We start from the raw sequence: 57,671 nt of genomic DNA, 5'->3' as shown, positions 1-57,671 counted from the left end.
AGTTGCCGCCGGTTTTCTGGTTGAAGCCGCCGCGCGGTACTCGTACGGCTTGGGTTTGGTCGCTCAGGGCGAGGCGCACTTGCACGGTCTGGCCGCGGCGAATGTCGGGCGGGGTACCTTGCGTGAATTCGAGGTCCACTTGCAGGCCGCTCGTTACTTGCGTGAAGATTTTCTTTACGCTCAGCTCGTAGCCCTTGCCGTTGAGGGTCATTTCGCCCTTCAGCCCCGGAAAAATGCGCGAAATGTAAAACTGGTCGATGTTGGCGCGCACCTTCACTCCGCTTAGCATGTCGAGCTGACCGATGCGCTGACCGCGCGTTTTCAATTCCCCAATTTCGGCGTTGAGCGAGGTAATGCGGCCCGCCGTGGGCGCCTTGATGGTGAGGTCGTCCATCTTCTTGCGCATCAGGGCCAGGTTGCTTTGCATGCGCCCCACCGACTGCTGCATCTGGTTGACTTGCTGCTGCATAGCCATAGAATCTTGCCGCAGGGTTTGCCGCGTGAGCTGGTGCCGTCGCTGCTGGTACTGGTAGTTGTTCTGGCTTTGCACGTAGTCCTGCCGCGAAATCACCTTCTCGCCATAGAGCGTCTTATTGAGGTCGTAGAGGCGCTTGGTTTCCCGGAGCTGGTGGTCGATTTCGGCGAGTTGGTTGAGCTGTTGGATGCGGTTCTGCTGGAGTTGGTTGCGGGTGGTTTGCAGGTTGTTCATGAGGTCGAACACGGCCGTCTCGCGGTTCACCATTTCCAGCTGCAAGTCGGTGTTGGTGAGCTGAATGATGGGTTGGCCCGGCGTTAGCGTGGCCCCGTCTTCCACCAGAATGCTTTGCACGGTGCCGCCTTCCGGGGCGTCGAGGTAGATGGTCTTAATCGGCATCACCACGCCATCCACGGGAATAAATTCCTGGAATGGTCCCTTGGTCACTTCGCTGATAGTGATGCGCTCCGGGTCGACGTTGAGCTTGGACGGGCCGGCCGTGGACAGAAAGCTGGCCGTCAGCAGCCCCACCACCAGCACCACGCCGGCTAGCAGCAGTATTCTGCTCAACGTCCAGGTTTTCTTTTGAATCGGAGTATCCATGATTGATGTGTCGTCGAAGGCAACTGCCGGGAAGGCAATAAGAACGATGCCAAAACAATAATCTACTATAGTTCAGACACTTACACTAAACGTGTACAGAATCGCTCGATAAACCGTCCGCTTTTGATACAATAGTTGTGCGGTTCTGATACAGGGACGGATACACCGACGGCAGCAACCGGCCTGCACGACTCAAAAACCTCGTTTTTAGAAATTAGTACGGTTTGTGGGGCGTATATTCTTACTTCGTATTTCGAAGTGAGGGTATTTGCAAATTGTCTAACAGCAGCAGAGTTCATGATTTCCAATAAAGCGCGGGTATTGGTGGTAGACGACGACACGGGCGTGTTGTTTGCCGTGCGCATGCTGCTCAAAACCGAGGTGCAGGAAGTAGTAACCGAGAAGAACCCGGAGAACCTGCTGGCCCTGCTCAGCAAGCAGCGTTTCGACGTCATTTTCCTGGACATGAATTACAAAAGCACCCTCGGCACCGGCAACGAGGGGCTGTACTGGCTGAGCCGCATCCGCGAAAAAGACCCTACCGCCACGGTCATCATGATTACCGCGCACGGCGAAATCAGCACCGCCGTACGCTCGCTCAAAGCCGGCGCCACCGACTTCATCGTGAAGCCCTGGCACAACGAGAAACTGCTGGAAACCCTGGCCGCTGCCCTCCAACACAACGCCCGGCAAGCCAAAGGCGGCGCGGCCCGGCTGGCGCTCAAACGCCCCACGTCCTTCGCCGATTTCGACTTGCTTGGCGAGTCGGAGGCCATGCAGGAGGTATTCACCAAAATCGAGAAGATAGCGCCCACCGAAGCCAACGTGCTGCTGCTGGGCGAAAACGGCACCGGCAAGGAACTGGTAGCCAAAGCTCTGCACCAAAAGTCCTTCCGTGCCGCCAAGCCTTTCGTCACGGCCGACCTGGCCGCCATGAGCGAAGGCATTTTCGAGAGTGAGCTGTTCGGCCACAAAAAAGGCTCCTTCACTGACGCTCGGGAAGACCGGGTGGGTCGTTTCCAGGCCGCATCGGGTGGGACGCTATTCCTGGACGAAATCGGCAATATTGGATTGGCCCAGCAAGCCAAGCTGCTCACGGTGCTGCAAAACCGCCAAGTGATTCCGCTCGGCAGCAACGCACCCTTGCCCGTCGACATTCGGCTGCTATCGGCCACCAACGCGCCGCTGTACGAGCTGGCGGCCCACAACCAGTTTCGCAAGGACCTCATCTACCGCCTCAACACCGTCGAAATCACGCTGCCGCCGCTGCGGGCGCGGGGCGACGATGTGCTGCTGCTGGCCCGGCACTTTGCCGGTATCTACGCCGCCCGCAACCACAAGCCCACGCCGGACTTCGAGCCAGCCACTTTGCAGAAACTCAAGCAGCACCTCTGGCCCGGCAACGTGCGGGAGTTGCAGCACGCCGTGGAACGGGCCGTTATTCTGGCTGAAAGCGTCGTGCTACGACCACAGGATTTCAGCTTTTCGGCTCTGGAGCAGCCCGCCGTTGCCAGCCAACCGCCCCTGCTGCCGGAAGGCCCGCTGCAACTCAACGAAGTAGAAAAAACCACAATTCTGCGCGTCATTGAGCGCCACAACGGCAACATCACCAAGGCGGCCAAGGAACTCGGCATCACCCGCACGGCCCTCTACCGCCGCCTCGAAAAGCATGACCTTTAAGCGGCTCGAGTTCGGCATTTTCGGGCGGCTGCTGGGGCTGTTTGCCGGGCTCTACACGGCAGTGTACGCTGCGCAACAGTCGTTGTACGGGCTGCTTGTTGGGGCCGTGGCAGGCTTGGTAGTGCTGGCCCTGGAACTGGCCCGCTACGTAACCCGCGGCAACAAGGAGTTGGCTAATTTCATGCTGGCCGTGAAGTACCGCGACTTTTCGCAGCACTTCAACGAAGCCAATCCGAACCGGGCGCTGCAGCCTCTGTACGCGGCTTTCAACCAAATCAACGCTACGTTCCGGCAACTGAGCAACGAGAAAGAGGCTCACTCCAAGTACCTGCAAACCGTGCTGGAGCTGATTGACACGGGCATCATCTCCTACGACGCCGACGGCCAGGTGGAATGGCTGAACGAGGCTTTCAAGCAAACGCTGGAGCTGCCTTATCTGAAGAATATTCAGGCGCTACGCAAGCGCCACGCGGTGCTGTACGAGGCCATTCAGCAGCTGCGGCCCGGTGCGCCTACGGTGGTGAAAATCACAGTGGGCCGCAAAACCATGCAGCTGCTGCTTTCGGCCACGGCGTTCCGGCTCCAGGGCCAATCGTTCACGCTCGTTGCCTTCAAAAACGTGAGCCATGCTCTGGAAGAAACCGAAACCGAGGCTTGGCAGAAGCTGCTGCGCGTGATGACCCACGAAATCATGAACTCGGTGGCTCCTATTGCCTCCCTGGCCGATACGCTGCACCGCCACGTACGCCGGGAAATAGACCAGCCTTCCGCATCGCAGCCCGACCCAACTCTGCTCGACGATGTGGCCGAAGGCATCAGCATCATTCAGCACCGCAGCGAAGGCCTGCTCAAATTCGCGCAGGTGTACCGCGACATCAGCAAAATCACGACGCCACTGCTGACCACGGTGTACGTGCAGGAGTTGTTTCGCAGCATTCGCGGGCTGCTGAAGGCGCAGCTGGAGACCGAAAACATTGAGCTGTTAGTCTCGGTGCAACCCACTGATTTGGTGCTGCAAGCCGATTCTCGCCTGCTGGAACAGTTACTCATCAACCTCGTGCTCAACGCCGCCTACGCCGTACGTGACGCTGACCAGCCCCAAATTCAGCTGCTGGCCCGGCGGGAAGAGGAACGGGTAGTGCTGGAAGTGGCGGACAACGGTACTGGCATCGCGCCCGAACTGCTCGACAGCATCTTCATTCCCTTTTTCACCACCCGCCCCAACGGCTCAGGCATTGGCCTCAGCCTGGCCAAGCAAATCGTCCACTTGCACCGGGGCAACATCCGGGTGCGCTCCGTGGTGGGAGCAGGCACTGTTTTTTGGGTGGAGATATAAAGCATCCTGCGCTTCATTCCGTTGATTAGCTGCTCCTTTGCCTTCGCTCGGCGGTGGATGGTCTGGTGGTACGAATAAAATAAGTGGCCCAGGCCAGTAACCTTCCGGCGAATGCTCAGTTCCCACCATCAACTATCGAGAACCTGGCTATTGAATTTGAATTCGTGGTGGAATGGCCCGTGCTCTTTCCATCAAACACGCGGCGTAATGGTAAAACTGTTAACAATCCTTGGGGTCCTTTTTTGGGGGTTGCCCTTGTTTAGTGCAGCCCAGGCGCCAGCGGGTGTGGTAGTCGGCAGTACAGGCAAGATGTACTCCCGCATTCTCGGGGAAGAGCGGCCTTACTACGTCTACCTACCGCCAAGCGCTGGCGATGCCCTCTACAGTCCGCAACGCTACCCGGTTATTTACCTGCTCGACGCCGAAACGCAGTTTCAGGCCGTAGCCGCCATGGTAGACCGATTAAGCGCCTTGCGCCTAATGCCGGAAGCCATTATTGTGGCCCTGCCCAATACCAACCGAATCCGGGACCTGACGCCTACGCACATTGAGTCTGGCGTTTACATGGACCGCCAGGCGGCCGTTGCGTCGGGTGGCGGGGAGAATTTCACCCGGTTCTTGCAGCAGGAGCTTATTCCCCACATCGACTCCACTTACGCCACGGCGCCGTACCGCATGCTGGTAGGAACGTCGCTGGGCGGCTTGCTGGTGGTTAATACCTTGCTCCATCACCCCGAGCTGTTTCAAGCCTATGTGGCTATTGACCCTAGTTTGTGGTGGGACAATGAAAAGCTGGTGCGCGAAGCAGACGCTATTTTGAGCCAGAAAAAGTTTGCTGGAAAGAGTTTATATGTACCGGTGGCAATGGCTTTCAAAGCAACGGCCGATACGGTGACGGCCAGCAAACGTAACTCGCCGGAGAACCGCGCCCTGCTGGCCGTGCCGGAGTTCATCAAGTTGCTGAAACAACATCCTGGCAATGGACTGAACTGGGCGGCCAAGTACTACCCTGATGAGGGGCATAATACCCTACCCATGCCCGGCACTTACGACGCCTTGCATCACGCCTTCAGTGCATACCGTTTTCTGTCGGTCGACCACGTGAGCCTGCTAGAGCCAGCCGTGAGCAAGCTCCGCCCCGAGGCCGTGAGAGATTCGCTGCTCGTGGGCTGCCGCCGGATTTCTCGGCAGCTGGGCTACTCGGTACTTCCTCCGGAGATATTGGTAAACCGTTTGGGCTACGCCCACCTGCACGCTGGCCAACTAGCCGCGGCCCACACCTTTTTCGAGCTGAATCAGGCCAATTATCCAAAGAGCTTCAACGTCTACGACGCGATGGGCGACTACTACAGTGCCCTGGGCAACAAGAAGAAAGCTATCCGGGAATTCACGAACGCCCTGACCCTGCACAACTACCCGGAGACGCAGGACAAGCTTAAGGCGCTGCAGCAGAAGTGAAGAATTACGGTGCCCATAGCGCGGAAATCAGTTCCGTACACGAGTAGAGCGAGTATCCGGCTCCACGCCACTTGCGCTACCGCGTAGGAACCCGCCTCCGGCTCGTGCGCGGAACGGGTTTTCGCGCTACCACCTCTAAAAAAGCCATACTGTTGAGAACGGACTTAGTGGACCGGAGTATAAAGTAAGCCAGCCTGGTGGGCCTGTCAGCAGTCTTGATTGGGCGATTTCACCCTCGGCTTTACTTTCTACTTCCCTTCTGCCTCATGGACAAATCTCCAGCCTACGACCCGAGCCAAGCGGGCAAAACCGAGCAGCAGACCGCCAGCAACAACGTACCCAAAAGCGGCGAGCGGCCCGACCAAGGCGCTGCCCCCACTAGCGATAACTGGAGCACTTCGCCCGATCGTAAGTCCTTGGATGAGCGGCCGATGGAAGCGCCCGACACGCTCGGAGCCAAGCACCAGCACCCCATTCTGGCTCAGCCGCCGGAAGAGTTTACGGGTCTCAAGCTTACCAAACCGGCCAAAGTAGCGGCGGGCATAACGGCCGTGCTTAAGTCGGGCGCATTTGCGGTGGGCTACGACGGGCCCGTGCGTGGTACGCATGCCCTACTCAAGATGAACCAGAAGGACGGCTTCGACTGCTCTAGCTGCGCCTGGCCCGACCCCGACGACCACCGCTCCGTGGCCGAGTTCTGCGAGAACGGCGCCAAAGCCACCGCTTCCGACTCGCAATCTGACCCCGTGGGGCCGGAGTTCTTCGCCAAGCACAGCCTCGTGGACCTCTCGCACATGACGGACCGCGACCTGAACAACGCCGGCCGCCTCACCCACCCGATGGTGCTCCGGCCCGGCGCCACGCACTACACGCCTATAGAGTGGGCCGAAGCTTTCCAGTTGGTGGCCGATGAGCTGAACGCGCTGAAGTCGCCGCACGAGGCCATTTTCTATACTTCGGGCAAGGTGCCCAACGAGCCGGCCTACTTATACCAGCTTTTCGTGCGGCAGTTCGGCACCAACAACCTGCCCGACTGCTCCAACATGTGCCACGAAAGCAGCGGCGCGGCCCTGAGCAACACCACTGGCCTAGGCAAAGGCTCGGTCACGCTCAACGACATCTACGAGGCCGAAGTCATCCTCATCATCGGCCAGAACCCGGGCACCAACCACCCGCGCATGCTCACGGCTTTGCAGAAAGCCAAAAAGAACGGGACCAAAATCATCAGTATCAATCCGCTGCACGAAGCTGGCCTGCTGGCGTTCAAGAACCCGCAGGATTTCATGAACCCGCTCAAGGCCTTGGGCACCTTGCTCGGTGATGGCACCCCCATCACGGACCTTTACCTGCAAGTGCGCATCAACTCCGACCAGCTCGTGCTGCGGGGGCTGATGAAGTGCCTGCTCGAAGCCGAAGCTCTCAACCCCGGCCAAGTGCTCGACCAGGAGTTCATCCGCGAGTACACCACCGGCTACTCGGAGCTGATCGAAAACGTGAACAACACGGACTGGGCCGACATCGAGGAAACCAGCGGCCTGACCAAAGCCCAGATTCAGGAAGCCGCCAACCTCATTGCGCGCCACAAGAAGATTATCACTTGCTGGGCCATGGGCCTGACGCAGCAGAAAAACGGCGTGTACACGATTCAGGAAATCGTGAACATGCACTTTATGAAGGGTGCCGTGGGCATTCCGGGCGCGGGCCTGTGCCCGGTGCGCGGCCACTCCAACGTGCAGGGCGACCGGACCATGGGCATCTGGGAGCGGCCCACCGATATTTTCCTCGATTCGCTGGCCCAGGAATTTCGCTTCGAGCCGCCGCGGGAGTTTGGCTACGACACGGTGGAAGCCGCGAAGGCCCTCTACGATGGCAAAGTGAAGGTATTCATGGCGCTGGGTGGCAACATGCTCTCCGCTTGCTCCGACACGGAGTTCGTGGCCGAGGGCATGCGCAAGCTGCGGCTTTCGGTGCACGTGACGCCCAAGCTCAACCGCGGCCACCTCGTGAATGGCGAAATGGCCCTGCTGCTGCCCTGCTACACCCGCATCGACATCGACATGCAGAAGTCGGGGCAGCAGATTATGAGCTGTGAGAATTCCATGGGCGTCGTGAGCCAGTCGAAGGGCGTGCTGGAGCCGCTGCCGGGCCACCAGATGCTGAGCGAAGTGGCTATTGTGTGCGGCATTGCCATTGCCACTCTCGGCGAGCGCAGCACCGTGGACTGGGTGGGCTGCACCGAAAACTACGACCTAATCCGCAACTACATCGCGCGCACCATTCCAGGCTTCGAGGACTTCAACACCAAGCTGCGCCACCCCGGCGGCTTCTACCTGCCCAACGGCCCGCGCGAGCGCAACTTCACCACCGAAAACGGCAAGGCCAATTTCACCTGCACGCCCCTGGAAAAGCACGTGCTCGAACCCGGCCAGCTGGTGATGATGACCATGCGCAGCCACGACCAGTTCAACACCACCATCTACGACTACAACGACCGCTACCGCGGCGTGCACGGCGAGCGGCGCGTCATCTTCCTCAACCCCGAGGACATGGCCGACCGCGGCATCCGGGAGAAAGGTCTCGTCAACATCACCAGCCACTTCGAGGGCCAGCAGCGCCACGCCGAGAAGTTCATTGCCATTCCTTACGACATCCCGAAGGGCAACTGCGCCATGTACTTCCCCGAAGGCAACGTTCTGGTGCCCATAGCCTCGGTGGCTTACAAGAGCAACACGCCTACTTCGAAGTTTGTGATTGTGACCGTGGAGCGGATAGAAGTGCCAATTGGTGCCTCGACGGCCACCCCGGAGCGGGTAGCCGTGCCAGCGTAAAGCTTGGTTTTTGGCTAGCATGAAAGCCCGGCCATACTTGCGTGTGGCCGGGCTTTGCGTTTCGTCGTGTAGCTACCAAGCCCGGCGAAGCATAGCCGGGCAGGTTTAGAAGTTTGAGTACCTTCAAAAGAAGCATCGCTCACTGAGAGCAGTCTTGGTTGCAATAGCAACGCAGCAGCCATATTCTTCGTGGTTTGCTGCTGGGATACAGCGTAATTAGTGACAGACCTTTATCGAACAGATGACAAACGAACATCCTCTCTTGCTGTGCTTTCCCCAATGGCAAGGCACGGGCACAACCGACGCCGTGAAAATTGGCGCGGAGACGCTTTGCGCGGCATTTGCTGCACAACCAGTCACTATCCCGCTGTCGGATGAGCCGCTGACTACGCACTACAATATCAGCGGCTATTCGCCCTTGGTGGCGCAGTTGGAAACCGCTAAGGCCGTTTTGAATCAACACCAACCAACTCGGGTGCTCCTGCTAGCTGGCGACTGCGCAGCCGAAGTCGCGCCCATTCACTACCTCAACCAACGTTACGCCGGGGATCTGCTGGTGCTGTGGCTCGACGCCCATGCCGACCTCAACACGCCGGAATCTTCGCCGAGTGGCCACTTTCACGGCATGCCCCTGCGGTTGTTGCTGGATGGCGAGTTTCCCGGCACCTCCCTGCGCATCGACCAACCGCTAACGCATCGGCAAGTCATCTTTCTCGGCTTGCGCGACACTGACGCGCCGGAGGACCGTTACATTGCCGAACACGCACTGCCCGTTTTCCGGGATGCACCTTTCGCGTGGGAAGAGTTGGCCGCCGAAATAGCCAGCCGCAAGGCCACCAACCTCTACGTGCATCTGGACTTAGACGTACTGAATCCCGAGTCTTTCCCGGCGCTACAATGCCCTACTACCGGGGGCTTGGTAGCCGAAGAAGTGGCCCAGCTTATTGGTCGACTCATCAGCACGTACCAGGTGGTTGGTCTGTCACTGACGGAAACGACGGCGACCAAAGCCGAAGATCTGCAACCCATACAGGCTATTTTGCAGGAGTACAAGCAATGGCTTTTCCAGTCACCTGAAGCGCCGGTCAACTGAAACAGCTTAGGCCCCCGTTGCTGCGGTGTTGCTCATAATCTACAGTAGTTATTGGCTATTCGCTACCTCCGGACGGTACCCTTATGATAATGCGCATCTTCCTCAATCTGGCAGACACGGCCGAGTGCGGCGGCCAAAATAAAGCCTACTCAACATCATCAGCTACTATGCGCACGACTGCTTCAGTGGGTTAGTGCGCTTCTTCCGGCCTGGCGGTAGGCGGCGCCCAGGGCCCCACATGCGGAAAGTATTTCTGGCGCATTTCCTCAAGGCTGGCGGGCCGGGCCGCGGTGAAAATGGGAAAGTGAAGCGCATCCAGCTTGGTAAGCAGATAGGCTAGTTCGGTGTGTTCCTCGACGCTGAGATTACCGGCCGCCATGGAAGCCACCTGCGCCATGTTGGCGAAAAGCTGGAACAAAACGCCTTGGCCGTACTCCGTGATGGTGAGCACCTTGCTGCGCTTGTCGGTGGCGTGGGGCTGCTCCTCAATAAGGCCGGCGTTGAGCAGGCGCTTGATGATTTCGGTGCCGGTAGGCTTCTCGTGAATATTGCGGATAATAAGCTCGGTCTTGCTCAGCGGGCCGCGCCCGAAAGTAGTAGCCAGATACGTGAAGTCGTCATACGACAGCAGCGGCGTGTCGAGCAGAGCCAGGCGGCAGTATACGCGCAGGTAGCGGTACATGAACGTGATAAATTTACCGATAACCGATTCATCACTTTCTAAGGGGTTGCGTCCTTCGCGCTGCACGGCCTCCCGCTGCGGCGCCGGGGCGGCACCAAATCATTGGACGGTTTGTGCCGCTCCGGCGGGGCTTTTGAGCAATGTATAAGCACGATTACGACCAGTATATCGCCCCGCTAGGGCTCAACTATTCAGGCTAGGATATGGAGCAGCTTGGGTTGGCGACAACCTCATCGGTGGACCGCTGGCATATCTACCGGGCCCTATGTGCAACTTCTTGGCATTAGTTGAACGCCGGAAACAGAAAACCTTTATTTGGCTTTTTCTGAGTCGGTAGCACCTTGCTAATTCTGCATCAACAACTTATTACAAAAAATTATGAAAAAATTTACTTTGCTGCTGTTAGGCTGGCTGTGTGCTCTGCACACGCATGCCCAGACCACTCGCACTGTATCCACAGCCAACGACACCGGCGCGGGCTCCTTGCGCGAGGCACTGACCAACGCCGCCAACGGTGACCAAATCGTGTTTGCGGCGGGGCTGGCCAACCAAACCATCCGGCTCAATTCGCAGCTGGCCTTGAACAAGAGCGTGACCATCGACGGACAGGCGGCGCCAAATCTGACGCTTAGCGGTGAGAACAAGACGCGCATCCTGTTCATCGATTACAGCTTCGTTAACGTCACTATCAAGAACCTGACCTTCGCCAACGGCCGCGCCGTCGACAGCGACCCGAATACGAAGCTGCGCGGCGGAGCTATCGAGCTGCTCGACCCCAACAACCTTGTGCTTGACGGCTGCCGCTTCTACAACAACGTGGGGGAGCGCAGCGGGGCCTTGTTCGTTGGCTATTCTTCCAAGACCACAGTGACCAACTGCGTCTTCGACAACAACGACGGCTCGGTGGCCAACGACGGCTTCAGCGCCGGCGCCATCTCCACCTACGGCGGTGGGGCTAACTCAGACATTCTCTCCAACGGTATCGGCAACAGCGCCTTCCTGGATGTGCGCGACTGCACCTTCACCCGCAACAAAGGCATCGTGGGTGGGGCCGTGTACGTGCTGCTTGGCGGGCTGCGGGTAGAGAACTCGCTGTTCCGCCGCAACAGCTCCACGGAGGCCGGCGGGGCCATCTTCCAGGACGGCTGCGACGGCACCGAACGCGAGAACACCACCGGTGGCACGACCCTGATTCGCGGCTGCGTTGTCGACAGCAACAGCACCCGCGCCAACGGCGGCGGCTTGTTCCTGTGGGGCTACTCCAACGACAAGTACATCATCGAAAACACGACCATCGCCAACAATACCGTGGAGCGTGGTGGCCCGTACAACGACTCCAAGGGCGGCGGCCTGGACGTGCGCGACCGGGCTTCGCTGGTGATTCGTAACAGCAACATCGTGGGCAACGTGGCTCGGGCGCAGGGCGGCGGCCTATGGACCGATACCCGCGGCCCAGAGGGCATCACCATCGAAAACACCACCTTCAGTGGCAATAAGGCTTCCGCCGCTGATAACTCGGGTGATATCGGCGGGGCAATCATTCTCAACACGCCCGCCAGTGTGCGGACCCGAATTACCAACGTGTCGTTCGTCAACAACAAGTCGGATCGCGACACGGGCGGCATTTGGATTGGCAGTGAAGAAGGAGGCCGCAACGTGACGCTGACTAACTGCTTGTTCGCCGGCAACCGCTCCAGCTGGGGCGGCACGCGCGAGCAGAGCATCAACTACCCTGCAACCAACGGCGGCGGCAACTTCGTGCAGAATAGCGGCGGGGCCGTTGAGAGTACTCCCGGCGTAACTTACGCGGCCGATTTGAAGGTTTCCAGCTTGCAACAGGTGGGCACTGGCGGCAACAAATACCAGCTGGTGCACCAACTGCTGGCCGGCAGCCCGCTCATCGACCAGGGCGTGGCCGTAAGCCTGACCACCGACCAGCTCGGCAACACCCGCTCCACTGACGGCGACCAAAATGGCACCGCCAGCGTGGACCCCGGCGCCGTGGAATACTCCCCCAACGCCACCGCTCCGGTGGGCACCGGCACGGGCCTGGCAGGCGAGTACTTCGACAACATCGACCTGACGGCTTCCAAATTCACGCGCACCGACGCGACGGTGGATTTCAACTGGGGTGACGGCTCGCCGGACTCGCGCATCGGCGCCGACACCTACTCCGTGCGGTGGACCGGCCAGGTGCAGCCGCGCTACTCCGGCACCTACACGTTCTACCTCAACTCCGACAATGGCCGCCGGCTGTGGGTGAATGGTCAGCTCATTATCGACAAGTGGCTGGACGATTGGAACGTGACCTACAGCGGCAGCATCGCGCTGACGGCCGGCCAGAAGTACGACATCAAAGTGGAATACTTCGAGAATGTGGGCGGTGCTAACATCAAATTGGAGTGGGACAGCCCGCAGCAAACGCGCCAGATTGTTCCGCAGACGCAGCTTTACCCCGCACCCTTGGGCCCGGTTGCCGATGGCCTTTACACGCTCGAACCACAGTGCGCACCGGGTCTGCGGTTGGATGTGTCGGGCGCCAATACGGCGAACGGGACGAACGTGGGCACGTGGAACGAAAACGGCAACAACGCGCAAAAGTGGCAGGTGCAGCGCCAAGCCAACGGCAGCTACCGCCTCTCCTCGGCGCTGGATGCCAACAAGGTGCTGGACGTGAGTGGCATCAGCGCGGCCAATGGCGCCAACGTGCACTTGTGGGAGTGGCTCAACCAGGCCAACCAGCGCTGGACCATCATCGACGCGGGCAATGGCTACTTTGAACTGGAGCCGCAGCACGCTCCCGGCCAGCGCCTCGACGTGGCGGGTTCCAGCAGCTCGCCCGCCAACGTGCACCTGTGGCAGAGCTACGGCAACGCCGCCCAGCGCTGGCGCTTCATCCCGGTGAGCGGCTCGGCCCAACGCGGCTCGGCGGGTTCGGCTTCGACCAGTACGTCCCGCCTGGCAGCCCCGCTCGCCCTGTTCCCCAACCCCGCGCAGAAAGAAGTAACCGTTCGGGCTCAGGAAATCTTGACTGAAGTGAGCGTGTACAACAGCACGGGCCAAGTGGTACTAACCCGCAAAGCCAGCGTACGGGGCCAGGAATGCAGCTTCGATGTGAATCAGTTGCCAGCCGGAATCTACACGGTGCGGGCGCATACCGCCTCGGGTAAGCAAGCCGTGCAAAAGCTAGTAGTGCAGTAACTATTTCCGCTTGAAAAAGGCCCGGCAGATTGTTCTGCCGGGCCTTTTTGGTATAGGACTTATGCAGAGGAGGCTAATATATCTTTCCCGCAGAGTTATGCTGCTAAAACCCTGCGAAACTCTGCGGGAACCTCGTCAGAGCAAGCAAGGCGGAAGTGTTGTAGTATTAATAGTCTCTGAGTTCGGATCAGCATACTTTCGCATTGCATTGTTACTTATTTGCACGCCTCTGCAACGCCTCCGCTTTCTTCTTTTCATCCCCTTGCCCCATGCATCTCTCCATCATGGCTGCCGTCAGCGAAAACCAGGTTCTGGGCAAAAACGGCCAACTGGTCTGGCACCTGCCCGCCGACCAGCACTTCCTGGAACAGGCCGTACAGGGCCGCACCGCCATCATGGGCCGGGTAAGCTACGCGGCTTTCCGCACGTCTTATCCCGAAACCCAGTGCGTGGTCATCTCCAGCCAGCCGGACTTGCCCTTGCGCCCCCACGACCAGCGCGTGGCCAGTTTCGAGGCAGCCTTGCAGGTAGTGGCTGATGCGGAGGGTGAAGTATTCGTGCTAGGCGGGGCCCAAGTGTACGCTGAAGCCCTGGCCCACGCCGATACGCTTTATCTAACTCGCGTGCACGGCGTATTCGGAGGCGACACTTTCTTCCCGCCCGTAGATTTCACGCGGTGGCAGCTCGTGGCGCAGCAAGACCACCCCGCCGACGCCGAACACGCGTACGCCTTTTCCTTTTTGCGCTACGAGCGGCCATAAATCTTTGAACGGCTTCCTATCCTGCTTGGGCAGCAACCCGGAGCCTGGTTCACCTCCACTAATTCAGAGGAAAGGTTGTAGCTATCCGATATATAGGATTTATTAGTTCTTACTAAAGTCGGAAATGTCGCGCGCAAACTCTGTTTGTGCCTCGTTATTAAGATATTCCACTAAAGACGGGGGCTTGGTACAAGGCTTGGGGTGATGAGGTGAACCCTTAATCCCCTGTCCCATGCACGCTCACCTTGGCATTCCCGAGTCCCATCTTCAACCCATTGGCCTGGCGCTGAACACTCTGCTGGCTGATGAGTACGTGCTCTACACCAAAACCAAAGCCGCCCACTGGAACGTGGAAGGCCCCAACTTCCACACTCTGCACGAGTTTCTCGACGACCAGGCCGAGCAGTTGGAAGACATCATCGACCTAGTGGCCGAACGGACTCGCGCCCTAGGCCACTACGCCGCGGGTTCCCTGCACGACTTTCTGAGTCTGACCCGCTTGCTGGAAACCAAGGCCGACGACAACCACCCCGCTCCCGCCCTGCAAGCCCTACTCACCGACCACGAAACCATCATCCGGCAACTGCGCCACGACGTAGCAAGCACCGCCACTGCCGGCGACGCGGCCACCAGCGACGCACTCACGGGCTTGCTTGGCCAACACGAGAAAATGGCCTGGATGCTGCGTGCGCACCTGCCGGGCGGCAAGAATTCCGGCTCCTCCGCAACCAGCCAGCTGCTAACCCAAAGCCTCGATGGAACAGCTTCCGCGCCAACTTCCAATGGCCACTAAGAGGCTGAGAAAGCCGACTTACTGCTCAAATTCCATGCGCAACGTTTAGCAACACGCTTATGAAAATCGGTATTATCGGGGCCGGCAACATTGGAGCTACGGCGGCTCGGCTGTTCGTGCAGGCGGGGCACGAGGTGGCGCTAAGCAACTCCCGCGGCCCAGCTTCACTGGCCCAACTAGTACAAGAACTCGGGCCGCGGGCCCAGGCCCTGACCGTGGACGAAGCTGCCCGTTTCGGCGACGTTGTGTTGCTGGCGGTGCCCTGGCGCACGCCCAAAGCCTTGCCTTCGCCCTTAGCAGTAACCGGCAAAATCGTCATCGACGCGATGAATCCTTACGCCGCCAACGGAACCATTATGGACCTGGGAGTCTCCAGCTCCAGCGAAGAAACGGCCAAGCACCTGCCAGGGGCGCGGTTAGTCAAGGCCTTCAACACCATTTGGGTGAAGCATTTGGCCGAGCACGGGGCTCCCTACAAGCCCGTAGCCGACCGGCACGCCATTTTCGTGGCCAGCGACGACGCTCCCGCCAAAGCCTTAGTGGTCAAGCTGATTGAGCAGATCGGGTTCGCGGCGGTTGATACGGGTGGGTTGCGCGAGGGCGGCCGGCGGCAGCAGCCCGGAACGCCGCTCTACAACCGCACTTTTACCGGTGCCGCAGCCCAAGCCGCCGTTCAGCAGTTGCAAGCCGCCGGTAGCTAACCCAAGCTGCGAATTCTAGAATCCGCCTTCCGCCGCGGCAGCTGGTACCGTTTCCGTTTAAATTCCGCAGGCCCTATTTTTCTGCCCAATTCATCGGTAACCTAAATCCACGGCAACATGATAGCCTCTCCGCAACCCCTGGCCCAGCAGGCGTACACAGTGTTTGCTATGCAGCCATTGGCCCAGGTGCTGGGCACGTACGGCAAGCCGGCGGCGCACATCCGGCTGAATTGCTACACCATTTTGCTGGTGGAAGCGGAGATGGCGTTGTCGGAAGCCGATTCGGCGCCGTTGACGTTGTACTTCGTTAACCCTGGGCAACTCTCGCTGGCTAGCCTTCCCACTACGGCGGTGGGGCAGGCTCTTTCCTTCTCCGACGAGTTTTTCTGCCTGACCGGCGACGACAAGGACTTGCTGCTCAATTTCAACCTGTTTCACTCGGCCGAGGTGGGGCAGCCGCTGCTGGTACCGCAAGAGGAATACCCGGAAATAGTGGCCTTGCTTGGTACCATGCACCGGGAGTTTGAAGGCCAAGGCCTGTTGCGCGATACCATGCTGCGCTCTTACCTGAAGGTCTTCCTGATTCACTGCATCCGGCTCAGCCAGCAACAAGTTCTGGCCGGCCGGCCGGTGCCACCCAGCCTCTTCACCCGGTTTCGGACGCTGCTCGATGAACACTACACGGCGTGGAAAACGGTGCGCGAGTACGCCGACCACCTCAACGTCACGGCCAATCATCTGAGCGAAACCATCAAGAAGGAAACTGGCCTCCCGGCCCGCAGCCACATCCTGCAGCGCATTTCGCTGGAGGCGCAGCGCCTGGCGTACTTCAGCGACTTGTCGTTGAAAGAAATAGCCTACCGCCTGGGTTACGACGATGTGGCTCACTTCAGCAAATTGTTCAAGCGTTGCAATGGCGTCAGCTTCCTCGAATTCAAGGAGCAAACCCGCCAAGGCTGACCTCGGTGGTCCTCTTTTCTGCCGGTTAGGCTAGCCGTGAAATGTACCTAAGCACCCGTAGTTTGCCCATGGTAAACGGGCAGGTTTAGGCGGAAATTTGTGTAAACCAAACGGCAGGCGCATGGGCGCCAACCACTCCTTCATCTGCTTCTCCTACCCTTATGGAAGACCGTATCTTAGGCCTGCACCACATCACGGCCATCGCGGGCAAGGCCCAGCGCAACTTCGACTTCTACAGCAAAGTGCTGGGCTTGCGCTTCATCAAGAAGACCGTCAACTTCGACGACCCCGGCACCTACCATTTCTATTTCGGCGATGAGATAGGCTCGGCCGGCACCATTCTCACCTTTTTCCCGTGGGAGCATATCACGGCCGGCCGGCGCGGCAGCGGGCAAGCCACGGAAATCGGCTACTCCGTGCCCGCCGGCAGCCTCGATTTCTGGGTCCAGCGCTTCGAGCAACACAACGTGACCTACAACAAGCCCGCCGAGAAATTCGGGGAGCAATACCTCACTTTCCTCGACCCCGACGGCTTGAAGCTGGAGCTTATCGTTTCTAAAACGTCCGACTCCCGCACGCCCTGGACCACGCCCGAAATTGGTGCGGAAGTGGCCGTACGTGGTTTCCACACCGTAACGCTCACCTTGGCCAGCGTCAAAGGCACGGCCGAAGTTCTCACCGAGGTATTCGGCTACAAGCTGCTCGAACAGCACGTGAACCGCTACCGCTACGGCACCGATGCCGTGGAAAGCGCCGCCCTTATCGACCTGGTGGAAGTGCCCAGCGAAGGTCGGGGCGTCGTGGCGGGCGGCTCGGTGCACCACGTGGCGTTCCGGGTGAAAGACGACGCGACTCTCATGCGTTTCCGGGAGAAAGTGGCCCAGCGCGGCCTCAACATCACCCCGCAAATAGATCGGCAGTACTTCCACTCGCTCTACTTCCGCGAGCCGGGCGGCGTGCTGTTCGAAATTGCCACCGACAACCCCGGCTTTATGGTCGATGAGCCGCAAGCCGAACTCGGTACGCACTTGCTGCTGCCCCCGCAGTACGAGGCGCGCCGTGCACAAATCGAAGCTCAGTTGCCCCAAATCGTATGAGCGCCCTGTCTTACCGTCCGCTGACCTACATCTACCAGGCCGCCGCTGCGGGGGCTCCTACGCTGCTGCTGCTGCACGGCACCGGCGGCGACGAGCGGGACCTGCTGCTGCTGGCCCAGCGGCTGGCTCCCGGCTTTAACGTGCTTAGTGCGCGCGGCAACGTGCTGGAGGGTGGCATGCCCCGCTTTTTCCGCCGCCTGGGCATGGGCATATTTGATGAGGAAGACGTTGTGTTTCGTACCCACGAGCTGGCGCAATTCCTGCGCGAAACCAGCGTGAAAGAGGGCTTCGATCTGACTCGGGTAGTAGCCGTGGGCTATTCCAACGGCGCCAACATTGCCGGCAGTCTCTTGCTGCTCTACCCCGAACTTCTGGCCGGGGCCGTGCTCTGGCGCCCCATGCAGCCCCTCACCAAGGAGGTTCCGAACAACCCGGTTAGCCGGCCGGTACCCGTGCTGTTCATGCCCGGCACCCACGACCCCACCGTCCGCCCGGCCGCTTCCGACCAGTACGCGCAGTTGCTCACCAGCCGGGGCTTCGACCTCACGCGGAAAGACGTGCCGGCCGGTCATAATCTGGCGCAGGCGGACCTCGATACGGCCGCGGCCTGGCTTGGACGCCACTTTCCGGTTGCTGCCGCGCCCGCAGGTGCTAGCTCTTAATCTTACCGACAACTCTCATCGTAATCTTCCCCGCGCTTGTTTGATTGAGGCCTCTAACTCAGACCTTAAAAGCGGGTGCGGGGAAGTCACTTACTGGTATTTTTTATGGCCATGCCCAAAGGACGACTCGAAGCCTTCAGCGACGGTGTGCTGGCTATCATCCTCACCATTATGGTGCTGGAAATAAAAGTGCCGCAGGGAGCCGACTTTGCCACGCTGAAACCGTTGCTGCCGCGCTTCCTGAGTTACGTGCTGAGCTTTATCTACATCGGCATCTACTGGAACAATCACCACCACTTGCTTAGCAGCAGCCCCCGGGTTACGGCCGGCGTGCTGTGGGCTAATCTGCACCTGTTGTTCTGGCTTTCCCTCGTGCCGGTATCAACGGGCTGGATGGGTGAAAACCACTTTGCCAGCGCGCCGCTAGGGCTCTACGGGGTGGTACTGCTGATGGCTGGCTTGGCCTACTCCATCCTCCAGAATCTTATTGTGGCGGCCGCCGGGCCGGACTCCGCCTTGGCCCAAGCCATTGGCCGCGACTGGAAAGGCAAAGGCACCCTGGTACTCTACGGCCTCGGCATTGCGGCCAGCTTCCGCAACCACTGGATAGCCGGCGGCAGCTACGTATTGGTGGCCTTGCTCTGGCTCATACCCGACCGACGAATTGAGCGCACTTTCGGCAAACAGCATCCTGCCTAACCTGGGCCTCGTGGCATTTGCCCGCGCCAGTTGGCGGCAGTACAGCTCTGCTTCGGGCCTAACTCGCCAGTGCCCGGTAGCAATCCGCTAACTGCTTCCTACGGCGCCTCTGAAATGAAGCACCCAACACTGGCGGGGCCGCCAAGCAATGCCGTGATATGTGCATCAGCTCCCGTAGGTTGACTATGGAGCCAAAGCACTGCCCGCCAGAACTTTGTATTGTTCTTCGGACTCAGTATTCGACGAGGCCTGGCCGGAGAGCATACTTACATACTCTTAAAACCACTACTCATGAAACCATCACCCCACCTCCTCTCTCCCACCAACCACGCCTTGGTTCTGATTGATTTTGAAGGCCAGATGGCGTTTGCTACCAAAAGCATCAATGTGTCGGAGCTGCGCGGCAATACGGCTCTGATTGCGGGTGCTTCCCGGATTTTCAACGTCCCGACCATCGTGACGACGGTAGCCGAAGAAACTTTCAGCGGCCCCGTATTTCCGGAAATTGAGGAGTTCTATCCGCAGGCCACTTCCCACTACCTCGACCGGACGACGATGAACACCTGGGAAGACGAGCCCGCCTACCAGGCTATTACGGGCTTGGGCAAACAGAAACTCGTTTTCGCGGGACTGTGGACCAGCGTCTGCATTGTAGGGCCTGCCTTGTCGGCGTTGGCTGAAGAGTACGAGGTGTACGTAGTGGCCGACGCTTGCGGCGACGTGACGGCCGAAGCCCACGACCGGGCCATGCCGCGCATGATTCACGCGGGCGTGCGGCCCGTGACTTCGTTGCAATACCTGCTGGAACTCCAGCGCGACTGGGCCCGCACCGAAACCTACGATGCCGTAACGGCGCTGGTGAAAAAACACGGCGGCGCCTACGGACTCGGCGTGCAGTACGGGCACCGTATGCTCCAGCACTAGGCGGCCACCCCGGCAGCCCAGCCGGGCAAACAGAACTCGCGCGTCTGCTTCCGTTTGCTCGGCTGGGTTGCTTGGCTGCCTTTGATTTTCATACCTAGCCAACGGTACATCATGAGTGCCTCCCTTATTTTATTCAATGGCCGGGTGCATACCGTCGACCCGGCCCAACCGGCTGCCACGGCCGTGGCCATCGAAAACGGCAAGTTTGTGGCCGTCGGCGACGATGCCACGGTCTTGCGCCTCGCTACGAAAGACACCCGCTGCATCGACTTGCAGAAAAAGCGCGTCATCCCGGGCCTCAACGACTCGCACATCCACTTAATCCGGGGTGGGCTCAATTACAACCTGGAGCTGCGCTGGGACGGTGTGCCTTCCCTGGCCGACGCGCTGCGCCTGCTCAAGCAACAGGTAGACCGCACGCCTTCGCCGCAGTGGGTACGGGTGGTGGGCGGCTGGACCGAGTTTCAGTTTGCCGAGCGCCGCCTGCCCACGCTGGACGAAATCAACGCTATTGCACCCGACACACCGGTTTTCATCCTGCACCTCTACGACCGGGCCTTGCTCAACCGCGCCGCCTTACGGGCCGTGGGCTACACCCGCGACACGCCCGCGCCGCGCGGCGGCCAGATCCAGAAAGACCGTAATGGGGAGCCAACCGGCCTGCTGCTGGCCAGCCCCAACGCCATGATCCTGTATGCCACGCTGGCCAAAGGGCCGAAACTGTCGTACGAGCACCAGCTAAACTCCACGCGCCATTTCATGAAGGAGCTGAACCGCTTCGGCATTACGAGCGTGATTGATGCGGGCGGCGGCTTTCAGAATTATCCCGATGACTACCGGGTGGTGAGTGAGTTGCACGCCAAGCAACAGCTGACCGTGCGCATCGCCTACAACTTATTCACCCAGCGCCCCAAACAGGAATTCGAGGATTTCGAGCACTGGACCAAGTCAGTGAAGCTCCACCAGGGCGACGAGATGTACCGCCACAACGGCGCGGGCGAGATGCTGGTCTTTTCGGCCGCTGACTTCGAAGATTTCGTGCAGCCCCGCCCCGACCTGCCCGACCACATGGAAGCCGAGCTGGAGCGCGTGGTGCGCCTACTAGTCGAGAACCGCTGGCCGTTTCGGTTGCACGCCACCTACAACGAAAGCATCAGCCGGTTCCTCGACGTGTTCGAGAAAGTCAACCGCGACATCCCGTTCAACGGCCTGCCCTGGCTGTTCGACCACGCCGAAACCATCGATGCTCGTAACATCGAGCGGGTGAAGGCTCTCGGGGGCGGCATTGCCATTCAGAGCCGCATGGCGTTTCAGGGCGAGTACTTTGCGGACCGCTACGGAGCTACGGCCGCCGAGCACACGCCCCCGGTTAAACGCATGCTGGAAACCGGCGTGCCTGTGGGTGCGGGCTCCGATGCCACCCGCGTCAGTAGCTACAACCCGTGGGTGGGCTTGTACTGGCTCACGGCGGGCAAAACCGTGGGCGGCTTGCAACTCTACTCGGAGCACACGCGCCTCAGCCGCGAAACGGCCTTGGAGCTGTACACTCGGGGCAGCGCCTGGTTTTCCGGCGAGCAAGACCAGAAAGGTGCCATCAAGGTGGGGCAACTGGCCGACCTGACGGTGCTAAACCGGGACTATTTCAGCGTCGCGGAAGAAGATATCAAGCACATTGAGGCCGAGCTGACCGTGGTGGGCGGCAATATCGTGTACGCCCAGGGCGACTTCTCCTCTTTCTCCCCACCCGCCATTCCCGTTCTGCCCGACTGGTCGCCAACGGTTATTCGCAACGGCTATCATCCTGGGGCATCAGCGAGCGGGTCAGCGACTAGTTCGCAGGTGGCCAAGCAGACCACGGGCATTGCGGCACCCAGCCAGCACCACCTCTTGAGCAAGGTGCATCACTGCCTGGGCAGTTGCGGCGTGCACGGCCACCAGCACGATAAGGTGCGCACCAGCTCCGTGCCAGTCACCAATTACACTGCCTTCTGGGGAGCGTTGGGCTGCTCCTGCTTTGCCTTTTAGCCCCACCCATCCTCCGTTTTTTCTGGGGGTAGACTGGCTACCAAAGTCAGCTTTTCGGGGGCCACGAATCTCACTCACCTCTTAAAATCTCCATCATGGAACCAGACAACAAGGTGCTCTACATGAGTCTGCTGCTCACGCTGGTTGCCGGCTTCTGCGACACCGTGACGTTCATTGCCGCCAACGAGCTGTTTTCGGCGCACGTCACCGGCAACTTCATCGTGTTTGCTTACGACGTGGTGCACGACGCTGACAGCGAGGCGTGGACCCGGCTAGTGAGCTTTCCGGTGTTCTTGGTGGCCGTGGTGGTGGGTCGGTGGCTGGCCGGCCGCTCCCCGAACCGCTATGCCTTGTTGGTGGCCGAAGGCAGTTTGCTGCTGGGCAGTGGGCTCCTGGCATTGGCGGTGGCGCACTACCACTTGGCGCCCTGGTTAAGCCAGCTGGCCGCCATGCTGGTTGTGTTTGCCATGGGTTTGCAGAACACGTTCGGCCGTCTGTTCACCAAAGAAACCTACGGCCCCACCACCGTCATGACCGGCAACGTCACCCAAACCACCCTAGACGTGGCGGAAATGCTAACGGCCCCGGCCGGCGCAACCAGCAAAGCCGACGTGGTGAAAAAGCAGCTCTGGATTATCGTGGGTTTTCTGGTTGGCTGCCTGGCCGGCGGCATAGCAGCCCGGCAGTTCGGATTGTGGCCCGTGCTGCTGCCGGGGCTGCTGCTATTGGCCTTTGTGATAAGAAATCCGGCCCGCTGAGGAGAAAACGAGTGGCTTAGTGTACAGCCACTGCCTGTTCTGCAGGTACGGCTGTCTTTTCGGCTGTTTTGATACGACGTACCACCCACAAGCTTAGCAAGTTGGCCGTCACGGCCAAGTAGCCTACCCAGTCGTAGTGGAGAAGCGCGCCGCTGGTGGTTTTCACGACGATAAAGCCGGCAATAAACGAAGCCATGCCGGCCGCAAACTGCTGCACCGCCGTGTTCAGGCTCATGAAGCTCCCCCGCCGCCGCGGCTCTACCACCGACGTAGCCAGGGCCGTAGCCGGAATGAAGCGCCCGCTCATGATGATGAACAGGCCGGCCGTGGCCGTGAGAGCCAGCCCCAGCGGCATCGGCCCCAGATGCGTGATGAGCAACAGCATGGGCACCGAGGCCAACGAGCCCACCGTGAACACCCGCACCTTGCCGTAACGGTCGGCGAGGCGGCCGGCCAAGGGCGAAGAGAAGATGGTAGCTATGCCACCAACCAGGTAGATGTAGCTGAGTTGGTGTTCGGTGAAGCCCACATTGCCCACCAGGTAGGGGCTCAAAAACGAAACCACCGTAAACTGGCCCAGCATGAGCAAGGTGATGAGCAGCAATGCGGCCCGCACCGACGGATTGCCGAACAAGCCTATCACGGCCTCGGCTCGCTCCCGCAACGAGGTAGCCCGGTCGATGTGGCCGCGCATGTTAGGCAGCACGAAGTAAATTAGGGCCCAAACGCCCAGGCTCAGCAAACCGAGCAGGATGAAAGGCGCGTGCCAGGAATAGCGCGTGGCCAGATACAACCCAAACGGCACGCCCAGCACCGAGGCCACCGAAAACGCGCCCATCACAATGCCAATGGCCCGGCCGCGGCGCTCTTCCGGCACGGCATCGCCGATGATGGCCATTACCAGCGAGCCGAGCACCCCACCGAACATGCCGGTCAGGGCCCGCGCCGCAATCAGCCAGTGGTGGGTGGGCGCGGCCGCGCAAGCCAACGTGCCCAGCCCAAAGCCTAGGTAGAGGGCCAGCAGCGCGGTTTTACGGTTGTATCGGTCGATGAAGAAGGCAGCGGCCAAGCCCGAGATACCCGCGCTGAACGTGTACGCCGACACCACCAGCCCAAACTGCTGCGGGCCGATTGCCAAGGTCCGCATCAGCTGCGGCCCCAGCGGCATCATAATAACAAAGTCCAGGATGTTGGTGAACTGTACGGCTGCTAGCAGGGCCAGGAGCGTTTTTTCGTTTTTCATGTACCCCTAACAAATAAGTACCACCCCCGGAATATTATTTCCGTGTGAAGAAGCAAAGTTAACCCCGCGGGCGCGACTACGCAGGCTAAGAATGTGTCGGGGTCTTACATGCCAGTTGTATTGATCCATATAATCCATACAATCTAGGAAGCTGTTCGAGTTGGGCCGTGTGGTCAGTAAAGCGCCAACCTGTGGAAGAATATCTACTGAACGATGTTGGACTGACGAAGCGGGACAGGTTTCCATGTCACTCAACATGATGGGCAAAAGAGTGAATCGACCTTATTTCTATCACACATCAGCTGTGCGTCTGGAAAGCTAGTGACGCGCCAAGCGGGTAGAGCGTAAGCGGGAGAGAGTGGTGGCCAACAATGGACGTCGTAGCAGTGTACCTCATTGACTCAAATTGCTGCGGTTCAGCTCAGCTCGATTGTTCCGCGCGGCGAGGTGATTGTCGCAATCAGCCTGGGCGCGTCTCCGCGGGCCACGCGTAAGGGTACGTTCAACTTGGATAGCACAGATCGAACGGCCGGCGCGTGGTTGTGCTCTGCGCGTAGTCCGACCAGATACGCTCCCGATGGGGCGTCATTGGCGGGGTGAAGTGATTCTCCCCAGTCAATAAAGAACGGCACGAGGCCGTCGCCGAGCAGCACTCCTGGGTCCGTCATCCGCCACGTCAACGTTGCGCCGTCTGGCCGGCGCCTCTCTCCGTTTTGAACGCGGCCTAACCGCAGGTCTGCCGCAGCACCACGACCGATTTCCTCGTCCAGGTCGTTGGATTTTACAGCCCACCGGAATAATCGTGGGAACTCCGCCATTCGGTCAAAGAACGGACCTCGCGGTCTCACATCGGGTTGAGCAGGGTCGGGAGCCCGAATTTCCAAGTAAGATGTCGGTCCCAGTCGCAGTAGCGCGTTGCGCGTGCCTCGACCCAACTGGCTCCCGCCGTAAGTAGCCGCAACCCCGGTTAAGTCTTCGATGTACCGCATGCTCTGCTCAAGATCGGGCGTCGCGTAAATGAGATGATCTACCCGCGCGAGCACCGAAGGCGCAAACGAGTGGCTGCGGCCTCGCCCCGCAATCAACGTCGTACAAGCGGCGGCAATAGAGCCTACAAAAAGTCGTCGGTTCATAGATTTCGCCCTCAAGCGCCGCGACGCTCGATAAGGACGGGTCGCTTCAACCTGGAAGGAGTTTGATTATGAGGTTGATAGAAGTTGTCGAAGCTACGACGAATACCATTATTCAAGGCTGAACGGTGGAATGGCGTCCGACACTCTGCATAGTGAAGTAGTGGCACAACCTAATGGGTGCTAGATGTGAGGTCGGCGTGAGAAGCCCGCCTACTTAACCGAATGCGAGCAGAGTGCCAGCACTCCAACGGCCGTTTCGCATAGACAGCGTTGAGCTTGCTAAAAATCATAACATCAACACCTTATACCCATAACCCTGTCATCACATGCTTGGGGAATCTTTGCGCCTTCGTTCCAAACCCCACACCTATGCGCCAAACCTTTCCTCTCCTTCTGGCTCTTTGCATGCTGCTAGGCAGCTACCAGAGCTTCGCTCAATCCACGGACGCATCCATTGCGGGCCGGGTCGTGGATGAAAAAGGCGTGACGCTGCCGGGCGTCACCATTGTGGTACGCAACGAGGCCACCGGCTTCCAAACCACCACCGTCACCAACCCCGACGGGCGCTACTTCCTGCGGCAGTTGCCGCTGGGCAAGCCTTACACTGTGCGGGCCAGCTACATCGGCTCGGCCAACCAAGTAAAAAACGACCTGGCGCTCAACTTCGGCGACCAGCTGGCCGTGGATTTCACCATGCAGCCGGCTTCGGTGGGGTTGCAGGAAGTGGTGGTGCGCGGCAACGCCCTCAGCAGCCGCATCGACCGGCTGGGCAGCAGCACGGCCATCACCGACCAAACCATCCGGCAGATTCCGGTCCTCAACCGCAGCTTCACCAACCTGGCCGCGCTGGCGCCCACCACCAACGGGGGCAGCGTGGGCGGCCAGCTGCCCTCTTCCACCAACTATCTCATCGACGGCGTGAGCGCGCGCAACAACCTCACGTCGGGGGCGGTGGGCAACGGGCCGTACTCGCTCTCGTTGGAAGCCATTCGGGAGTTTGAGGTGGCCACCAACGTCTACGACGTAACGCAGGGCCGGCAGGGCGGCGGCACCATCAGCGCCGTCACGAAGTCGGGCACCAACACGTTCACGGGCTCCGTGTTCGACTACTACCGCGCCGACTTCCTGGCCAGCCCCTACGACATCCGGGGCAACCGCCGCACCCAGAATTTCACCACCAACCAGTACGGCTTCAGCCTCGGCGGCCCCATCCTGCGCGACAAGCTGCACTTCTTCGTGGCGCTGGACCGGCAAGACCAAACGGCCCCGTTTTTCATTGCCGACATCCAGTCCGATGCCGATGCCAACGCGCTGGGCATCAGCCGGGGCGCGCTGGATACGGTGCTCACCATTGCCCGCACCAAGTACGGCCTGAGCGATGCCCGGCAGACCGGCGAGTTTGAGCGCATGACGGTCAACAACACGCTCTTTACGCGCCTCGACTGGCAGATCAACGAGAAGAACCGCGTGACGCTGCGCAACAACTACAGCGACTACGACAACCCCTACAGCACCGACGACAACTCGGCCATCAACCTGTACGAGGTGTACGGCAACTTCAAGTCGCGCGAGAACAGCACGTTGGCCTCGCTGCGCACACAGTTCAGCGCCAACCTGCTCAATGAGCTGAAAGTGCAGTTCCAGACCGTGAAGCGCGACTACACGCCCAACGAGCTGCTGCCCGCGGCCAACATTCCGCGGGCCATCGTCACGGTTCGGTCGCGGCTGCCCAACGGGCGCCAGGGCAGCACGTCGGTACAGCTCGGCGGCCAGCGTTTCACGCCCGAAAACAACCTGGAAAACCAGGTGCAGCTCGTCAACACCACCTACCTCACCAAGGGCAACTACAACTTCACCTTCGGCACCGACAACACCCTCACTTATCTGGATACCTACATTTCCAGCGAGCAAAATGGGCGTTTCGTGTTCAACAGCGTGCAGGAGTTTAATGATCTGAACCCGACGCGCTACGCCCGCGAAGTGCCGCTGCAAGGCGTGCCCTCGGTGCAGCAGTACGTGCTCAACACCTCCCTTTTTGGCCAGGTGCAGTACGAGCCCCTGCCCCACGTGGAAGCCATTTTCGGGTTGCGCTGGGACCTGACCAGCTACCTCACGGCCGGCGACTACAACCCCGTAGTGGAAGAAACTCTGGGCCTGCGCACCGACAACAACCCGACCGACTGGAACAACATCCAGCCCCGCGTGCAACTGACCTGGGACGTGCGCGGCGAGCGGAAGAGTATTGTGCGCCTGGGCGGCGGTATCTTCTCGGCCAATCCCGTGAACTACTCCCAGGTCAACAACATTCAGAACAGCGGCACTAAGGTGGCTTCCATCGACGTGACGCGGCCTTCGACGGGTACCAACCCGGTGCCCCGCCCCGACTTCCCCAGCTACCGCGCCGACCCTTCCACGGCGCCCGGCCTGCTGCCCGGCGTGCCGTACGTGTCGACCATTAATTTGAACGACGAGGATTTGCAGGTGCCCAACATCTACAAGGCCAACCTGAGCGTGAACCGCATCGTGAACAGCTGGCTGCGCGTGGGCGTGAACCTGCTCTACTCCTACACCCGCGACAACTACGTGTACCTGGACCGCAACCTGGTAGACCAGCCCTACTTCACGCTCGACAACGAAAACAACCGCGGCGTATTCGTGCCGGCCAATACCATCACGCGAGCCGGCATCACCAACAACGTGCTGGGGCGCAAAACGCAGTCGGTGGGCCGGACGCTGGAATTCACCAACGGAGCCAAAGTGCGGCAGGCAGCGGCCATAGTCGATGCCGAGCTGCGCTATTTCCGCGACGGTTTCTTCAACGCTAGCTACACCCTCAACGACACCCGCGACAACACGTCTTACAACGGCAACGTGGCCAACACGTCCACGTTCCGGCCCATCAAGTCGGACCCGCGCAGCCTGAGCGAGCTGGACTACTCCGACAACCAGTTCCGCCACAAAGTGGTGTTCTTCGGCTCTTCACCGACGGTGAAGGGCTTCGCGCTGAGCGCCCGTTTCACCGGCCTCGGCGGCACCCGCTACTCGCTGCTCGTGGATGCCGACATCAACGGCGACTTCGTGGGCGGCCCCGGCACCGACAACGACTTGGCCTTCGTCTTCGACCCCAACAACCCGGAAACGGACCCCGCCGTGGCCGCGTCCATCCAGAAGGTGCTCGACAACCCCGACAACCGCGCCCGCGACTATATCCGGCGCAGCATCGGCACCATTGCCGACCGTAACGGGGGCGTCAACCCGTTCTCCGGCACCTTCGACGTGCGCCTGCAAAAAACCTTCAAGACGTTCAAAGATCAGGGCCTGACTTTCAGCGTGGACGCCTTCAACTTCGCCAACCTGCTCAACAGAGATTGGGGTGTCAACTACAACCTGGGCAACCAAAATTTACTGGTGGTGGCCGCCCCAACTACTGCCGATCCTACCCCCGGCTTTGACCAGGCCACCCGACGCTACCGGTACCGCGTGAACGAGAACGTAGGCGTCATCAACCAGAACGGCACACCCTACCAGTTGCAGCTAGGCGCGCGATACTCTTTTTGATTTGGTTGTTGGTTGGTGGTTTTTGGTTGTTAGTGCAGTCCTCCGGTCAGTGTGTTGCTTCGGCGCTGTCAACCCGTTCTCGTCTCACTTGATGTGTTGCGGGGTTAGTACTTGGCTGTGCCTTATGAGTCCATTTAGCAACCCCACATTTTGCAGCTGGCAGACAAGCCCCGGAGGGCCTGCATATCGGTAGAAACAAGGACCATAAGGTTGGGTGAAGCCCCAGAGGGGCGACATATCGGTAGAAACCAGCTCTTGCATACAGAAACCAAGCCCCGTAGGGGCGACACCCAATCGTGGGATGGTTTGTGCCGCCCCGATGGGGCTCTGGAACGGTAAGGACGCACAATGACTACCCATATGCCGCCCCTACGGGGCTCGCTTACTGACTTCGCAACGTGAGTCAGCAAAACACCAACCAAGCACCATACCCAGGGCAATGTAGCCTGGGCTTTAGCCCGGGAGAATCGGCACCCCTTGACCCAGAACCCGGGCTAAAGCCCAGGCTACAGACCGCCACAAACCACCAACCAAGCACTAAGCACCAAGCACCAAGCACCAAGCACTAAGCAGTACCAACCTTTTCCAGATGAAAGCATTGTATATCACGGTAGGGCTGAGTTTCGGCCTTGCGTTTTCCTCGCTTGGCCAGGCGGCTAAGCACGTGGTGCTTATTAGCATCGACGGACTGCGGCCGGATTTTTACCGGGAAGCCAAGTGGCCCACACCTAACTTGCAGCGTTTGGCCGCGCAGGGCGCTTCGGCCGATGGCGTGCGGAGCGTGTTTCCGAGCGTCACGTATCCGTCGCACACCACGCTCATAACGGGTGTGGCCCCGGCCCAACACGGCATCTACTACAACTCGCCCTTCGAGCCCGATGGCGCCACCGGGCGCTGGTACTGGGAAGAAAACCTCATCACCACCGAGACGCTCTGGGACGCCGTACGCAAAGCCGGCCTCAAATCGGCGTCCGTATCGTGGCCCGTGTCGGTGGGGGCGCCCATCGACTACAACGTGCCGGAAGTGTGGGCCCTGGACAAGAACGTGGACCGCATGGCCCCCATGCGGGAGCTGACCACGCCCAAGGGCCTGTTCGAGGAAATCGAGCTGAACGCCACCGGCAAGCTCACGGCCCGCGACATGAGCAGCGACTACGTGAGCGGCGACGAAAACGGCAGCCGCATCGCGGCCTACCTACTCACCACCTACAAGCCCGCGCTACTCACGCTGCACGTGTTTGGGGTAGACCACGCCGAGCACGAGGATGGCCGCGACGGCGAGCACGTGCGCCGGGCCCTGGCCACCGCCGACTGGGTGGTGGGCAACATCGTGGAAGCCCTTACGAAAGCCGGCATCCAGGACCAAACGGCCGTCATCATCACCGGCGACCACGGCTTCGTGGACATCAACACCACGCTGGCCCCCAACGTGTGGCTCGCGCAAAGCGGGCTGTACGGCGCAACTAAGGGCGAGTGGAAAGCGCAGTTTCACACCTCCGGCGCGTCGGCTTTCTTGATGTTGAAGAATAAAAAGGACAAGAAAACCGTGGCCCAAGTGCGGAGCTTGCTCGCGGCCCTACCCGCTGAGCAGCGCAAGCTTTTCCGGGTGGTAGACCGCTCCGAGCTAGACCAGATCGGGGCCGACCCGAACGCGGTGTTGGCCCTGGCGCCCGTATCCGGCGTGGCCATGAACAGCAGCCGGGAAGGCGAGCCCGTGCGCCCCGGCAAAGGCGGCACCCACGGCTTCTTCCCCGATTTCGCCCAGATTCAGACGGGCTTTATCGGTTTCGGCCCCGGCTTCACGGCCGGGCAGGTGCTGCCCCAGATGTCGCTGCAAGATGTGGCTCCCATCACGGCCCGGCTGCTAGGACTGCCCTTCAACGGCACCGCCAGCCCCCTACCCGCGCAAGTCGTGAAGCAGTAACTGCGCTGCTAGCGCCATCTTAGAAGTTGTTTTTGTTGGCTTCAGAACGTCATGCTGAGCTTGTCGAAGCGTCTCTACCGAACGATTTCAGCGCAACGACGTGGTAGAGATGCTTCGACAAGCTCAGCATGACGTTCGACAGAAATTGATTAGCTAACTTAAACAGCTCCTCAGGCTGGAGCAGTAAAGCAACACCCCGCTTCACACTAGCGCGAAGCGGGGTGTTGCTTTACTGCTCCAGCCTGAGGAGCTCTACGCTTTTATACGGCGCCAGCACCTAGCGGCATTCTGAACAGCGCCGCCACGGCGGGCTCACCCTTTTTGGCTACCCGTGCCCGGCCATTCTTTCCGCTTTTCGCGAGTTAGCCGCGCTTGATGTTTGCAGCCAACAGTGGGGGCCTGATAAGAATAGAAATATGTGGCATGAGCCAACCTCAACCTTAGAGTAGGAGTGCCGAACGAGAAGCACAGTATGAGCACCTGATGCTACTGGCTCCTTGACACAATACAGTTGGCAAACCGGGTTGTATAGAGTTGTTCCTTAAGCACAAGATTTGGTTACAAAACAGGGAATCATGTTGAAAAATAATTGCATTATACAACTATTTAACCTGTAAAATAAGCCGTATCCAACGTAGATGTTCGCCAGAAAATGTTCACTCGGTTTGGATTTTATAAAGTTAACTGCCTTATTTGAAGCGCCGATACTTGTGTTAGCCCGGATTTTGAGCTGACAATAAGCATATAGTAGTCAGCATATTGCTTGCTAATAACGTTCTTTCTGTACTCGTAAAACACTCAGCTCCACTGCTGACACCGCCTCACTAGCAATAGCGTGGCCTTGCCTCGCGCAGTTTTTGTACACTGCATAGAATGCACGGCTCGCCCTTGCCACCAATTTCTTCTGGGAAGGCGACTCAATCAGCGTCTGCGGGCGAAGCCCATCCACTGCTGTAGAACACGCTCATACTTCCACTCACAACCCACAACCAAACTCTTTCTGACCTATGAACAAGCTTTATTCTTACGGCCTGAGTGCAGCCCTGCTGCTCGGCGGGCTCAACGCCACGGCTCAAGACCGAGCCGCTGGCCCGGCCTTTCCGCTCGGCAACAGCCAGGCGCTGGTGCGTCAACTGGAAACCCAAGTAAAGGCCGGTGGCGCGCAACGCCAGAAGCCCACGGTGACCTTGCGCGTGTCGGCCACGCAGGCCTTTACCGGCCAAGTCAACCACCGAGAAGATGTGTCGGCCACAGGCGAGTACGTGGTGGGGGAAATTCAGGGCGTCGCCGGCTCGTCGTTTTTGCTGCGCATCAATGGGGCGCAGGTAGAAGGCAATATCGTGCTGCGCGGCACCAAGCAGGCCTACGCCTACTCCGCCGACGCGCAAGGCAACGTAACGGTGCAGGAAGTCGACATCAACAAGGTCGTCTGCATCGATTACAACAAGCCCGTGGACTACCGCGAGCTGGCCTCGGCGGGCGCTACGGCCAACCGCGCCGCCGTCGTTTCCCTGCAAAGCTTCCCCGGCGCCCGCGGCTGCGTTATGCTCGACGTGGACGGCTACTCCCTGCCGGCCGGTACGGGCTGGAACAAGGGCAACGCCTACGAAGCTCCCTCGGCCAACATGACCGATGCCAACGTGCAAGCCATGTGGGAGTTGGTGAGCGAGGACTTCCGCCCTTTCAGCATCAACGTCACCACCGACGAGGCGGTGTTCAACTCCTACCCCAAAAACATGCGCATGCGGTGCGTGATATCGCCGGGCAGCGCCAGCACCATCGCGCCGGGCGCGGGCGGAGTGGCCTACCTGACCTCGTTCCGCTCCAACGACGACACGCCGTGCTGGGTGTTCATGTCGGCGCCCAAATCCGGGGGCGAAGCGGCCTCGCACGAAGTGGGCCACACGCTGGGCCTGAGCCACGACGGGCGCGTGAGCCCCAGTGAGGCATACACCACCAACAACGGCAACGCTAATACCCAGTGGGCGCCCATCATGGGGGCGGGCTACTATAAGCCCGTGACGCATTGGAGCAAGGGCGAATACAACAGCGCCAACCAGAAGCAAGACGACCTGGCCATCATGAGCGGCTCGACCTACAACGTGGGCTACCGCAACGACGACCACGGCAACGACATCGCCGGCGCCACGGCCCTGACCCGCAGCGGCACCAGTGTGTCGGGCAACGGCGTTATTGAGCGGACCTTGGACCAGGATTACTTCTCCTTCAGCACCAGCGGCGGCGCCATTAGCCTGAACGTGAATACGGTGAGCCGCTACGGTAACCTCGACATCGTGGCGCGACTCTTCACTAGCAGCGGCACCCTGGTGGGCTCCTACGATGCGGCCGGTGGCGGCAATCTGAATACGGTGGTGAGCGCCGACCTGGCCGCGGGCACCTACTACCTGCAAGTGGACGGCACCGGCTCCGGCGACCCGGTCAACAACGGCTACTCCGACTACGCCTCGCTGGGCATCTTTACCATCGCCGGCACCGTGCCAGCTGGCACCAGCACCCCAGCCCCGGCTGGCGTGGCCACGCTCTACCGCGACTGCGAATCCAGCGGCACGGCAATCGGGTTGGAAGTGGGCGATTATACCCTGGCCCAGCTCCAGGCGCGCGGCATCTTCGACAACGATATTTCGGCGGTGCGTGCCAACAGCGGCTACGAAGTCCAGTTGTTCGAGAACGACAACTTCCAGGGCGAATTCATCACGATAGTAGGTGAAACTCCTTGCCTGGTGGCGCGCAGCTTCAACGACCGGACCACCTCCCTGCGGGTGCGCACCGTGGGCACGGTCACCGTGTACAAGGACTGCAGCTTCGGCGGCTACGCGGTGGCCCTGCCGGCCATCGGCACCTATAGCACCAATCAGCTGCTGGCCCTCGGCATCCTCAACAATGACATCTCTTCGTTGAAAGTCAACAGCGGCTACGAAGTGGTGCTCTACGAAGACGACAACCTCGGCGGCGCCTCGCTCACCATCAGTGGCGAAAACAGCTGCCTGGTGAATAACAGCTGGAACGACCGGACTTCTTCGATCCGGGTGCAGAACGCGGGCAGCACCACGGCCAGCGCCGGCGGTGGCTCAACGAGCGGGACGGTACAAAGCAGCCTAGCGCCTGCTGGGGCCCTGGAGCTGTACCCCAACCCCACCGCCGACCGCCTCATGCTGGCCTCGGGGGCTGAGTTGCAGGGCGGAGAACTGCGCATTCTGAGCCTGGAAGGCAAGGAAGTGTGGCGCGGCACCTGCGAGGGCTCTACCCTGGACGTGACGACGCTCAAGTCGGGCCTCTACACCGTGATCCTGCTCACCAAAGACCGGCAGCAGCTCGTTTCCCGCTTCAGCAAGCAGTAGGCTCCGGCGAGCGGCTTACAGAAACTTAGAGCGAGTTTACGGTTGCCGTACGGGGTGTAGCGCGAAGCTCCGGCTTCGCGCATCGTTGCTGACATTGAACGACTGGAACCGCACTGCTACAACGCGAGTCGTTCAACGATGCGCGAAGCCGGAGCTTCGCGCTGCTGCTCCCGCAGCCAGTACCCCAACTCAAGAACCGCTATAGGAAAAGCAGGCAGCGTTTGCTGCCTGCTTTTTTGTGTGCTCACCCTAAGCTACGTGAACAGCAAATGCACGAGTCCCGGCCGTTGGCCTGGGCTGTACCGGGCCGTGGTGCGGGCAAGAGTGGTGGTTAACGCCGTGAATTATACTATATTGACTAACTAGCGCGCCCGCTCCGCAACGACACGCAGGCCAGCCCCTAATGCTTCCGCGCCGGTACTGGCTTTGCGTCTCTGCCCGTCCGTTTTCTCATTCCCGTAAGCCATGCTGAAAGAGTTACCCGATGAAGTATTAGGGGCGCTGATACTGGTCGTCGTTCTTCCGCTGCTGTATTTCGCCGCGCGCCTAGCCGCCAACATCAACAACACGTGGACGGCCTTCCGCCTCCATCCCATGGCTGCCGCCATCCGTGGGCGCCGGGACCCGGGCACCGGGTACCTCAAGGGAGAGTACCAGGGCCACGTAGTACGGGTGACTTTTGCCCCGAACACTCGGCTGAACGGACCCTACTCCACTAGTGCCCACCGCTTTATCAACGCCTTCTACCTGGAGCTGCACGGCGTGCCCGGCCACCAGGACTGGGTGGTGCGCTACGGCCAGAAACAGGAGTGGCTGAGCAAAGGGCCGGTATTTGCCTTCTTCGAAACCAAGAGTCCCGAGCTGGTCCAACGCCTCGAAGAAGCCGGGGTGCTGGAGGCTATAAGCGCCGTAGGCGGCGGCACCACCCACTACGAAACCGTGCGCTACAACGCCCAGCAACAGGTGTTGTACTATACCACCGACGTGGCGCCAACCGCGCTGCCTTCCCAGGACCATTACCGGCAGCAGCTGGACTTGCTGGTGCACCTGGCCGAAACCAACCGCCGGGTAAACGCCTCAGTCCCGGCCCCGTCCTGAGCTGGGTGCGCTTCGGCGGGAGTGGTATTCTCCACGCGGCCTTTCAGGTCGGTTATCCTTACCTTGACTGCTACCCCAACTACCACTTGCAACCTAGCTCCCGCTCACCAAAAGCTCGCGTGAACCGCGCCAAAAACACCCGATCTGTCCGTTCGACTTCGCCAATATTCCTCACGCCGAAAACCACGATTGAGCCATGAGCCATGTTCCATCCCGGCGGAAGTTCATCCGAGCTGTTTCGCTGCTTTCGGTTGCGCCCTCCCTCCTGTACGGCAACAGTCCATCCCAGAAAGCAGGCGTTCCGCGCATTGGCTACCTCAGCGGGGCGGGCCTGCCGCAATTTGAGGCGGCATTCATAGAAGAGCTGCAAAAACTCGGTTTCAAGGACGGTGAGAACGTCCACATCGAAAGAAGGTTGGCCCGCCCGAACACCACCGACCTGGCCGGAATGGCCGCCGAACTCGCCCGCATGGAGCTTATGCTGATTGTGGTGGGCTCTCTTCCCATTGCCCTGGAAGTGCGCCAGAACAACCCGAAGATGCCCATGGTGCTGGGCACTTGTCCGGGCATGGTCAGCAACGGCTTTGCTAAAAGCGTGGAGCATCCGGGCGGTATTTATACCGGCATTGATGAGCTGCCGAAAGGAGTGGTTGACAAGCGCCTGCGCCTGCTGAAAGCCGCGGCTCCGGCGGCGTCCCGGATTGCCTTACTATCCACTACTCCCGGCACCGGCGGGCACGAATGGCAGCTGGCCGAAGCCGAAGCAACCGCGAAAACGCTAGGGGTAGAAGTCAAGCCCTACCGGGCCACTTCCTTGCCGGAGCTGGAACAAGCCTTGGCGGCGCTGGTGAAGGACGGCATGAACGGGCTGCTTTGTTTTCAAGGGGCGCTGAGCTTGATTAACCGCAAACGAATTGCGGACGTCACCGCCCAAAGCCGGATTCCGGCCATGTACCAACAGGCCCTGTTCGTAGAAAGCGGAGGGCTTATGGCGTGGGCGCCGGACCTGACGGACCAGTTCCGGGAGGCCGCCCATTTCGTTGGTAAAATACTGAAAGGCGCCAAGCCGGGAGACCTGCCGGTGAAGTATCCGGCTAAGTATTACCTGACGCTAAACAAAACGGCCGCCCATCAGCTGGGCTTAGCTTTTCCCAAGGAGCTAGTAGCGGAAGCAACCCAAATTATTGATTGAAAACACTACAAGCCCGGCGGTAACCAGATGGACATATCAACGTGCAGCAATGCAGTTGACGAGCCATGATTCGCTGCATTCAGCTTACTGGTTCGAGTGTGCTTTTGGGAAGCGGTGGCGCTGCGCCACCCATTTCGACGTAAGCAGGTCGGTAGCTTAATATGCTGTGTTTCCATTGAATTGATATAGAAAACCACTCTTGCAAGCTTTAGGAGCGGCTTTATGTGGGCCCAACTGGAATCGAACCAGCGACCTGCTGATTATGAGTCAGCTGCTCTAACCAACTGAGGTATAGGTCCGGCGTGAAACGACGGCAGGGTGCGGTATGAGCAAGTCACCTCCCTTACTTGATAAGGCAATGTCTCAGAAATCACCCCACATTAATCATATCCACTTCCTTGCCCGCCGGGTAGAGTCCCGGAAACAGCACCGGCGCAAACCCAATAGGATACGCCGCCCGGTAGGGAGCCAGATGGTCGGCGGTGTTGGTGGCCAGCAAGCCCGCCTGGAGCAGCTGCGTAGCCAAGGCCTTAGCCGTCCGGTCCGATAGGCCGGTGAGCCGCTCCACCTCCCGCCGCGGGATACTGCCCTTCAAAAACACTGCCTCCAGGACGTAGTACGTCTCGGGCCGCCACTTACGCTTGAGCACCAGTAGCTGCACCAGGCCCCGCAGCCGGCTCAGCATGTCGTCGATGCGGAGCACGCTGGTCATGTACCGTATCTGATCCAGGGCCACTTCCAGGAAGAACTTACAGAAAGCCACCAACTGCCGCTCCGATAAGTTGCCGCGCCCGTCGTAGTCATTTTCCCGCTGCGCGTCCGCCGCCGCTAACGCTCGTTTGTATGCCGCCTCATGCCGGGCCAGCCCCCGCGACATCGACCACAGCCCGCCCGCATCAAGCCCTTCGGCCCGAAACGCGGCATCGCTGAACAGGCGCATCACCCGGCCGTTGCCATCCAGAAATGGGTGCAGCCAGGCCAAACGGTGGTGCGCCGCCGCAATCTGGGCTACCCGCGCCAGCCGGTCGTGCTCGTAGCGAGGCTGGTAGCCGTCCTCCAGTCGGTGCAGAAACGTTGGCAACGCTTCTGCTGCTGGAGCTATGTGTCGGCCTACCTGCACTTCGGTGGTCCGCAACTCTCCTGGTGATACTTCCAGTCGTTTACCCTCTATCGTTGTAACCCACCGAAATTCGTCGGGCAAGTGCGCGTAGAACTCCCGGTGCACGGTTCGCCAGAAGGTTTCAGTGTACGGATTGCCGTCGGCCTCGGTCAGCAGCTCCGGCAGCCGGGCGTGCACCGCAATATGCGCCTTGGCTTCCAGCTGCAACGACCGATTCCGGCTATCAGCCGAGTACTCCTCTTGCAAGGCACGGGCAATGTCCAGCGGGTGGGTATCGTGGCCCTCAATCAGGTTGGAATAGTAGCTGTTGGCTGGCCGCAGAAAATTGGCAATTGCCGCGGCGGTTACTGGGTGTAAGCGGTGGGAGAGTTGGGCGGCGGCTTCTACAATCTGCAAGGCCAACTCCCGCAACTCCGGCGGTAGCGGGCTGGGCTTGAGTGGCGCAATAGCCGCAGGGTTTCGGTATAGATCCATAGAAGCAGTTCTACGGCAATATTATGCATGTTTTACGACATTGTTTACGATACGTAATAATATGACTTTCAAATACAAGCAATATAAAATAAGCACTTGCTTACGATACCGTATACAACAAGTCTACAAGCCCAGTATAGACTGCGTATAAGTTGATTATTGCCCTTTTGTAGCGCAACAGTTAAGTCATGACATTGTAGCAGACTCACGTAGCAGCGTGGCCTGAGGGTTAACCCCGGCGGATCTACTTCTGCACGAGGCGTATTTTTGATTGTATCAGAATGCCCACCCGTCAGCCGACATAAAAAAACCGCTCCTGCAAGATACAGGAGCGGTTTTTCGTGGGCCCAACTGGAATCGAACCAGTGACCTACTGATTATGAGTCAGTTGTTCTAACCAACTGAGTGATAGAATTTCGGTGGGTGTAAAGCGGCAGCGAAGCATGAAAAAGTAATACAAACGGTTTCTGAGAAGTGGTGATATTTATTACTAGGAAGTAGCCAGTCTAAAATCCTTCAATAAGGCGCGGAACTCGGTAAAAAGAATCGGCTATGAAGTAAGCACTTCCTTCTGCATCGGAAGACTGTGGAAACTGATAGTTTTTATCCCAATAATAAATGCCTTGGTCCTCCCCTGCTACGGTGTAGAGCAAGAAGTTTCCTCCCCGGTCTTTCCCGATCAACAAGGTACCAGGGGCTAGTGCCTCGCCTTCTTCGGCCAGCCAATAGCCCAGCGTTAAGCCACGGGAAGAGTTGTGGTGGAGCCCAAAAAGCGCCTGGAGCTTGATTTCCTGGTTTAGCTCCTTGTTAAAGAAAACTTGCTTGTCGATGGCGGCACCGTCATGTTCCATTAGAAACTGACGATAGTCAGCGGGCAGCGGAAATCCGAGTTCTTTCTCGAAGGCAAGTATAGAATCTTCCGTGTTTATTTCCCAGGAAATAGGGTTTTCCTCTTGGGAGCCGGGTGTAAACGTAAAGTCTCGCAGCGAATCACAGAACTCAGTGAAAGAGTCTGCCACGAAGTAGGTGTTGCCCTGCTCCGAAGATTGAGCGAAGAAATGGTTGTGGTCCCAATAGTAAATGCCCTTATCCTCCCCGGTCGTAATATATAAGAGTTGGTGGCCGCCTGGATCTGAACCAATAATCAAGTCCTCTTCCTCTATTTCATCCTCGTGTTCTTGCAACCAAAACCCCAATGTCAGGCTACGAGCAATAGGATTAGTAATGCCGTAGAAAACATCCATTAACACTTCTTGATCAAGATCTTTGACGAAGAAAGTTTGCTTATTAACAGATGCTCCGTTGTACTGCAACAAGAATTGACGGTAGTCATCGGGAATCGCGAATCCAATTTGCTGCTCAAAGGCAAGAAGGGCTTCCTCTGTATTGCCTCCCCAAGGTGCTTCTAGGTTCATTGCTATGAGTTAGCCGGCGTGTAATCCATCAACGAATCACAGAACTCGGCAAAAGAATCAGCTAGAAAGTAGGTATTTCCTTCTCCAGTAGATGATTGCGGAAAAAAATGAGCGTGATCCCAATAGTGGACGCCTTTGTTTTCCCCTTCCGTAACATACATGAGCAATCCTCCGCCTTGGTCAGCACCGAACAGTAGGGTTTTCTCAGGTATCTCGTCACCAAATTCATTCAACCAATACCGTAAGGTGAGGGATCTGGATTCCGGGTTTGTAACTCCATAAAAGACGTGAGCGAGAATGTCTTGATCAAGATCTTCTACAAAAAACACTTGCTTGTTGAGTTGGCAACCATTGTTTGCAGCAATGAATTCTCGGTAATCGGCTGGGAAAGGAAATCCTATTTCCTTTTCAAAGGCAAGGATGGTAGCCTCTGGTGTTGGCCCCCATGAAGTAGCGTTCATCATGATTTTGGTTTTCTCGTTCTGAAAGTGGCGGTATTAACAGGTGCAGAGGTGCTTTTCACATTCGCACAGCCACCATAATGAGTAAAGCGACGATGTATAGTAGTGGGTACCTCCTGCATTGTCTTCATGTTCTGCTTGTGATGCCAAGTATTGTCCTTTAGGATATGCCCCTCAGGACCTTTTTCATTGGCTTTATCAAAATCAGTGGTATAATTTCCCTGCATGTCATCTATGTCAACCTTTTGGCGAGCGTAATCGTCAAAATTAGGCTCATCCCCCTCATACATCACTGAGTTATGCTCCCAATCAGTGAACTTCCAGTTGCCGTTATCGAGCACTTCAATAGCACCACCTTTTGAATACCATTTGCTGATTGTAGGCGCGTATAGTGGCTTTTTCTTAGGATCAAGGGCAGTTTTTGGAGGCTTTGGTGCCTGCGGAGCGCCGCTAAGAGTGCCCAACGCTGGGGTCGGCAACGGGTTTTGCGGTGGAGTCGGGATTCTCTCACTAGGCAGGTTACGGGCGCCAGGGCCGGGCAACAAGGCGGGGGGCGAAGTCAGCGCCCGTTGGCGTACCTGGGGGTCTTTCTCCCACCACAAAGCCGAGTGGTGTTCAATGGCTATGCCGTTCCACTCCCAATAGGCCGCCGACAGCGCTAGCTCCAACTCGTAGGAATCCCGTTTGGACATGCCCGGCTGGAAGTTGGTGCGGTGGAGTATACACCAGGCGTCGTAGAAGGCCAGCCGCCAGCGCACCTGGTCGCCCTCGTAGATCACCAGCCAGCCACTGCGCCGCGAGTAGCTGTCGGCGGCCCACTCAGTGAAGAGGCTGGCCACCGCCGCCATGCCCACGAGCGTGAGACGGATAGGCCGGTAGAGTACCGTGCTGTTTGGCCGGCCGACATGGTCGGTGTGCTGGTGAAGCTGATAGGAGAACCTGATTAGCCAAGTTTAGCCGATGGCAGCTAGATGGCGTCCAGCCCCGGCAAGCCGAGCAACTCAGCGGCACGGCGCGCCACGGTTTTAACACTAGCGACATCCGGGCCGGTGATGGTGAGGTGGCCCATCTTGCGGCCTACACGCGCCTCCAGCTTGCCGTACAAGTGCAGGTGCGTTCCGGGCAGGCTCAGCACGGGGTACCAGCGAGGCTCCCGCCGCCCGCCGTGGCCGTCAAACCACACATCGCCCAGCAGGTTGAGCATGATGGCCGGGGAGTGCTGGCGTGGCGTTGGCAAGGGCAAGCCCGCCATGGCCCGGACCTGTAAGTCAAACTGCGACACGTCACAGGCGTCCAGGGTGTAGTGGCCGCTGTTGTGCGGGCGCGGGGCCATCTCGTTGACCACCAAACCGCCGTGCGCGCTGCCGTCGTCCACCACAAAAAACTCGACGCACAGCACCCCAACATAGCCGAGATGCTGCGCGATGGAAACGGCCGCGTCGCGGGCCCTGGTGGCCAGGGCGAGCGGCATATTTCCTTCGTAGGCGTGGGTCACGGCCAAAATGCCATCGACGTGCACGTTGCGCTGCGGGGCGAAGCTGACGACCCACCCGTCCCAGCCGCGTGCCACCAGCACCGAACACTCGGCGGTTAGCGGCAGCATCTTTTCCAGCACGCAGGCGGTGCCGCCCAACTCCGCCCAGGCGGCAGCCAGTTCATCGGCCGTCTTGACGCGGATCTGACCCTTGCCGTCGTAGCCCATGCGCGCGGTTTTCAGGATGCCCGGCAACAAATCAGCCCGGTCGTCCTGAACGGCCTGCAGCTGGGCCGGCGTTTCAATCACCGCATAGGGCCCGCAAGTTACCCCCGACACATCGGCGCAGGCCGTGAAGTGGGCTTTCTCCTCGATGCGGTTTTGCGCGATGCCCACCACGGCCGCACCGGGCGCCACGGGTCGGGTCAGCGCCAGCGTTTGCAGGGCTTCGGCTGGCACGTTTTCAAACTCGGTGGTGATGGCCTGGCACAAATGGGCCAGCTGCGTCAGCCCGGCCGGGTCGTTGTAATCGGTCTGGATGTGGTGATGGCTCACCCGCCCGGCCGGGCTTTGCGCATCCGGGTCCAGCACGGCCGTGAAGTAGCCCAGGCGCTGGGCGGCATGCACAAACATCCGCCCCAGCTGGCCGCCTCCCAGCACCCCCAGGGTCGTCGGCTGGCCCGCGGCGTCCTTACTGCCTGGCAGAACAAGGGGCGTTACTACAGCGTGCATACCGTCGTTCATACTGGCAGGGTCATGGCGCGAGCGGCTTCGGTTTGTTCGGCGCGAAACGCCTGCAGCTTGGCAGCCAGGTCCGGGTCGTGCAGGGCCAGCAGGCTGACGGCGAACAGCGCGGCATTGGCCGCCCCCGCATTACCAATAGCAAACGTGGCCACCGGCACCCCTTTGGGCATTTGCACGATGCTGTGCAGCGAGTCTACCCCCTGCAAATGGCGGCTGGCCACCGGCACCCCTAGCACGGGCACGGTGGTTTTGGCGGCCATCATGCCCGGCAGGTGGGCGGCCCCACCCGCGCCGGCGATGATGGCCTGTAAGCCGCGCGGGCCGGCTTGTTCGGCGTAGGCAAACAAGTCGTCGGGCATGCGGTGGGCCGACACCACGCGCGCTTCGTGGGCCACGCCAAAGTGCGCGAGCATCTGCACGGCATGCTGCATGGTGTCCCAGTCGCTGCTGGAGCCCATGACCACGCCGATTAGGGGCTGGCCTGGAGCGGCGTTGGTGAGAATGTCTGTTATAGTATGGGTACTCATGGTGTTCCTTGTAGATAGGGATTGATAGCCCCGGCTATTCGAAAAAAATTGGCTTTGGGCGTGGCTACGGGCCTGCGCTCTGACAGCCGGTTCCGGTCAACCTCACCCCCTGACCCCCTCTCCAAAAAAGAGGGGGCACCGGTTTTGCTCCTAACGAAGTCGTCAGGCTCCCCTCTCTTTTGGAGAGGGGCCGGGGGTGAGGTTGGCGGGGCTGCGCTGATTCAACGCTTCTTTATGCCAAAGTGCTCACCTGTTCGCGCTCAAGCAGGATTTCTGTACCCAAAATCACCAGGTCTACCCGGCCTTTCAAGGTCTGGTCGATGAAGGGCGTGTTCTGGGATTTAGATTTCATGAACTCCCGCGTGAAGGTTGTTTCTGCTTCGGTATCGAACAAGACGCACTCGGCTTGCTGGCCGACTTCGATGGTGGGTACCGGCAGGCCCATCAGGCGGCGGGGCGCCGCCGAATAGCGCTTCACCACCAAATCCCACCCGAATTTTCCGGGCTGAACGAAGTGGTGATAGAGCGACACCAGCGCCGTATCCAGGCCGGTGATGCCATTGGGCGCGCTGATGAAGTCTTGGGCCTTTTCGAACGGCGTGTGCGGCGCGTGGTCGGTGGCAATGAGGTCGAATACGCCTTCGATGAGCCCCTCGAGCAGCGCATCACAATCGGCCTGCGTCCGCAGCGGCGGGTTCATTTTATAGTTCGTGTCGTAGTCCCCGATGTGCTCATCGGTGAACATCAGGTGATGCGGGGCCACTTCCGCCGTGACTTTCACATCGCCGCGGGATTTCCACCAGCGGATGGTTTCCATGCCGAGCTTGCTGGAAACGTGTTGGATGTGCACGTGCGCGCCCGCCGCCCGCGCCAGGCGGATGTCGCGGTCGATGATGATTTCCTCCGCGCATGCCGGCGAGCCCTTGATGCCGAGCCGGTAGCTCATCACCCCTTCGTTCAGGGCGCGCGGCCCGGCCAGCTCCGGCACCTCGCAGTGGCTGGCGAAAAACATCCCAAACTCGGTGGCGTACTGCATCGCCCGGAGCAGCACCGCCGGGTCGGCGGTGGTGTCACCGTCGTCGGTGAGCATCTTCACCCCGAGTCCGCGCATGCCCTCGATTTCCGCCAGTTCCTTGCCCTCGCGGTTTTTGGTGACGCAGCCGGAGGTGTACACCGGAATGCGGGACCGGTCCTTGGCATTTTCCAGCACGGTAGCTATGGCGGTGGCCGAGTCGAGGGCCGGGCGGGTGTTCGGCATCATGACCACGCCGGTAATGCCGCCATTGATGGCCGCTTCGCTCCCCGTGGTGATGGTTTCCTTGTTCTCAAAGCCCGGAGCGCGAAAATGAACGTGGGCATCAAACATGCCGGGCATCAGAACCCGACCGCGCGCGTCGATGGCCCGGGCACCCTCGGGAATGGCTAGGCTTTTGCCGATGTTCTGAATTATTCCTTCAACAATCAGGACATCGCTCTCGACAAGCACGGGTGAATTTTCGGCGGCGATGCGGGCATTTTGAAGGAGGAGCATGGATGGATGAGTGTTGTAAACCGGCAAGGGGTATGGGGCTATTCGGGCTGTTGAAGATGAAAATACATGGGCGGAGTCGGCCGCCGCGTCCGGCGTTTAGGGCGTAACCACCGGTGAGCTGGCTTGCTGCGGTGCGGCGTACGCTTCCTGCCGCGGGAATTCCCCGCCCGGCGTGAGCCAGTCGAGTACAGCCATGCGAACGGAGATGCCATTTTCGACCTGGTTGGTGATAAGGCTGCGCTCATAGTCCATGACGGCGTCGCACAGCTCGACCCCCCGGTTCACGGGGCCAGGGTGCATGATGTAGAGGCCGAGGTCGCGAATTTCCGCCAGCCGGTCGTTGGTGATGCCGTAGACCCGGTGGTATTCCCGAAGGCTAGGGAAAAACTGCACGTCCTGGCGCTCCATCTGTACGCGGAGCAGGTACACCACATCGGGCGCCCAGGCCATGGCTGCCTCATAGTCGGTGAAGCGGCGGATGCTTTCCGGGACGTACTTGGGCACCAGCGAGCCCGGGCCCAGATAAGCGACCTCGACGCCCAGCTTTTGCAGCAGGGTGCTGGTGGAGCGCGCGACCCGGGAGTGGAGAATATCCCCAATGATGAGGACTTTTTTGCCCCTGGGGTCGGGAAATTTCTCCTTGATGGTGAAGGCGTCCAGCAGGGCCTGGGTCGGGTGTTCGTGCGCCCCGTCGCCGGCATTGATGACCGACGCCGTGGTTTGGCGGGCAATCATGCCGGGCAGGCCGGAGTGACTATGGCGGACGACGATGTAGTCGGTGCGCATGGCCTGGAGCGTCTCGATGGTCTCGCGCACCGACTCACCCTTGGTGATGGAGGAATGGTCGACGTTGAAGTTTGTCACCTCTGCCGAGAGGCGTTTGGCGGCGACCTCGAAGGAGGAGTGCGTCCGGGTGCTGGCCTCATAGAACAGCATGAGCACGGACTTGCCCTCGAGGGCGGGGATTTTTTTCACCGAGCGGGTGAACAGTTTTTTAAAGGACGTGGATTGGTCGAGTAGGAACTCGATTTCCTCACGGTGAAGGGATGCGATGTCGAGCAGGTCTTTACGTGCCATACCGGAGTTGAGGAAAAGTGAGGTTGTCTAGCTAAAAACGGACAGTACGAAGTCTTATCTGCCACTATGCATGGACGGAGAAGTTGGCTGCCGGTGTAGGCCGAAGCACTGGTGGCAGCAGCCATGGTTGGGGCAGAGGATGTTGGCGTCCATGGGTGGTAGAGGTGTAGGGTTTGAGTTGTGAAATAGGCATTGGCTGCGGGGCGGCAGCCGACGAACTCAATGGACATAAAAAAACCGTTTCGAAATCCGAAACGGTAGCGGGGCAACACCCAGAAAAAACAATGAAAATACCAGGAGCAAAACTGGGAGAACCGATAATGGCGAAGACCTTCTGGTCCAGGCGCGGTTCCCTGCCGAGCAGGGTTCCGCGCTTCATCAACGAGTTCTTTGGTTGAAGCATGATACAAAACTACGGCATTGTCACCATCACTAACTCATCCATGCTATTTTTTTGTTACGTTTTTTCAACTTTATTCCTCAGCCTGACTGACTAGCCGAAATGCTTTTTCCTGGTTTTTCGCCATAAAAAATATGGCCCGCATCACCACCTGCTTTGCAAGTACGACCCACCATAGCTTTAGCTCTTCTTTATACGCCGGTCATTCTCAAGGCCCATTGCAAGCCAAAGTACCTTCACTACCTGTGACCGTTCCCAGGGCTGTTTCGCTAGCTGACAGAACTACTAGGTTGATATGCGCCGTATCCAATCGGGCGAGTTCTTCGGCGGTTAGGATTCCGAGCGCCCGTCAGCAACTCCGAAAATTGGCCTTCCCTAACGGTGTAGCGCAGGCGCCCGAACGTCATTTTTGACTTTACCTCTTTAAAGCCAGACATGAAACAGCATAAAAAAACCGCTCCTGCAAGATGCAGGAGCGGTTTTTCGTGGGCCCAACTGGAATCGAACCAGTGACCTGCTGATTATGAGTCAGCTGCTCTAACCGATTGAGCTATAGGCCCGGCGTGAAACGGCGCGGGGCACCTGGTTTCGACGTTGCAAACTTCGCCGTTTATGAGCGGATTTGCAACGGGCAGTTGGTATTTGGTGCGCGGCAGTGAGACTTTTGTGCCGGCGAGCCGCTGCTGAAGCCCGCCGGCTTGCTTTTCCAACCACTCTTCAACGGCTGGCCGCGTGCCCCGCACTCCGTAGTAAGGCCTGAGTATGGAGTAGCCAGACTGCATCAATCTCACTGTTCCTCATCTACTTGCCTTTTGTCTCACTACGCAATACTACCTACTCAGTACCCACATATGGCTCACACACTGCCCAACCTGCTCTTTGATTTCGGGGGCGTTATCATCAACATTGACTACCAACGCACGCTGGATGCCATGCGCCGCCTGCACCGCCACGGCAACAGCACCATCGAGTTCACGCAAGCGGCACAGTCGGAGCTGTTCGACCTGATGGAAACGGGCCGCCTCACGCCGGAGGAGTTTCGGGAAGGGCTGCGCACGCACTACGCGCTAGAGGCCACCGACGAGGAGCTGGACGCCGCCTGGAACGCCATGCTGCTCGACGTGCCAGCCGAGCGGCTGGCTCTTATTGCCGAGCTGCGCGCCCAGGGCCACCAAACGGCCCTGCTCTCCAACACCAACCACATCCACATCAGCGAAATAAACCGCGTGCTGCGCACCCAGTACGGCTTCGAGCACGGCATTGCCGATGCCCTGGACCGGGTGTTTTACTCGCAGGAGGTGGGGCTGCGCAAGCCGGGCGAGGAAATATTCCAGCACGCGCTACGTGAGATGAACTGGAAAGCCGAAGAAACTCTTTTCATCGAGGACAGTTTTCAGCACATTGAAACGGCCCGCCGGCTGGGGCTGCACACCTTGTTCCTGGCCCCGCCCCTCTCCCTCACCGACGCTTTGCCCGCCGCCCTCCGTGCCTTCCCCGACCGAGAATACTCCCCCGCTCCTCCCCTTTCCTGACGCGCCCACTCCCGGCCTCCACCCCTGGGAAGAAGCCCAAGCCTTCACCCGCTACGAGCGGCCCGAACCGCCGCGCTGGCGCCGCTACGCCCTGCACCTGGGCCTGTTCCTCGTCACGCTGCTCACCACCACGCTGGCGGGGGCCGAGTGGATAACGGGCAAGGTCACGTTTGGCACGCCGGGGCTCACGCAAGCTGAGATGCTGCGCGGGCTGTGGTTTTCGCTGCCGTTTCTGGGCGTGCTCACGGTGCACGAGTTTGGGCACTACTTCACGGCGCGGCACTACCGGGTGCGGGCCACGCTGCCGTTCTACATTCCGTTTTTCACGGGCGTGTTCAATACCATCGGCACGTTCGGGGCCGTCATCCGCATCAAGGACCGGATTTTCTCCCGCAAAGAGTTCTTCGATATTGGGCTGGCCGGGCCGTTGGCAGGTTTTCTGGTGGCCGTGCCGGTTCTGGTTTACGGCTTCACCCACCTGCCGCCGCTGGAGTATTTGTTCCAGATTCACCCTGAGTACCGCATCTACGGCGCCGACTACGCCCGCTACGTGTACCGCGGCGGCGAGGGCTTGGCGCTGGCCCGGCCGCTGCTCTACCGGGGGCTGGAATACCTGTTTGCCGACCCGGCCCTGGTGCCCCACCCCAACGAGCTGATGCACTATCCGGTGCTGCTGGCCGGGGCGCTGGCGCTGTTCTTCACGGCCCTCAACCTGTTGCCCATCGGCCAGCTCGATGGCGGGCATATTCTGTACGGGCTGCTGGGGTTTCGGCGCTTCAACCGGCTGTCGATGGGGCTGTTCGTGGCGTTTATCTTCTACGCCGGGCTGGGGCTGTTCACGTTGCAGACTTCCGGCCGCACGTGGCTGTACTGGGGCCTGCCGTACCTGGGCTATTTGTTTCTGGTGTTTCGGCGGGCCGTGCCTACTCCGCGCCGGGCGCTGCTGCTAAGTTTGAGCGTGTGGGCGGCGCAGCTGGCTTGCACGCTGGCGCTGCCGGGCGTGCTCGGCAATCCGGGCTGGCTGGTATTTGGGCTGCTACTGGGGCGTGCCACGGGCATCTTCCACCCCCCGGCGCCCAACGAAACGCCGCTTTCCCCGGGCCGCAAAGTGCTGGGTTGGCTGATGCTGGCTATTTTCGTGCTTTGTTTCACTCCTAGCCCGTTCAAGTAGTAGGATAGTGTGGCAGGTGGCATAAGGATCAGTTTCAGGAGCATGTTTTTCATCGATCCTCATACCAACTACCATCTATTACCATCAACGTAGCACTCGCCGGGTTTCTATCTTGTTCGTCTACTCCGTTCTGCCTGCTTGCTGGCCTTGCCAGCCTCCATCTTTCTGTTCTATCTTTCGTGACGGTACGTGCCGTAGTTTTTTTGTCTGATGCTTATTGAACAACGCCGGCTGTGGGCCGGCAGCACCCAGCTGGCTCTGCGCCAGCACGGCTTCTATATCTGCCAGCGCCAGGCATCGGGGCAGGCGGTAGTAGAAGTGGAATTGCCCTACGAAGAAATTCTGCCCGTGCGTGTGGAGCACCGCAAGACCTTGCCCCGCACCAAGCTGCTATGCCTGCTGGGCGTCGTCTGCTGGTGCCTGTCCACCTTCTCCCTCGACCACCACAACGACGCCAACTTCATCCTCAACTTCTCGCTCTGGGCCCTGGCGTTGGGCGGCAGCTTGGGCTTCTACACCTGGTATGGTTGGCAAAACCAGTGGCGCGAGTTTGTGCTGCTCACGGCCCGTTCCAGCGTCATTCTCGTCGACCGGGCCTCGGAACGGGCGGGGTTGCAGGGCTTTGCCGAAGTGTTGGAGCGCCGCACCAAAAGCTACCTGCGCCACGAGTACGCCCAAGTCAATCCGCTCGGGCCCATTGAGGTGCAGCTAAACCGTCTGCGCTGGCTGCACGGCCTCGACGTACTCACCGAAGCCGAGGCCCGCGCCCGCGCCACCCGCCTCACCGGCCGCCTCTCCACCGACCCGCTCCGCAGCATGGGTCAGGACCTAGAAATGCCCTACGTGAATTAAGAAGCAACGCCACGTGCCACTGAGCCACTGGCGGCAGTCTTGAGCGTAGCGAAGACTGCCAGCCACGAAGCAGGGCCAGTCTTCAGACTGGCAATCGGAAACCTCTTGTAGCAGTTCTTGGGTCGGGGTGGCGCGCAACGCCGGCTCCGTGTATCGTTGCGGACGTTGAACGACTGGAACCGCGCCAACGCTTGACGGGCAACGAGGCGCGAAGCGAGAGTTGCGCGCTACCCGCCGTAGCACAACCGCAAACACGCCTTAGCTTCAGTCTGAAGACTGAATCGACTTCGTGGCAGGCAGTCTCGCCGACTGCGTCGGCTGAAGACTGCCGCCAGTGGTACGCCAGTGGTATACCAGCAGTATCTTCGTAGCTGATTTCACCTTTTAGGTTTAGCCTGATAGCCTGCTAGTTTTCTGTCATTCTGAAATGTGTTCTTGAAGTATATTCGCTCTATCATCTCCCTATTCTATGTCAGACTTGCCTTTGCCTGCCATCAAGCAGCCCTACTGGTTCATTGGCTACTCGCATCTGACTATGCAGGAAGCTGGCTTACACATTGAGGAGAAGCGATTTTTCAATCGTAGTGAGTTGTTCCTCCCGTATGAGGATTTACTACCCATTAGTGTCGTACGGTACCATAACTTTCCTTTCCGGCTTACGCTGGCGGCCTTGTTCGTTTGCTTCGGCTGTTTGAAAGCAACCTACACGCTTATCACCCAAACCGGTCAGCGGGAATCAGCCCTTTGGCTACTTCTCATCCTGAGTGGCGTTTTACTAGGCGTGGTGGCGCAAGCGTTGCGGCTCTGGCGCCATGATTTCATTCTGAGCACGGGACGGGGTACCATCGCCTTATTCGATAGCCGCCGCAACCGGTCAGCTTTATACGATTTTGCCAACGCCCTGCGCGACCATACCATTCTCCATCTGCGCAAGGAATACGCAACCGTTGATCCGCAGCGCCCCATTGAGCCGCAGCTGGCTCGCCTCGAATGGCTGCTTGAAATAGGAGTGCTCAACAACACGCAGGTTGGTCAGCTAAAAAACCGGCTGCTAACTCAGGTTTCAATGGGTGTTCAAAGCATGTCAGACAACAGCTTTGGTCCCGCTCCTTCTGTCAACTGAATTATAAGCTTGTCAACAAAAAAGCGCACTGACTTCTATGTCAGCGCGCTTTTTTGTGTCAAAATGAAGAAGCCTACCGGCCTTCCAGCGCCGCTACGCCGGGCAGCTCTTTGCCTTCCATGTATTCCAGCAGCGCGCCGCCGCCGGTACTGATGTAGCTTACTTTATCACTGAAGCCGAGTTGGTTGACGGCTGCCGCCGAGTCGCCGCCGCCGATGAGGCTGAAGGCGCCGTGCTCGGTGGCTTCGGCAATGGCCTGGGCTACGCCTTCGGTGCCTTTGGCGAAGTTACTCATCTCAAACACGCCCATCGGGCCGTTCCAGAGGATGGTTTTCGACTGGCGCACCACCTCCGCAAAGGCCTGCTGCGACTCCGGGCCCAGGTCCAGGCCCATCCAGCCGTCGGGAATCTCGCTGTTGGCAGCCACTTTGGTTTGAGCGTCGTTGGCGAATTTGTCGGCAATGAGGCTGTCGGTGGGCAGCAGCAGGTTCACGCCTTTGGCCTTGGCTTTCTCGATGAGGCTCAGGGCCAGATCCAGCTTGTCGGCTTCCAGCAACGAGTTGCCGATGCTGCCGCCCTGGGCCTTGGCAAACGTATAGGCCATGCCGCCCCCGATGAGCAGGTTATCGACCTTGTCGAGCAGCTTCTCGATCAGCAGAATCTTATCCGAAATCTTGGCCCCACCCATGATAGCCGTGAAAGGCCGCTCGGCCTGTTCCAGTACGCGCTTGGCGTTGTCCAACTCCGACTGCAACAGGTAGCCGGCCACGCGATTCTCGGGCGCGAAGTGGCTGGCCATGACGGCCGTGGAGGCATGTTTGCGGTGCGCTGCCCCGAAGGCATCGTTCACATACACGTCGCCGAGCGGGGCCAGCTTTTCGGCAAACGCGGCGTCGCCTTTTTCTTCCTCGCCGTAGAAGCGCACGTTTTCAACCAGCAGAATCTGGCCGGGCTGTAGCGCCTGGGCTTGCTCCTGGGCTTGCAGGGCATCTTCCGCAAACTGTACCTCAGTAGCGTACTCCTGGCTCAGCCGCGCCACGATGTGCTTGAGCGAGTACTTGTCCTCCGGGCCTCCTTTGGGCCGTCCCAGGTGCGAAAGCAGCACCACCGAGCCCCCATCGGCCAGAATCTTACGGATGGTGGGCGTCGCGGCGCGGATGCGGGTGTCGTCGGTGATGGTGAAATCCTTGTCGAGCGGCACGTTGAAGTCGACGCGCACCACGGCGCGCTTGCCAGAGAAGTTGTACTGGTCGAGGGTTTGCATGAGCTATAGGGTTGGGTTGTGAATGGCCTTGTACGGCGCGAATGTAGCGCGCAGCCGGCCTTCGCGCTACATTCTGGCTCTGCCGCCAGTACCCCACCATCCAGCACCCGACCCGCGCTACTGCTCCCCGCCCACCAGCAAAGTCCCCATGCGGCTCACCCCGGTTGCCGAGGTCAGGCGCAGCAGATGATAGCCCGCGGAAACGCCCCGCAGATTCACGGGCAAGGCATTGGCGCCGTGCCGTACCGTTTCCGTGCGCGTTTTCACCACCCGGCCCAGGGCATCGAGCAGCTCCAGCCGCACGGGGCCGGCCGCTGCTGCTTCGTAGCGTACGGTTACGGTTTCGGCAGCGGGGTTAGGAAACAATTCCAGCGCCGGCGCTTTGGAGAGTGAGCGGCCAGTGCCAGTCACCACTCGGCTCGACGTTTTGCGCAGCAGCACCACCGAAGTGTAGGGAGCCAGGGTCAGGCTGCCGTTGTACGGGGTGTTGCGCACATCCACGTAAGCCGCGCCAGCGGGCAGCGTAACCGTGCGTGGCGCAGCGCTGGCGTTGTATTCAAACCGGATGGAGTCGGCAACGCTGGCGGCGGTGAGCGTGGCTTCTTGCAAACGCACATTGTCGAGCCAGGTCGACTGCGTGTTTTCATCGAGCGTAAAGGCCACGTTGGCCGTGGGGTCGTCAGTGGTTGGCACCAGCGCCACCTCGAAGCTGGTGGTGCCGGGTGTGAGCAGCACGCGGGTGCGGGGCGTTAGGTCGGCGTAGTTGCCAGCGCCGCGTTTGAGGTAGACGTCCACCACCTGCTCCGCGCCCGAGCTAACGGCATTGAACCGCACGGTGTATTGTTTGGCCTGCTGAATGCTGCCGATGCGCGTTTCTGCCGTCAAAATGGCGTTGGCTTGCCCTGATATCGAGCTGAAGGACAGGCGCAAACTGCCGCCGCTGCCTAGGCGGTTGGTGTTGTCCCAGGTGAGCTGCCCGTTGCCGGCCGAGCTGTAGCTGCTCCATCCGTTACTGTTGGCCGTCAGGTCCGGGTTGGTTACTAGGTTGGGGCCGGTGCGCCCATCTATTCGGTACGGCCGAAACGTGACGGGGCTGTTGCGCGAGTCGGCATCTTGGTTGAAGACGGCCTGCCACCCGGCCAGCGTGTAGGACTTGTTAACGTAGCCTCCGTTGGCCGTCCGGTACGAGGTATTGATTTTCAGCACCTCGTCGAAAGGCCGGGCGTAGTAGTTGCCGCTGAAAACGCCGAGCGTGGCCAAGTCGTTGCCCGAAGTTTCGTACTGAGCCACAGGGTAGGCCGCCTGGGCACTGACGAGCACGTTGTTTTTCACTTGCAACGCACTGAAGCCACAATTGCCGGCCGGACCGAGCAGCAGCTGAATTCCGTTGTTGAAGCTCGTATTGTCGTGCACGTTGATGCGGGAGGTGCCGTGCAGGAAAATGCCGCTGCTCCGGCACTGGCTCACCGTGTTACCGGCCACTTCCACGTTCATGGAGCAGTCGTCGAGGTAGATGCCGTGGCCCGGAATGTAGTTGGGGTTGTCGGTGCCCTCCGGTACGCCCACGGCATTGAGCACTACATTGCCCAGGATGCGGGCATTCAGGTTGTTGCGCGGCGTTGTGCCGCCATTCCAGGTATAGATGCCGCCGCCGTCGTCCTTGGCCATGGTGTAGTTGCGCACCACGTTGTTGCGGATGGTCACGTTGTCGCTGAAATAGTAGGACATGCCCACGTAGCCGCAGCTATCGAGCAGGTTGTTTTCGAGCAGCAGCGTGTTGCAGCTAGCCGCATCGAAGGTGAAGTATTGGCCGTCGCCGCCTTTGCCCCGTCCCGCCGCCAAGCCCGTGTTCTTGAGTGTGTTGCCGCGAAACGTGAGGTTGGTATAGCCGCTCACGTTCACGGCGTTGTTGTTGGTGTGGTTGATGAGGCAGTTTTCCACCAGCACATCAGCCCCAACTCCGTTCAGCCGCACCGCGTTTTCGCCGGAGCCTTCCACTGTCACGCCCCGCACCGTGAAGTTGGACACGCTTTCGGCGTCCAGGCTGTGGTTTAGGGAGTGAGCCAGGGCCAGGTTTTCGAGCGTGACAAAGCGTTGATTTCTAATAGTAACCACTGCCGGAACGGCCGTTGCTTCCACGGTTGTAGAAGCTGGGTCAGTCAAGCTAAAGAGGCGAATCTTACGGGAGCTGGCGTTGTAGTACCACTCGCCGGCTTGGTCTAGGGTGGCCGGATGGTTCTGAATGAAAAAGCCCCACCGGTCTTTCAAGCCGTAGCTCGGGGCCGCCGCCAGCGTGAGCACGTTGCCGCTCTGCGCCGATATGGTAGCGCGGTCCAGAATCCACCGCTCGGTTCGCAACACGGCTTCGCCCCCGCTCCAATTGGTGGTCGAAGCTGCGAGCTGGGCGCTAGTGAATTGCGTGGCGCTGGCGTGCGAATCAACCACCAGATAGCCTTTGTTGGGCGCGCTCAGGTTGGGGTAGCGCCCCAGCGGTAGCAGGCGGCCATTAGCCGCCACATTGGTGACGGTACTGCCGCAGCTGGCGCACGATGCCTCCCACACGTTGGCCCCAGCGCTGGTCCAGCCCGTAAGCGGTACTGCCCCACTCAGCACTGGCAAGGTGCCGCTGCCGTACGCGCCAAACGTGAGCGGCGCGCCACTGCTGCCGCTCCGCGTGACAAGCAGCGCTCCGCGAAATACGTCACCGCGCCGGAACAGCACTTGGTCGCCGGGTTGCAGCGAATTCATCACGGCGTTGAGCTTGTTGAGACTTTGCCAGGGCGTGGCTTGATTTTGCGCTTGAGTGGCCGTGCGGTTGTCATCGCCGTTGGCCGCGAAATAGTACGTTGCCGCGAGGCTGCGCGTGCTCAGAGCCAAGAACAGAAGGAATAGAAGAGGTTTTTGCATACAGGAAACAGGTTTTACTACTGGATTGCTGGATTGAAGATGTTTGGCTTAAATGTAACTTATTAGCCAACGCACTTTATTGAATAAGGCGAGAAATGACATAATTCTCCCTTCCCATCTTGAGGGTTGTCGAACCAGCCGGAGCAAATGCGAGTTATGGATGCCTGTTCGTTCCTCTGCCTTCTGCGGCCAGCAGCGACGCTAGCTTCGTTTTTCAAAAGAGCAGGCAGGCCAGCAAGCTGTAAGCCACATTAGGCAGCGCTAAGCCTTGCTACTATTAGCACACTACTTGCGGGCTCCCGTTCCTGGTCTTACTACTTTTGACTACGCTTGCTCGCACTTGCTTCCCCGAATCGGCCTTAGTTTGCAGCCGTTGCTGAATTATGGCGGCGTGCTTTGCGGGTCGGCATCTCTGTAGCGTGCTTCCTGCTACTGCGTACCTTTGCATTACCTATGAAAATTGGCATCTTCTTCGGCGGCCCGTCGCGTGAGCGGGAAATTTCCTTCGCGGGCGGCCGCACCGTATACGACAACCTCGACAAGGCGCTGTTTGAAGCCGTGCCCGTGTTCGTGGACAGCCGCGGCAACTTCATCTTGCTCGACTGGCATTACATCTACAAAGGCACCATCCGGGACTTCTACCCGCCCGTTTCGGCCCTACCGGCTTCCGAGCACAGACTCCAAGTCTACCTCGAAAGCCTGGGCGAACTGAGCCAGGAGCAGCAGGATCAAATTATCGGTGAAGTAGGTCGGCGCGTGCTGCCCCACGAGCTGCGCGAACTGATGGATTTTGCCTTCCTGGCCCTGCACGGCCCGGCCGGCGAGGATGGCGCTATTCAGGGTTTGCTGGAATGGTACGGCATTCCGTATTCCGGCTCCGGCATTTTGCCCTCGGCCTTCGGCATCGATAAGATTGCCCAGAAAAAGCTACTCAAGGCCCTCAACCGTCCTACCCCCGATTTCCGCACCATCACGGCCGAGGAATGGGATGCCGCCAACCCGCAAGCCACCCTCGATTACCTCGTGCGCGAGCTAGGCCTGCCGTTGGTATTCAAGGCCCCGCGCCAAGGTAGTAGCATCGGCGTCAGTATCCTGCGCGAAGCCGACGTAACTAAATTCCAAGCCGCCATAGAGCGCAGCCTGTTCCGCAAAACCGTCAGCCGCACCGACTGGCTGCGCCTCTCCGAGCGCGACAAAATAGTTTGGCTGCAACAGCTGGTTGATATCCGCGAAGGCATCGGCCTACCCGTTTTATTGAATGAGGAATTAGGAATGAGGAATGAGGAATTGGGAACGACCAACAATTCTTCATTAATCATCTACCATCCTGAGGAGCTGCTGCACGCGCTGAACGAGCGGCTAGAAACGTCGGAGGTGGTGCGCCTGACCAACGTGGATGGCGAGGCGCAGGTGCTGGTGGAGAGCTTCGTGCAGGGCCGGGAGTTTTCGTGCATCGTGGTGGAAGACCCCAGCGGCAAGCCACTGGCGTTGCCGCCCACTGAGATTGTGAAAGGCGAAGAGATGTTTGATTACCGCTCGAAATACCTGCCCGGCCTCTCGCGCAAAATCACCCCCATCGACCTGCCCGAAACCGAAATTCAACGCATCCGCGAAGCCTGCGAGGAGATGTTCAGCACCTTCGGCTTCCAAGTGTACGCGCGCCTGGATGGGTTTATTTCTGCTCAGTTGCCAGTTGTTAGCGGGCAGTTGTCAGTGTCAGATAACAATCCAGCCACCGACAACCAACAACTGACAACCTATAACCAACAACCAACAACTAGCATTTTCCTCAACGACCCGAACACGACTTCGGGAATGTTGCCGGCTTCGTTCTTCTTCCACCAGGCGGCGGAAATTGGGCTGAATCCTTCGCAGTTTCTCACCTACCTGATTCGGACTTCGCTGGCGGCACGGCGGCGAGCAGGCATGCAGCCGGTGCGGCTGGCGGGCCTGCTGGCGCAGCTGGACGCGGCGGTGGCGGCCCGCACCCACGAGCAACGGCCCCGCACCAAGGTGGCCGTTATTATGGGCGGCTACTCGTCGGAGCGGCACATTTCGGTGGAGAGTGGACGCAATATTTATGAAAAGCTCAGCTCTTCGGTGAAGTACGAGCCCGTACCCGTGTTCCTGACCGGCAACAGCCAGGAATTCCGGCTCTATGTGCTGCCCATCAACGTGATGCTCAAGGACAACGCCGACGACATCCACGAGAAGATAGAGTACGCCGAAGCGGGCCACGAGCTGCATCCGGTGCTGGCCCGCATCCGTCACGAGGCCGAAGGTATCACCAGCGCCTACGCCGGGCAGGCCACCACGCAACCGCGCCGCATCTCATTCGAGGAGCTGGCCGACATGGTGGACGAGGTGTTTATTGCTCTGCACGGCCGCCCCGGCGAGGATGGCGCCCTGCAACGCAAGCTGGAAAAGTACGGCCTGCCCTACAACGGCTCCGGCGCCGATTCCAGCTCCATTACCATCAACAAATTCGAAACCAACCGCCACCTGCGCGAAGCCGGTTTGCGCGTGGCTGAGCATCGTATGGCCAACCGCCTGGAATGGCAGGCCGATGCCGAAAGCTTCTACCGCAGCCTGGAAACGCAGTTTGCCTACCCATTCATTGCCAAGCCCGCCGATGATGGCTGCTCCTCGGCCGTGAAGAAAATCAAGAGCCGGGCCGAGCTGGAAGCCTTCACCCGCCTCATTTTCCGCGACCAGGAAGACCTACTGGAAACCGAGGCCGCGACGCTCCATCTAGGCTTCAAAGAAGAGTTTCCGCAGAAAGACGCCTTCTTGGTGGAAACCCTGATTTCCCGCGATGGGGCGGCGCACTTCCTGGAAGTGACGGGTGGCCTGCTCACGCACTGGGGCGAAAATGGCGAGTTGCAGATTGAGGTATTCGAGGCCTCCGAAGCCCTGGCGACCGGCGAGGTGCTGAGCCTGGAAGAGAAGTTTCTAGCTGGCGAAGGGCAGAACATCACGCCCGCCCGCTACGCCCCGGACCCGCAGGAGCGCCAGCGCATTTCCGAAGAAGTGAAAAAAGAACTGCGCCGCGTGGCAGAGGTGCTCGACATTCAAGGCTACGCCCGCATCGACGCCTTCGTGCGCGTGCGCGACAACGGCGCGGTAGAGGTGCTCATCATCGAGGTGAATTCCCTGCCCGGCATGACGCCCGCCACCTGCATCTTCCACCAAACCGCCCTGGCCGGCTACACTCCCTATCAGTTTATTGACCAGATTCTGGAGTTTGGGAAACAGCGCAACGAGAAGCTGGAAGCCACCACTAAAAGCTAAGCAACTAGCTCCCCTCCTTTTTAAGGAGGGGAGTTAATTCTAGCTCTATTTTCTAAATACCTTCG

At 59.5% G+C, this 57,671-nt stretch carries 41 protein-coding genes and 2 tRNA genes (1 of these 43 running past the window's edge); 26 read left to right on the top strand and 17 right to left on the bottom strand.

Going from position 1 to position 57,671, the window contains the following annotated elements; translation table 11 throughout:
* A protein-coding gene (locus ACYSMN_RS17475) for an efflux RND transporter periplasmic adaptor subunit (RefSeq protein WP_488925202.1) crosses the window boundary here: on the bottom strand, positions 1 to 1,078 show its 5' portion. It extends 182 nt beyond the left edge of the window; only the first 1,078 of its 1,260 coding nucleotides appear in the window; it begins with the start codon at positions 1,076 to 1,078; its stop codon lies off the left edge, out of view.
* A 297-nt stretch (positions 1,079 to 1,375) separates the two neighbouring features.
* Here ACYSMN_RS17475 and ACYSMN_RS17470 point away from each other — a divergent pair, with 297 nt between their 5' ends.
* From ACYSMN_RS17470 to ACYSMN_RS17450, 5 genes are all read left to right on the top strand, one after another.
* Positions 1,376 to 2,758 carry a sigma-54-dependent transcriptional regulator gene (locus ACYSMN_RS17470; RefSeq protein WP_488925201.1) on the top strand — a complete coding sequence of 461 codons (1,383 nt, stop codon included), beginning with the start codon at positions 1,376 to 1,378 and terminating at the stop codon, positions 2,756 to 2,758.
* Positions 2,748 to 4,094 (top strand): sensor histidine kinase, encoded by a 1,347-nt coding sequence (locus tag ACYSMN_RS17465; protein WP_488925200.1) that lies wholly within the window; start codon positions 2,748 to 2,750, stop codon positions 4,092 to 4,094. Before ACYSMN_RS17470 ends, ACYSMN_RS17465 begins: the two co-directional genes overlap by 11 nt.
* Positions 4,095 to 4,403: 309 nt before the next feature.
* Entirely contained in the window at positions 4,404 to 5,552 is a 1,149-nt protein-coding gene (locus tag ACYSMN_RS17460) for an alpha/beta hydrolase-fold protein (RefSeq protein WP_488925199.1), read from the top strand.
* A 266-nt stretch (positions 5,553 to 5,818) separates the two neighbouring features.
* Positions 5,819 to 8,380: an FdhF/YdeP family oxidoreductase gene (locus ACYSMN_RS17455; RefSeq protein WP_488925198.1), complete on the top strand. Its 2,562-nt coding sequence runs from the start codon at positions 5,819 to 5,821 to the stop codon at positions 8,378 to 8,380.
* Between the two features lie 241 nt (positions 8,381 to 8,621).
* Positions 8,622 to 9,473, top strand: a complete 852-nt coding sequence (locus tag ACYSMN_RS17450; RefSeq protein WP_488925197.1) for an arginase family protein — start codon at positions 8,622 to 8,624, stop codon at positions 9,471 to 9,473.
* A gap of 190 nt (positions 9,474 to 9,663) precedes the next feature.
* On the opposite strand, the gene ACYSMN_RS17445 is transcribed toward ACYSMN_RS17450, so the two are convergent.
* Positions 9,664 to 10,155, bottom strand: coding sequence for a MarR family winged helix-turn-helix transcriptional regulator (locus ACYSMN_RS17445; RefSeq protein ID WP_488925196.1), 492 nt, complete (start codon positions 10,153 to 10,155; stop codon positions 9,664 to 9,666).
* Between the two features lie 378 nt (positions 10,156 to 10,533).
* Between ACYSMN_RS17445 and ACYSMN_RS17440 the strand changes: the two genes are divergently transcribed.
* From ACYSMN_RS17440 to ACYSMN_RS17390, 11 genes are all read left to right on the top strand, one after another.
* Entirely contained in the window at positions 10,534 to 13,356 is a 2,823-nt protein-coding gene (locus ACYSMN_RS17440) for a PA14 domain-containing protein (protein ID WP_488925195.1), read from the top strand.
* A gap of 269 nt (positions 13,357 to 13,625) precedes the next feature.
* Positions 13,626 to 14,117: a dihydrofolate reductase gene (locus ACYSMN_RS17435; protein ID WP_488925194.1), complete on the top strand. Its 492-nt coding sequence runs from the start codon at positions 13,626 to 13,628 to the stop codon at positions 14,115 to 14,117.
* Between the two features lie 232 nt (positions 14,118 to 14,349).
* Positions 14,350 to 14,910, top strand: coding sequence for a Dps family protein (locus tag ACYSMN_RS17430; protein ID WP_488925193.1), 561 nt, complete (start codon positions 14,350 to 14,352; stop codon positions 14,908 to 14,910).
* 59 nt (positions 14,911 to 14,969) lie between these two features.
* On the top strand, positions 14,970 to 15,611 hold the full coding sequence (locus ACYSMN_RS17425) for an NADPH-dependent F420 reductase (RefSeq protein WP_488925192.1): 642 nt from the start codon (positions 14,970 to 14,972) through the stop codon (positions 15,609 to 15,611).
* Between the two features lie 117 nt (positions 15,612 to 15,728).
* Positions 15,729 to 16,571 (top strand): helix-turn-helix domain-containing protein, encoded by an 843-nt coding sequence (locus ACYSMN_RS17420; protein WP_488925191.1) that lies wholly within the window; start codon positions 15,729 to 15,731, stop codon positions 16,569 to 16,571.
* Positions 16,572 to 16,732: 161 nt separating this feature from the next.
* The gene (locus ACYSMN_RS17415; protein ID WP_488925190.1) at positions 16,733 to 17,668 is read left to right on the top strand and encodes a ring-cleaving dioxygenase; all 936 of its coding nucleotides are present in this window, start codon (positions 16,733 to 16,735) and stop codon (positions 17,666 to 17,668) included.
* Positions 17,665 to 18,330 (top strand): alpha/beta hydrolase, encoded by a 666-nt coding sequence (locus ACYSMN_RS17410; RefSeq protein ID WP_488925189.1) that lies wholly within the window; start codon positions 17,665 to 17,667, stop codon positions 18,328 to 18,330. The genes ACYSMN_RS17415 and ACYSMN_RS17410 overlap by 4 nt, the downstream gene beginning before the upstream one ends.
* 111 nt (positions 18,331 to 18,441) lie before the next feature.
* Complete coding sequence (locus ACYSMN_RS17405) at positions 18,442 to 19,029, top strand: TMEM175 family protein (protein WP_488925188.1); 588 nt, start codon at positions 18,442 to 18,444, stop codon at positions 19,027 to 19,029.
* Between the two features lie 291 nt (positions 19,030 to 19,320).
* Positions 19,321 to 19,953: a hydrolase gene (locus tag ACYSMN_RS17400; RefSeq protein ID WP_488925187.1), complete on the top strand. Its 633-nt coding sequence runs from the start codon at positions 19,321 to 19,323 to the stop codon at positions 19,951 to 19,953.
* A gap of 111 nt (positions 19,954 to 20,064) precedes the next feature.
* The gene (locus tag ACYSMN_RS17395) at positions 20,065 to 21,978 is read left to right on the top strand and encodes an amidohydrolase (protein ID WP_488925186.1); all 1,914 of its coding nucleotides are present in this window, start codon (positions 20,065 to 20,067) and stop codon (positions 21,976 to 21,978) included.
* A gap of 95 nt (positions 21,979 to 22,073) precedes the next feature.
* Entirely contained in the window at positions 22,074 to 22,736 is a 663-nt protein-coding gene (locus ACYSMN_RS17390; RefSeq protein WP_488925185.1) for a YoaK family protein, read from the top strand.
* 16 nt (positions 22,737 to 22,752) lie between these two features.
* Here ACYSMN_RS17390 and ACYSMN_RS17385 read toward each other — a convergent pair whose 3' ends face one another.
* Together ACYSMN_RS17385 and ACYSMN_RS17380 are read right to left on the bottom strand one after the other, a co-directional pair.
* Positions 22,753 to 23,979 carry an MFS transporter gene (locus ACYSMN_RS17385; protein ID WP_488925184.1) on the bottom strand — a complete coding sequence of 409 codons (1,227 nt, stop codon included), beginning with the start codon at positions 23,977 to 23,979 and terminating at the stop codon, positions 22,753 to 22,755.
* Positions 23,980 to 24,395: 416 nt separating this feature from the next.
* On the bottom strand, positions 24,396 to 25,112 hold the full coding sequence (locus ACYSMN_RS17380) for a VOC family protein (protein WP_488925183.1): 717 nt from the start codon (positions 25,110 to 25,112) through the stop codon (positions 24,396 to 24,398).
* A 369-nt stretch (positions 25,113 to 25,481) separates the two neighbouring features.
* Here ACYSMN_RS17380 and ACYSMN_RS17375 point away from each other — a divergent pair, with 369 nt between their 5' ends.
* The 5 genes from ACYSMN_RS17375 (at position 25,482) to ACYSMN_RS17355 (ending at position 36,243) form a co-directional block, all read left to right on the top strand.
* On the top strand, positions 25,482 to 28,670 hold the full coding sequence (locus tag ACYSMN_RS17375) for a TonB-dependent receptor (protein ID WP_488925182.1): 3,189 nt from the start codon (positions 25,482 to 25,484) through the stop codon (positions 28,668 to 28,670).
* Positions 28,671 to 29,259: 589 nt separating this feature from the next.
* Positions 29,260 to 30,594 carry an alkaline phosphatase family protein gene (locus ACYSMN_RS17370; RefSeq protein ID WP_488925181.1) on the top strand — a complete coding sequence of 445 codons (1,335 nt, stop codon included), beginning with the start codon at positions 29,260 to 29,262 and terminating at the stop codon, positions 30,592 to 30,594.
* A 1,007-nt stretch (positions 30,595 to 31,601) separates the two neighbouring features.
* Positions 31,602 to 33,953, top strand: a complete 2,352-nt coding sequence (locus ACYSMN_RS17365) for a beta/gamma crystallin-related protein (RefSeq protein ID WP_488925180.1) — start codon at positions 31,602 to 31,604, stop codon at positions 33,951 to 33,953.
* A 465-nt stretch (positions 33,954 to 34,418) separates the two neighbouring features.
* The gene (locus ACYSMN_RS17360) at positions 34,419 to 35,051 is read left to right on the top strand and encodes a hypothetical protein (RefSeq protein ID WP_488925179.1); all 633 of its coding nucleotides are present in this window, start codon (positions 34,419 to 34,421) and stop codon (positions 35,049 to 35,051) included.
* 196 nt (positions 35,052 to 35,247) lie between these two features.
* Entirely contained in the window at positions 35,248 to 36,243 is a 996-nt protein-coding gene (locus ACYSMN_RS17355; protein ID WP_488925178.1) for an ABC transporter substrate-binding protein, read from the top strand.
* 225 nt (positions 36,244 to 36,468) lie between these two features.
* On the opposite strand, the gene ACYSMN_RS17350 is transcribed toward ACYSMN_RS17355, so the two are convergent.
* From ACYSMN_RS17350 to ACYSMN_RS17300, 11 genes are all read right to left on the bottom strand, one after another.
* Positions 36,469 to 36,542, bottom strand: a tRNA-Met gene (locus ACYSMN_RS17350).
* 71 nt (positions 36,543 to 36,613) lie between these two features.
* A complete protein-coding gene (locus tag ACYSMN_RS17345; protein WP_488925177.1) occupies positions 36,614 to 37,837 on the bottom strand; it encodes a Fic family protein in 1,224 nt (407 codons plus the stop codon).
* Between the two features lie 506 nt (positions 37,838 to 38,343).
* On the bottom strand, positions 38,344 to 39,252 hold the full coding sequence (locus tag ACYSMN_RS17340; RefSeq protein WP_488925176.1) for an SMI1/KNR4 family protein: 909 nt from the start codon (positions 39,250 to 39,252) through the stop codon (positions 38,344 to 38,346).
* Positions 39,253 to 39,254: 2 nt separating this feature from the next.
* A complete protein-coding gene (locus ACYSMN_RS17335) occupies positions 39,255 to 39,716 on the bottom strand; it encodes an SMI1/KNR4 family protein (RefSeq protein ID WP_488925175.1) in 462 nt (153 codons plus the stop codon).
* Positions 39,713 to 40,657: a type VI secretion system tube protein TssD gene (gene tssD, locus ACYSMN_RS17330; RefSeq protein ID WP_488925261.1), complete on the bottom strand. Its 945-nt coding sequence runs from the start codon at positions 40,655 to 40,657 to the stop codon at positions 39,713 to 39,715. Before tssD ends, ACYSMN_RS17335 begins: the two co-directional genes overlap by 4 nt.
* 23 nt (positions 40,658 to 40,680) lie before the next feature.
* Positions 40,681 to 41,919, bottom strand: a complete 1,239-nt coding sequence (locus ACYSMN_RS17325) for a 5-(carboxyamino)imidazole ribonucleotide synthase (protein ID WP_488925174.1) — start codon at positions 41,917 to 41,919, stop codon at positions 40,681 to 40,683.
* Between the two features lie 8 nt (positions 41,920 to 41,927).
* Positions 41,928 to 42,458, bottom strand: coding sequence for a 5-(carboxyamino)imidazole ribonucleotide mutase (gene purE, locus ACYSMN_RS17320; protein WP_488925173.1), 531 nt, complete (start codon positions 42,456 to 42,458; stop codon positions 41,928 to 41,930).
* A gap of 232 nt (positions 42,459 to 42,690) precedes the next feature.
* Positions 42,691 to 43,989 (bottom strand): dihydroorotase, encoded by a 1,299-nt coding sequence (locus ACYSMN_RS17315; protein WP_488925172.1) that lies wholly within the window; start codon positions 43,987 to 43,989, stop codon positions 42,691 to 42,693.
* Positions 43,990 to 44,085: 96 nt separating this feature from the next.
* Complete coding sequence (locus ACYSMN_RS17310) at positions 44,086 to 45,066, bottom strand: aspartate carbamoyltransferase catalytic subunit (protein ID WP_488925171.1); 981 nt, start codon at positions 45,064 to 45,066, stop codon at positions 44,086 to 44,088.
* Between the two features lie 608 nt (positions 45,067 to 45,674).
* Positions 45,675 to 45,803, bottom strand: coding sequence for a CHAT domain-containing protein (locus tag ACYSMN_RS17305; RefSeq protein ID WP_488925260.1), 129 nt, complete (start codon positions 45,801 to 45,803; stop codon positions 45,675 to 45,677).
* A gap of 149 nt (positions 45,804 to 45,952) precedes the next feature.
* Positions 45,953 to 46,026 (bottom strand) — tRNA-Ile (locus tag ACYSMN_RS17300).
* A 291-nt stretch (positions 46,027 to 46,317) separates the two neighbouring features.
* Here ACYSMN_RS17300 and ACYSMN_RS17295 point away from each other — a divergent pair.
* From ACYSMN_RS17295 to ACYSMN_RS17280, 4 genes are all read left to right on the top strand, one after another.
* Positions 46,318 to 46,998: an HAD family hydrolase gene (locus tag ACYSMN_RS17295; protein WP_488925170.1), complete on the top strand. Its 681-nt coding sequence runs from the start codon at positions 46,318 to 46,320 to the stop codon at positions 46,996 to 46,998.
* Entirely contained in the window at positions 46,952 to 48,169 is a 1,218-nt protein-coding gene (locus ACYSMN_RS17290; protein WP_488925169.1) for a site-2 protease family protein, read from the top strand. Before ACYSMN_RS17295 ends, ACYSMN_RS17290 begins: the two co-directional genes overlap by 47 nt.
* Positions 48,170 to 48,379: 210 nt before the next feature.
* Positions 48,380 to 49,021 carry a hypothetical protein gene (locus ACYSMN_RS17285; RefSeq protein WP_488925168.1) on the top strand — a complete coding sequence of 214 codons (642 nt, stop codon included), beginning with the start codon at positions 48,380 to 48,382 and terminating at the stop codon, positions 49,019 to 49,021.
* A 469-nt stretch (positions 49,022 to 49,490) separates the two neighbouring features.
* Positions 49,491 to 50,144 (top strand): hypothetical protein, encoded by a 654-nt coding sequence (locus ACYSMN_RS17280; protein WP_488925167.1) that lies wholly within the window; start codon positions 49,491 to 49,493, stop codon positions 50,142 to 50,144.
* A 73-nt stretch (positions 50,145 to 50,217) separates the two neighbouring features.
* Here ACYSMN_RS17280 and ACYSMN_RS17275 read toward each other — a convergent pair whose 3' ends face one another.
* Together ACYSMN_RS17275 and ACYSMN_RS17270 are read right to left on the bottom strand one after the other, a co-directional pair.
* A complete protein-coding gene (locus ACYSMN_RS17275; protein ID WP_488925166.1) occupies positions 50,218 to 51,408 on the bottom strand; it encodes a phosphoglycerate kinase in 1,191 nt (396 codons plus the stop codon).
* A 117-nt stretch (positions 51,409 to 51,525) separates the two neighbouring features.
* Positions 51,526 to 54,315: a right-handed parallel beta-helix repeat-containing protein gene (locus tag ACYSMN_RS17270; protein WP_488925165.1), complete on the bottom strand. Its 2,790-nt coding sequence runs from the start codon at positions 54,313 to 54,315 to the stop codon at positions 51,526 to 51,528.
* Positions 54,316 to 54,768: 453 nt separating this feature from the next.
* Here ACYSMN_RS17270 and ACYSMN_RS17265 point away from each other — a divergent pair, with 453 nt between their 5' ends.
* Entirely contained in the window at positions 54,769 to 57,606 is a 2,838-nt protein-coding gene (locus ACYSMN_RS17265; protein ID WP_488925164.1) for a D-alanine--D-alanine ligase family protein, read from the top strand.
* Positions 57,607 to 57,671 lie beyond the last annotated feature (65 nt).

This window comes from Hymenobacter sp. M1-2 (assembly GCF_057808495.1).
The sequence above is the reverse complement of the archived record's forward strand: the minus strand, read 5'-3'. Positions and strand labels throughout refer to the sequence as shown.

Excerpts from the sequence above, each read along its gene's own strand:
- ACYSMN_RS17470 (WP_488925201.1), top strand. The coding sequence starts at position 1,376 with ATGATTTCCAATAAAGCGCGGGTATTGGTGGTAGACGACGACACGGGC.
- ACYSMN_RS17465 (WP_488925200.1), top strand. The coding sequence starts at position 2,748 with ATGACCTTTAAGCGGCTCGAGTTCGGCATTTTCGGGCGGCTGCTGGGG.
- ACYSMN_RS17460 (WP_488925199.1), top strand. The coding sequence starts at position 4,404 with ATGTACTCCCGCATTCTCGGGGAAGAGCGGCCTTACTACGTCTACCTA.
- ACYSMN_RS17455 (WP_488925198.1), top strand. The coding sequence starts at position 5,819 with ATGGACAAATCTCCAGCCTACGACCCGAGCCAAGCGGGCAAAACCGAG.
- ACYSMN_RS17450 (WP_488925197.1), top strand. The coding sequence starts at position 8,622 with ATGACAAACGAACATCCTCTCTTGCTGTGCTTTCCCCAATGGCAAGGC.
- ACYSMN_RS17445 (WP_488925196.1), bottom strand. The coding sequence starts at position 10,155 with ATGTACCGCTACCTGCGCGTATACTGCCGCCTGGCTCTGCTCGACACG.
- ACYSMN_RS17440 (WP_488925195.1), top strand. The coding sequence starts at position 10,534 with ATGAAAAAATTTACTTTGCTGCTGTTAGGCTGGCTGTGTGCTCTGCAC.
- ACYSMN_RS17435 (WP_488925194.1), top strand. The coding sequence starts at position 13,626 with ATGCATCTCTCCATCATGGCTGCCGTCAGCGAAAACCAGGTTCTGGGC.
- ACYSMN_RS17430 (WP_488925193.1), top strand. The coding sequence starts at position 14,350 with ATGCACGCTCACCTTGGCATTCCCGAGTCCCATCTTCAACCCATTGGC.
- ACYSMN_RS17425 (WP_488925192.1), top strand. The coding sequence starts at position 14,970 with ATGAAAATCGGTATTATCGGGGCCGGCAACATTGGAGCTACGGCGGCT.
- ACYSMN_RS17420 (WP_488925191.1), top strand. The coding sequence starts at position 15,729 with ATGATAGCCTCTCCGCAACCCCTGGCCCAGCAGGCGTACACAGTGTTT.
- ACYSMN_RS17415 (WP_488925190.1), top strand. The coding sequence starts at position 16,733 with ATGGAAGACCGTATCTTAGGCCTGCACCACATCACGGCCATCGCGGGC.
- ACYSMN_RS17410 (WP_488925189.1), top strand. The coding sequence starts at position 17,665 with ATGAGCGCCCTGTCTTACCGTCCGCTGACCTACATCTACCAGGCCGCC.
- ACYSMN_RS17405 (WP_488925188.1), top strand. The coding sequence starts at position 18,442 with ATGCCCAAAGGACGACTCGAAGCCTTCAGCGACGGTGTGCTGGCTATC.
- ACYSMN_RS17400 (WP_488925187.1), top strand. The coding sequence starts at position 19,321 with ATGAAACCATCACCCCACCTCCTCTCTCCCACCAACCACGCCTTGGTT.
- ACYSMN_RS17395 (WP_488925186.1), top strand. The coding sequence starts at position 20,065 with ATGAGTGCCTCCCTTATTTTATTCAATGGCCGGGTGCATACCGTCGAC.
- ACYSMN_RS17390 (WP_488925185.1), top strand. The coding sequence starts at position 22,074 with ATGGAACCAGACAACAAGGTGCTCTACATGAGTCTGCTGCTCACGCTG.
- ACYSMN_RS17385 (WP_488925184.1), bottom strand. The coding sequence starts at position 23,979 with ATGAAAAACGAAAAAACGCTCCTGGCCCTGCTAGCAGCCGTACAGTTC.
- ACYSMN_RS17380 (WP_488925183.1), bottom strand. The coding sequence starts at position 25,112 with ATGAACCGACGACTTTTTGTAGGCTCTATTGCCGCCGCTTGTACGACG.
- ACYSMN_RS17375 (WP_488925182.1), top strand. The coding sequence starts at position 25,482 with ATGCGCCAAACCTTTCCTCTCCTTCTGGCTCTTTGCATGCTGCTAGGC.
- ACYSMN_RS17370 (WP_488925181.1), top strand. The coding sequence starts at position 29,260 with ATGAAAGCATTGTATATCACGGTAGGGCTGAGTTTCGGCCTTGCGTTT.
- ACYSMN_RS17365 (WP_488925180.1), top strand. The coding sequence starts at position 31,602 with ATGAACAAGCTTTATTCTTACGGCCTGAGTGCAGCCCTGCTGCTCGGC.
- ACYSMN_RS17360 (WP_488925179.1), top strand. The coding sequence starts at position 34,419 with ATGCTGAAAGAGTTACCCGATGAAGTATTAGGGGCGCTGATACTGGTC.
- ACYSMN_RS17355 (WP_488925178.1), top strand. The coding sequence starts at position 35,248 with ATGAGCCATGTTCCATCCCGGCGGAAGTTCATCCGAGCTGTTTCGCTG.
- ACYSMN_RS17345 (WP_488925177.1), bottom strand. The coding sequence starts at position 37,837 with ATGGATCTATACCGAAACCCTGCGGCTATTGCGCCACTCAAGCCCAGC.
- ACYSMN_RS17340 (WP_488925176.1), bottom strand. The coding sequence starts at position 39,252 with ATGAACCTAGAAGCACCTTGGGGAGGCAATACAGAGGAAGCCCTTCTT.
- ACYSMN_RS17335 (WP_488925175.1), bottom strand. The coding sequence starts at position 39,716 with ATGATGAACGCTACTTCATGGGGGCCAACACCAGAGGCTACCATCCTT.
- ACYSMN_RS17325 (WP_488925174.1), bottom strand. The coding sequence starts at position 41,919 with ATGCACGCTGTAGTAACGCCCCTTGTTCTGCCAGGCAGTAAGGACGCC.
- purE (WP_488925173.1), bottom strand. The coding sequence starts at position 42,458 with ATGAGTACCCATACTATAACAGACATTCTCACCAACGCCGCTCCAGGC.
- ACYSMN_RS17315 (WP_488925172.1), bottom strand. The coding sequence starts at position 43,989 with ATGCTCCTCCTTCAAAATGCCCGCATCGCCGCCGAAAATTCACCCGTG.
- ACYSMN_RS17310 (WP_488925171.1), bottom strand. The coding sequence starts at position 45,066 with ATGGCACGTAAAGACCTGCTCGACATCGCATCCCTTCACCGTGAGGAA.
- ACYSMN_RS17295 (WP_488925170.1), top strand. The coding sequence starts at position 46,318 with ATGGCTCACACACTGCCCAACCTGCTCTTTGATTTCGGGGGCGTTATC.
- ACYSMN_RS17285 (WP_488925168.1), top strand. The coding sequence starts at position 48,380 with ATGCTTATTGAACAACGCCGGCTGTGGGCCGGCAGCACCCAGCTGGCT.
- ACYSMN_RS17280 (WP_488925167.1), top strand. The coding sequence starts at position 49,491 with ATGTCAGACTTGCCTTTGCCTGCCATCAAGCAGCCCTACTGGTTCATT.
- ACYSMN_RS17275 (WP_488925166.1), bottom strand. The coding sequence starts at position 51,408 with ATGCAAACCCTCGACCAGTACAACTTCTCTGGCAAGCGCGCCGTGGTG.
- ACYSMN_RS17270 (WP_488925165.1), bottom strand. The coding sequence starts at position 54,315 with ATGCAAAAACCTCTTCTATTCCTTCTGTTCTTGGCTCTGAGCACGCGC.
- ACYSMN_RS17265 (WP_488925164.1), top strand. The coding sequence starts at position 54,769 with ATGAAAATTGGCATCTTCTTCGGCGGCCCGTCGCGTGAGCGGGAAATT.